Here is a 57,671-nt window from a genome sequence, read left to right as displayed (position 1 = left end):
ATTGGTTGAAATTTTGCGTCAGCGTTCAGCCAAATCTTTCAAAAGTCTGTGCCTACATAGTTAAGTCTATAAATCAACTTTTGTAACTTCGCATTTTGATGTCAATAATTGCTGATAACTTTTGGATGATAAATATACATTAACAAACCTATCTCCCTCCTTTAGATGACATCCTAAAGTACATGACATCTGAGTTGACTTCCGGATCGTACCAATGATTTTGTTACGCTGTAATCTTGCTTTTTAGAATGACTAATCGCTGAAATTGTTACAGCAACGCTATTGCAAAGCTTACATTTTTGTAAAGTATGAAATGACTTCAGAGAACTCACTGATTGTGCTTTTAAACTAGGCATTTTCTCACTGAAAATAAAATTATATTTTCTGTAGTATATGCAACATTTTTTGAAAACTTCCAAAAATGCTAATCAACAAAAAAAATTACCTCTTCTTAAAATCAAAAACATATTTTAATAAACAGAACAACTAATGTTTTTACTTCTTCTTAAACTGAGAAACATATTTTAATAAACTCTGAAAATAGTAAAAAAAACTTGACAGCAAATATTGCTAAGGTAGGGTGTTACTCTACGCGTAAGCATTGGTGTTTGAAAGAAGGCACAAATCTATGAGCGTGTACGTAAACGTGACGCACTACGTTGTGCCTCCTCCGGAGGAGCTTGCGCTAACGCCACAGGCGTTAGCGCAGGCATAGGACATAGAAGATACCCGTAAGCGCAAAGCGCACACTGAGCGCAATCATGCGCACGCACTCGCGTTCATGTTGACGCAGCCTGTCCTGCGGACTTACGCGTAGCGTCTTTGCTACTGAGAAGGGGTCTCCCGACCTATCTGCCGTTCGGCGTGCAGCTTCCAGTCTCCAAGATAAATAGAGGTTGTAGATGCGGATTTGGTGTGACAAAATCAACTTTGAGATAATATAAATGTACTAATTGAACAACCTCGATCAGGGAGAGTGGAGCAGGGAGAGTGCAGCTATGTCAAAAACCGAGAATGGTTATGACGAGTAAGCTTATGTTACCTCAGTACCGCCTGCTGAGTTACCATCGTCGCTAGTGCGACCACACCTAAAAGAGTCATGAATCCCGCAGGCATAAATTTGCGTGTTTTAACCAGTCGAAATCCAAAAACAACTATCAAAACAGCAGTGATCACCGCTGCTAACGTCAAACCCCAAGTTTGTCCTTGGAGATGGACAAAAGCAGCAATCATCAGTAGTAAACCACTGATGATACCACTAATAAGAGAAACTTTGCTATTCGCTTTACGGTAGCCAATGATGCCACCGATAATAGCTAAGATGCCGTAGGCAAGGGCTGCAACAATACCTAAAGTCATTGTTAAAACCTATGTAGATTTTGATTTTGCTGCAAGCATCAGCAGACAATTTACCATAGCTATTTAGCTACATCACCATGATTGATTGATGGATAATAGAGCAATCGCAAAGGTCCAATATCTCCAGCGCCAAGCAGCGTCCCTCTTACTCTACCAATCCGTCCTCCAAGGCGAAGTGGGGATTGCATATCTTGACCTGTTACAAGCAATACGTTACACTGATGCGGACGCGCAGAGTTGTCTCCAGGCATACGGCAATTACTTCAAGTGCTTAGCTGCCAGACATCAAAACTGGGAGGAGTATCTGATGACTCAAATTCTGAGAGCAGATAATCCTTTTACTCAGCTAGCTCAACAGCAAGAATTTGAGAATTTACCTCCTGCACTAGTAGCAGCAGTTCAGCATGATTTACAAGCGTTGCAAAATCTTTATGAGTGCAGCAGCGCTGCTTTGAGTCAGTGGGTGCAAGCCGTAGCTCATCTACCCGTTTCACCAGTTGTGTGGTATGTAGAGCAGGATAGAGTAGCAGGAATTCACGAATTACCGCTCCTAGAGAAACTACAACAGTTGGAAAATTGGGCTGATGCTGTGAAAGAATTGGCAGCTTATTATCGCCAATTTGGTACAGGTTTATTTGCAGAGTATAAGGCTTTGCGTTGGCAAGCTGGGGAGTTTATCGGAATACGCTATCCTGATTCAGTTGAGTTGAGTCAACTCGTGGGTTACGAGTCGCAAAAACAAGCTTTGTTGAAAAACACAGAGTTTTTATTATCTGGACAGGTGGCGCTACACGTCTTACTTTACGGAAGTCGCGGTTCCGGAAAATCTTCTTTGGTAAAAGCCTTGTTGAAGGAGTATAGCGATCGCAACTTACGCGTACTGGAAGTGGCAAAATCTGAATTGAAAGACTTACCAAAAATTGTGGAGCAGTTGCGCGGTGTCCCACAGAAATTTATCATCTTTGTCGATGACCTGTCTTTTGAAGAAGATGACGATGCTTTTAAAGCACTTAAAGTGGTTTTGGAAGGTAATTTAACCGCACGACCGCAAAACGTTGTTGTATATGCTACTTCCAACCGCCGCCACTTGATTCGAGAGTTTTTTGCCGATAGACCATCGCCCAAGGACAACGAAGAAATTCATGCATGGGATACTATGCAAGAGAAACTTTCTTTTAGCGATCGCTTTGGGTTGACCTTAACTTTTGAAGGAGCTGATCAGAAAACTTACTTACAAATTATCCGGCATCTTGCGGCACAAGCTGGAATTGATATCAGTCAGGAAGATTTGGAACGCCAAGCTTTACAGTGGGCGACTCGCCATAATGGTCGTTCTGGAAGAACAGCAAGACAATTTGTTGATTTCTTGAAAGCAGATTTGACACTATCGAGTTTAACCCACCCTCCAGCGAACACAGAATTATGAAATAGATAAATTTCATTTTTAATTTTTAATTTTTCTTTATTGTTGTACGAAAATGATGACACCGATAGCTTTCACGCGTAACAGTGTGAGGCTTAGTAATTTAGAAAATGCTTAGGTTGACGACTTGACTATGTTAAAGACAAGCAATATGCAATCAGCAACGGTGAGCAATCGACTTATTATAGGTATAGTTGCCTTTGGAGTGAGTTTTGGTCTTAGTCTCGTCCTTAGCTGGAATTTTAGCAATGCCCTTCTCACAGGTGTAATCACTGTACCTGCGACATATCTATCAGCATTATTTGTAGATAAAAGAAGAAGAAATCATGAAATGCTCATTTTAGATTCCCTACAAAGGCGAATTAGAGACCTTGAGGGATTAAAGTCGCGCTTTGTCGCAGAAATGAATCAAATTGAAGCACATAACGCCTCATTGTATGCGGAGTCAAGCAAACTGCAAAATCAAGTCTTAGAACGACGTAATCAAAGAGATAGTCTTAATAGAGAGCTAAGCACCTACGTTATAGAAAAAAAACAGTTAGAAGCACAAATAAACTATTTAAAAAATGAGCTTCATGCATTAGATCAATCCAAAGTAGAACTCAATAATTCCTTCTCTGCCCTAACAGCAGAAAAACGCCGTTTAGAATTGAATCATAATGTTTCGCGTGCTGAAATCACTCAACTGCAAACTCAAATCAGTGAACTTCAGCAGCAAAAACAAGAATTAGAAAGTAACTTAACTCTACTCAACAGATTAAAGCCTCAATTAGAAGAAAAATTACACGAGTTACGAGTCCAGATACAAGAGTTAGAAGCTCAGGAAAACCAGCAAAAGCAATTTCTTTTAGATAAAAAAGTTGAGAAAGAACTTATAGAATCAAGCCTGAATTCCTTACAAACCCAACTTGCACAACAACAAACTCAACTACAACAGTTACAAGGGCAAGTCTCAGTCTTGCAAGAGGAGCGCGATGAGTTGCAAAGCCAAGTTTGGGAACTGCTTCATCAAATGGAAACCCTGACTACTCAGGAACAATTGAATGAAAACGAACAGGAAGCAAGCGAAGATTTTTTTCCTTTCTCTGAATTAATAGAATCCTTAGAAACAATAGAAACTGGAACTCAGTTAGAAAATTTTTCTGAAGAATGGGCTGATTTTATCGAACAGCTACCCGCTTATACAATTCAGGTATTAAAAGCTATTGTAGAGCAGAGTAACCCTAATACTGCTATTAAAAAGATTGCTGAAGAAAATATTACAATGCCAAATTTACTGATTGATTTTATTAATGAATGTGCTACTGATACTATTGGTGAATTAATAATTAACCCAAATTCAGAAACGCCAGAAATTTATCATGAACATATGACAAATGTAAAAAAAATTCTTGCAATGTACGAAGGAAAAATGGCTGGGCAACCTCATCAAATTAAATCTTTATATTATATTTTTATTCCCAACTTCAGCCTGGAGAAGCTTTCACGGCTCTACCTTTGGTAAATTACAGGAAGCAACAGCCTACTGAATGCCTTCCCACGCCTTTCGTAGGAATGAGAAAAATGAGGTGCAGTAATCTAAATGACAAAGCTCAAAATCTCGAAAAAAGTATCAACTGCTTTGATAAATTCTCTTGGTGCAGGAGTCGTACCCAGAGTGGGGCTGGAACACATAGCAGTAGGACGCGAACAAGAACTCAAAAGCCTATTGCAAAATCTTGATGATATAGCAGAAGGGATAGCAGCATTTCGCTTCGTTATTGGCAATTATGGTTCAGGCAAAAGTTTCATGCTGCAACTGCTTCGCAACCGTGCTATGGAACAAGGTTTTGTTGTAGCTGATGCTGATTTATGCTGGGAACGCCGACTCGCAGGAAGCAACAACGAAGGGTTGGCAACATATCGAGAATTAATGAGTCACCTCGCCACAAAAACTCGTCCAGATGGTGGTGCGTTGGTTTCCATCTTGGAAGGATGGATTAATAAAATCCAACAAGAAGTCGCCAAAGAAACCGGAATGCGTCCCAATGACGAAGGTTTTGATGACAAAGTTGAAGAAAAAATAGGGAAGTTGTTCAGTATATTGAGGATTTAGTTCACGGATTTGATTTTGGCACCGTCATTGTTGCCTATTGGCGTGGTTATCGCTTGGATAATGATGATTTAAAAAATGCCGCACTACGATGGCTGCGGGGCGAATTTACAACCAAGATTGAAGCAAAAGCCGCCCTAGGAGTGCGTCATCATTGATGATGAAAGTTGGTATGACTACATCAAACTCATAGCTAAGTTTGTTGGTGAAATTGGTTATAAAGGTCTTTTAATTCTGCTTGATGAAGCTGCACATTTATACCAGATCTCTCCTACAGTGACGCGAGAAAAAAATTATAACAGACTGTTGGGGATGTTCAACGATACCATGCAGTGTAAAGCAGAGCATCTTGGCATTTTTTATTGGTGGTACTCTAAGATTTTTAGAAGACCCAAATCGTGGGCTTTTTGCAGATGCTGCTTGGCGAAGACGCACAAAAGAAAGCCGTTTTGTGACTCAAGCGGGTGTGCAGGAATATATGGCACCAGTGATGCGGCTTAACACACTAACAGAAGAAGAAATCCTCTCGCTTTTGCAAAGATTAACAGAGATTCATGCGATTAACTTTGGTTACGAAAAGGCTTTAAAAAGCCGTGAATTGAAAGATTTTGTCCAAGAGATTGTTAACCGCTTAGGTGCAGAAGCTTTGCTGACTCCAGGTGAAATTGTGCGAGATTTTCTGGTGTGTTGAATATACTTATCAAAATCCAAATATTTCTTTTGGTGAACTCATTCATGGTGCTAATTTTAAACCTACCGTTTTGGGTAAAAATACAGATGCAGATGAGGATGATGTTGCGGAATTTAGTTTATAAAAAAACTATAGAGGACACAGACTTAGAGGGTACGTTAAGCTAATCCTCTTAAGGTGTAATTACAAAATGAGCAATGCTACATTTTCGAGACTCGCTCCTTTTATCCAAGAATATATTTACAATCACAATTGGACTGAATTAAGAGCAGTTCAAATCGAAGCTTGTAAAGTTATTTTTGACAGTGATGCTCATTTGCTAATTGCTGCTGGGACTGCTTCAGGGAAAACAGAAGCAGCTTTTTTACCAGTTTTGACTTTATTACATGAAAATCCTTCTAATACAATTGGCGCACTTTATATTGGTCCTATTAAAGCTTTAATTAATGACCAATTTGAACGTCTGAATGATTTGTTGAGAGAGGCGGATATCCCAGTTTGTCATTGGCACGGTGATGTTAGCCAAAGTCATAAAATGAAGCTTCTTAAGAATCTCAGGGCATTTTACAAATTACGCCGGAATCTTTAGAAAGTTTGTTAATTAATAAACATAATGAGTTAGTACGTTTGTTTGGTGATTTGCGGTTTGTCATCATTGATGAAATTCACGCTTTTATGGGTTCGGAACGGGGTTGTCAGATTCTTTGTCAATTGGCACGGTTGGCAAGGGTAACGCAAAGACAACCTAGAAGAATTGGTTTATCGGCGACTCTCGGTGATTACTCATTGGCTGAGGAGTGGTTGCGTTCTGGGACTGATAAGTTGGTGATAACTCCAAAGATTGAGGGAGGGAAGCGTCAAATTAGACTTGCTGTGGAGCATTTTTATGTTTCTGAAACGAACCGCAGAGGCGCACAGAACGCAGAGAGAGGAAAAGAGGAGAGAGAAGGAGGTATAAGTGCATATGATAGATATATTTTTAATTTAAGTAAGTCTCGGAAGTGTCTGATTTTTGCTAATAATAAATCGCAAACGGAATCTGTTATTGCTTGTTTGCGTCAAGTTGCAGGTGTTGAGGGGTATCCAGATATTTATCATGTGCATCATGGCAGTATCTCTGCCTCTTTGCGTCAAGCGGCTGAAGCTGCTATGCGTGAACTCAATCATCCAGCGGTGACTGCTGCTACGTTGACTTTAGAATTGGGTATAGATATTGGTTATTTAGAGCGAGTTATTCAGTTAGAATCGCCTTTTTCTGTTGCTAGCTTTTTACAGCGGTTAGGACGTACTGGAAGAAGAGGTGAAGCTGCTGATATGCGATTTGTTTGTGTTGAGGAGGAGGTATCTCCTGAAGCATCGTTACCGGAACAAATTCCTTGGCAACTTTTGCAATGTATTGCGGTTATTCAACTTTATTTGGAGGAGCGTTGGATTGAACCGATAAAGCCTTTAAAATATCCTTTGAGTTTGCTTTATCATCAGACGATGAGCATTTTAGTAGCAACAGGGGAACTTTCACCTGCTGCCCTTGCTAAACAGGTTTTAAGTCTGCCAACTTTTGCTGCTATTTCTCAAGAAGATTTTAAGTTTTTGCTACGTTATTTAATTGATATTGACCATATTTACCTAACCGAGCAAGGTAAGTTAATTATTGGTTTGGCAGGGGAAAAAGTGGTAGGAAGATTTCAGTTTTATGCTGTATTTCCGGATAATCAGGAATATCTTGTTAAGTACGGAACTACAGAAATTGGCAGTATTGTTATGCCGTCTCCTGTGGGGCATTCATTTGCATTAGCAGGGAAAACTTGGGAAGTTGTAGATGTTGATTTTAAAAGAAAAGTTATTTTGGTGAAGCAGGTAGAGGGTAAAGCTAGTATTTATTGGCGGGGTGGTAGTGGCACCATTCATACAAGAATTTTACAACGAATGAGACAAGTGCTGTTTGAGGATGTAGAGTATAGTTACTTACAAAAAAATGCTTTAAAGCGTTTGCAGTTAGTTCGTGAATTAGCAAGAGATGCTGGACTAGATAAACGTAATATTTTGCAATTAGAAAAAGGTAAGTGCTGGATATTTCCTTGGATGGGTACTGTCGCTTACCGTACTTTAGAAAGGTTGCTTAACCGCTTTTGCCGCGAATCATTGGAAATTAGCGGTATCAGTGGCGATAATCCTTATTTTTTGACCATTAAATTAGCTCCTAAAAAAATTGAATATCTTTATTCTGAAATTGTTTCCTTATGTGAACAAAGAATAAAAAATGAAGATTTACTCAGTGATGCTGAAGCACCACAACTTGAAAAGTATGATGAATTTATTCCTTACCCACTTTTACGCAAAGCTTTTGCTAGCAATCATTTAGATATGTCGGAACTAAGGCAGCAAGTCGCTTTGTGGCAAAGTTATAATACTTAACTTTTTTACTTAAACTTTGTTTGCATGAAATTTTCAATAAAAATTTAAGTTTATTAAACTATTGTTCTAAAAGTTAAGAATAAAGAAAATGGAACCACAGATGGACACAGATGGACACAGATAAATAACTAGTGTTAATCTGTCTGGATCTATGGTTTTAAAGTTCAATCCACGCTTTTCATTACTCAAATGGACTGGTTTATAAGCAAGTGACTTGACAAGCTACAGTTAAAAGAAATACAAATGTCATATCACATTTTAATCTAAGGATTGCCTTTGTTGCCTGTCATTGAGTAAAAACGTCATTTTGGGCTGATAGCTGTTTCCCAAACAGCCCAAATTGGTATGAGTTCGCACTCCGCTTCTGGTGCGAGCAATTTTTGTATTGATTTACAACCTCAAAGACATCTCAACAAAGGAATCTTACATGGAATTCAAGCCTCTTTTTACAGGCAAGTTGGTTCGTCTCGCCGCACCTAAACCTGAGGACAACGAATATTTTGCTAAATGGTCTGAGAATGACGAGTATCTGCGGGTTGCGGATAATGATCCAGCGCAACCTATAACTCCTGAAGGCTGGACACAATTTGAAACAAGTGTTCTCAACTCACCAAACAGCTTCCACTTCCGTCTGCGAACTTTGGCTGATGATACCTTAATTGGCGGCGTTGGCTTGTTTCAAATCCAATGGATGCATCAGGTTGGGTCGTTGGGTATTGCGATCGCCGATCCCGCATACTGGGGTAAAGGCTATGGCACAGATGCTTTGCAACTTATTCTTGGATATGCTTTCCGAGAGTTAAACCTTTACCGAGTAGGATCATCTACGATCGCCTACAATATCCGTTCGATCAAGGCACATGAAAAAGTAGGGTTCCGCCAGGAGGGTGTCCAACGTAGCTTTATTCAGCGTGAGGGACAGCGCTTTGACCTAATTCTATATGGTCTTCTGCGCCCAGAATGGGAAAAATTACACACACAATAACTGTCAGTAGTTCAAAAGCACACAAACCCGCTTTCTCCAAGAAACCGGGTTTGTGATAGCTTAATGACTAGTTAGAATGACTATTTAGCACCGTACTCGAAAACTACGCTACGAGTAAAGTCAATGCGTTGCTCAAAATCCAAGCCTTTGATTTTATTCACAAAGTCCTTTGTTTCAGCGGGCAAGTCATAGTCAGAAGGTACTTGAATAACAGTACCATCTTCCATAGCCCGTGCCAATCTTAACCACAGATCCAGCTTAGCGCTAGAGCTTACAGCTTTATAGGCGTGGCTAATCTCACTATCTGCACCAGCAACGATATCGCGCTGTGCTTGAAGCTGTTGTTCTTTGGGTAGTGCTACGATTGTGTCGTACAAAGCTGCAGCGGTGTCTTGTGCAGAAGTTTGATTTGCTGGTGTCAGTTGATCTTTGATGTCTAGGTAGCCGAACCACAGGAAGGCTAGCTGTGTATCGACATCAAAGCGGCGAAACTGTTCTACTAATTCTTTTGTTTTTGAGTCGCTAGTGAAAGTCATAAAAATCTCCGATTGCTTACTAAACACGCAGTTGCCTAGGTAACTTACATCGCTTACCAGCAACTGCTTTACATCACTTAATAAACATTTAATAAGTTAAGAACTGGATATTAACCCCGCTACAGACATAAAAGGCGATCGCTGCTAAAGACAGATGCACATAACATATTCTCAGTTAGAGATGTGTTCACTGTGAGATAAAACGTCACTTGTTTTTTGATTTTTCTTTTAAAAAGCAATTCTGTTTAGATAAGATAATTCGCATATTCATAATGTAAGACGTTGCACTGCAACGTATCTACCTACTGATCTCGCAAAATTCCGATACCAGCTTTTCTTTCTATATAATCTGCCAAGCTGATAAAATCATCACGCGGGTAGCACTTTCCACCAATCAAGTCAAATGCTAATCGGCTGGATGGATTTTCTGGATTTTCTAGAATATGTATTCCCCAGTAATAAAGTTGTTCACTAGTGCGGATACAAACTTCTTGTGGGTCTATACAATGAAACTTATCATCTGTTTTGATAATGTCTTGATACGTCTCGAAATAAACCTTTCTTAAAAGACTTAATTTTTGAGAACCGGGATTTTTGAAGTTATTAACTAAGACAAACAAGTGAGCATTTTTGTTGATGAGACGTATTTCTGTCACAGTATCTCGAATCACTTTTCCATGCTTGTTTATCCCTAGTGGATTTAAGGTTGTTGGGATGATGCAATAGTGAAATTTTTCAACTAAATGTGTTGGATTGCGTTCAATCGCGGGTGAACAATCGCAAATAACTATTTTACAATCACGAGCAGAATCTTCATGCCAATCCCTACCATCAAATACTTCAATCGTCGTTCCCATCCCTCTAGGATTAGGAACAAAAACACCGTCTCCCACGAGCTTTTGCAAATTTTGTTCTGGATCTAAATCTACAAGTGCCACATTGAATCCTTGTAGTGCAAATGCTCCTGCTAAATGCCCTGCTATAGTCGTTTTTCCTACTCCGCCTTTACAGGTAAAAATGCCAAAATAAATCTTTTCTGGTTTAGTTGAGTTGTGGTGATTAACTTTATCTTCGTAATCAGCGCCATTAATTCCAAGAAGCTTATTTTCCTGAGCAATCCCACAGCGAATTTTAGTATCTTTACCCCAAGATCTAATTAAAGCTAGTGTAGGTCCGCTGAAACCTTTTGTTGTTATAAATAAGCCAAAATTAAAGTTTTTTCCTTCGTCAGAATCTAAAAAGTTGGCAAATTTTAAAAGCTGTGGTGCTGCTACATTATTTCTGAGCCACTTGAGATGAACTGCGCCAACTAAGTTTCCTTTTTTAACAACTAAATCGTAGCCAGGCTCATTTGATTTGGCAGTTATCACTGTCCAACCTGCCCTATGGAGAAGTGTTGCTACGTGCTGTTGAAAGTGGCTGTAGTCTTTTATGTAAGCAAGCTCCATAGATTTGGTTTGGAGATACAGTATAGCTTATAGTAGCGTAAATTACTTTGTGATTGAGACGGGATTTAGTTTAACATTCACAAAAACTTTCATAAATTTTTCAAAAAGTCGTCCAGAATTCTATACTCATTCAGAGATGATTTGTTAAGCTGTTAGACGCTGGTAGGAGGAGTAATGTCAGCGCAATGCACTGGTTGTTATCTGGACCTCTAAGCGTCGAGAAGTTGACGGTTAATATTGCAGGGTTGCCAGCATCGTTACAAAATACGAAGCTGGTACATATGTCAGACCTGCATTATGACGGTAAGCGGCTGTCAGAAAAAATGTTGGAACAAGCGATCGCGCTCAGCAACGAAGCTGAACCTGATTTGGTTGTCTTAACAGGCGACTATGTGACTGACGATCCATCACCAATTCATCAGCTGGTGCTACGACTCAAACACCTGGAAAGTCGCGCTGGGGTTTATGCCGTACTTGGCAATCATGATCTACATTACAGCCGTTCAAAAGCAGAAGTGACAGCTGCACTTGATAGTATCGATATTAAAGTTCTTTGGAATGACATTGCATATCCTTTAGGAAAAGAATTACCACTCGTCGGGCTAGCTGACTACTGGTCACGGGAATTTAACCCCAAACTTGTGATGAATCAGCTAGACGGTACTACACCTTGTATCGTACTCTCGCATAACCCAGATACTGCTGAGATTTTGCAAAAATGGCGAGTAGATTTGCAACTGTCTGGTCATACCCACGGCGGTCAAATTGTACTCCCAGGAATTGGTCCTGTGGTGATGTACTACAAGCAGGCGGTTCGCAAACTTCCCAGAAAACTGCGGCGATGGATACCATTTTTGCGAGCAGACTGTTCTAAAGTCGTGAAACATTGGGAATGGGCGCAGGGTTTCCATAAGGTGGGGACGAACCAACTCTACATTAATCGTGGGTTGGGAACCTATGCACCAGGACGTTTGTTTTGCCCACCGGAAGTGACTGTGATTACTCTAAGTGGCGATTAACGATTAAACCGCCGAAAGCTACGATGGAATCTATCAGGGGCTTTCGGCGGTTTATTTGGTTGAGACGATTTAGAAGAGTTAAAAATCAGAGGAAAGTAACTAGACTAAGGTGGACAACTTTCGCAACCAGTCTATTCACAATTGTGTGTTCTTTATTCCAGCTAGGCAGGCATTTTTGTTGATACGTTCAAAAACCTCCAGAACTCATCACTCAACTTAGGCGAAAACACATTATACAAAACACAACAACTGAGAAATGATTGCGAATCGATTAGAGCGGGAGGCACAGGCTCTAATACTTAAGATGTTAGATGAATTTCTAACTTTTGGGTGCCTATATTTAAAGTAGCATTGCCCACTGGATGGAGGTCTAGAAATTTACCAATTTTTATAACGGTTCATCCGTCTTAACATTTTCCAAAATTTCTTATAAATATAATCTTGTTTTACATTCTTAAGTAGACAGGGTTAAGTAGACAGGCGGAAATAAATCGAGCTATGTTAAGAAATGTAAAAGCCTCTAAAACCCGCACACTCTTACCAATGACTAATGACTGTCTTAACAAGTAAACTTTATTTGTACCGACCGACTTACTGGAGAAGTCGATTTGCCAATGTTTGAGTTGATAAGAAGAGCAAACTGTAGCTCTTTTATGCCAGCCTCAATTGCAAGGCAATAACATGACACTATTATCACCATTGCCACCAACTGCTAGCGTTTTACCATCTGGGCTGAAAGCTAAGCAATAAATAGGCTGTTCAATCTCTGTGAAAGTACGGATTTCCTGTCCTGTATCTACCTGCCAAAGTTTTACTGTCTTGTCTTTGCTGCCACTTGCGATCTGGTTGCCATCTGGGCTAAAGGTAATAGAAGACACATCATCTGAGTGTCCCGTCAGAGTACGGAGTTCTTGACCGCTTGACAGTTCCCAAATCTTAATTGTCTTGTCTGTACTACCACTTGCGATCTGCTTTCCATCTGGATGGAAAGCAATAGAATGAATTCCTCCCAATTCCTGAGAATGACTTTTAAGAGTCAAAAATTTATTTTCAGCCAGATACCAAACTTTGATAGTTTTATCCTTCCTAGCAGCACCACTCGCTAAAATCTTGCCATCTGGACTGAAAGCAACGCATAAAACTTCGTCACAATGTCCGTGGAGTGTAGATGTTTCTTTATATGTATCTATAGACCAAAGCTTTATGGTCTTATCTTTACTACCACTGGCTAAAGTTTTTCCATCTGGGCTAAACGCAACAGAATAAACCTTTTCTTTATGTCCTGTGAAGGTACAGATTTCCTTCCCTATAGAGATATCCAACAAGCGAATGGTTTTGTCGTCACTTCCACTCGCCAAAATCTTGCCATCAGGGCTAAATGCTAGGGAATTGACTGCTTCAGTACAGGAAAACCCCCCCGGTTTCCTTGAGGATGCGGGGTTCGTTAACCAAATGCCATATTTTGATCGTTTTGTCATCACAACCACTGGCTAATATTTGCCCGTTGGGACTAAAGGCCACGGAAGTCACTTTATGTGAAAGTTGTTTAACAGTGTTTTCAATTGTTAAATTCTCTGTTGTTGGCGCTAATGTGGGTGGCGTTACAATGGGTGCCAATACTTCATTTGTTGTGTTATTTACCTGATTCGAGCTTTGTATTACCGTAACTGGGGATAAGGGTGGAGAAGAATTTGTGCGTTGCTTCTTTTGGGCGATGGGTGCTGGTGATTTAGTCGTTGGTTGACCTGGGTGAGGGCTGAAACCTTCTGGTTTTTTCTTTTTTTCGGGTACATTTTGGTCGGGTACATTTTGGTATTGCTGCTTGATTTGAGATAATTCTTGTAGTTCCGTCTGAATGACGGCGATCGCATACTGAAATTCCTGTATCTGCTTTTGAGTATTTGTAGTCAATTGTTGTGTGAGGGCGTCGAGTTGAGTCAGGTGTTGTCTCATCCCATCGACATTTAGTTCGTTCACAGTTCGCTGCAATGCTTGTATATGGTGCTGAGTGTATTGATTTAATTGCTGTGTAAACGAGTCTAGTTGAGAAAGACGCTGATAAAGCGGATCAATCTGCTGTTGGGTGGTTGTACTCAACTGTTGCGTGAGGGTGTCGAGTTGAGTCAGGCGTTGTCTGAGGGATCCAGTATTTTGTTCTTGCTGAGTTTGCTGTAATGCTTGTATCTGCTGCTGAGTTGATTGACTCACCTGTTGTGTCAACGCATCAAGTTGTGCAAGGCGTTCATAAAGTGGGTCAATCTGCTGTTGAGTTGCTGTACTTAACTGTTGCGTCAGGTTATCAAGTTCAATCAGGCGTAGTTTCAAGGTATCAATATTTTGTTCTTGCTGAGTTTGCTGTAATCCCTGTATCTGTTGTTGAATTTTTATAGTGATCTCTAGCAAAGACCCATAAAGTTGTTCAAATTGCTCTGTAAAAACATTAAAGTCTTGCTCCTGGTTGTTTCGTAATTCCTCAAACTGCTGTTGGGTTGTGGTACTGAGTTTTTGAGTGAAAGTATCAAAGTTTGCAAGCCGCTGTCGGAGTGGGTCAATCAGTAGGTCAAGTTTGGCAATTGTTGCTTGTTGTTGCTGAGTCGTCAAATACTTTAACCTTTCCCGATTCGCGGCGTTCAAACAAACTGTAACAGTCAGGGGAGCAGCTGCATAAATCATCTGTTGAGTGACAGCCGCTGTGACTAATCCTAGTGCAGACAGAGAGAGGGAGGCGTATTCGCTAACTTCTAGCCAGTGGAATTTGGTCATAATAGGGAGATTGCTGTGCTTGGTCCTCGAATCAAAAAACAACTTGAGTGCGTAACGCGGTTTCACAAGCCTATCCTCATCTTCTTCCAATAAATTTCTCGAATCTGTGCTTATCCTGTCCCATGTCAATGGAACATGACAAAAACAAGTGCATCAATGGGTAGAGACTTCACCGCCAGCGCCGATTGAACCCGAAAAAGGACTTTACCCACCGCAAAAATCTTTCTAAAAGGATTTTCAGCTTTGATCTTCCTCGGGTTCTCGTGGAGTGTCTTGATGATGGTGATGCAGAATGAGCCTGTTTATTTTTTAACTTCCCTTCCATCTGTGCAGCTTTATTTAAATCAGCGGTGGCTCGATATTCATATCCAAGTAGGGAGCAGATAAAGCCACGGTATTTGTACGCTTCGATGTAGTTAGGATTGAGGCGAATGGCATGAGTAAAGTCTGTAAGTGCTTCCTGGTATCTTCCTAATTTTGCATTCTCTGTTCCCGAGTTGTAGAAAAGTTCGGCGTTGGAGCGATTCGCATAAATTTTTGTTTCTTTTGTTTGACTAGGCTGATGTGCAGAACTTGGCAAATCAGATTTAAGCTTGTTGTAAGCTTCGTTGATTTGTTTAATTTTTTGTTCTGCTTCCTGTTTCTTCTGCGGATGAGAAAACCGATCAGGATGCCAAATCTTAACTAGCTTACGATAGGCTCGCTTAACCTCTGTTGGCGATGCACCGGGTTTCAGTCCCAGAATAGAGTAGGCATCATTTATGTTAAGGCGATCGCTCATACAGAGGAATTTTGCACCACGGTAAATCTATGTTAACCATTCCCACAAACCCTGATCATTCAACCCAAACACCCCACAGCGGTTACCACTGGGACGGTAGTAGTCGTCGCTTCTTTGAAGGTTGGTACTACCGCGTCACTTTGCCCGCAGAAGGTGAAACTTTTGCCTTTATGTATTCTATTGAAGACCCCATTGGCGGTAAACCCCACAGTGGTGGTGCAGCACAAATCCTCGGTCCCAACGATGAGTATCTGTGGCGGACTTTTCCGGATGTGAGCACATTTTGGGCGAGTCGTGACGTTTTGAGCTTGGGTCATTGGGGTAAAACAAATCTACAGATTCAACCTCTGTACCTACCACCACCCGAGTTTGAACACCATGTGCAAGAAGGCTATCAAGCAACAGCTACCCTGAATCAGGGGTCAATTCACGACCCTGCGACTGGGTGCTACTGTCGTTGGCAGTATGAAATCCATCCTATCTACGGATGGGGTGATAAAGGAAGTATTCAACAATCAACAGCAGGTTGGCTGTCATTTTTGCAAATTTTTGAACCCGGATGGCAAATTTTGATGGCGCATGGCTTGGCTTCCGGTTGGATTGACTGGAATGGCAAACGTTACGAATTTACTAACGCCCCAGCTTACAGCGAGAAAAATTGGGGAGGCGCTTTTCCCCAAAAATGGTTTTGGATGAACTGCAATAGCTTTGAAGGCGAAGATGACCTCGCCCTGACCGCTGGTGGCGGACGGCGCGGTGTTTTATGGTGGATGGAATCTGTCGCAATGATTGGCATACACCATCAAGGCAAGTTCTATGAATTTGTACCCTGGAATTCCCAAGTACACTGGGATATACAGCCTTGGGGTAGATGGCAAATGAAAGCGCGAAATTTGCAGTACGAGGTCGAGGTAACAGGAACTACCAATTTACCCGGGACTCCTCTACGTGCGCCAACGCCCAAAGGTTTGATATTTTGCTGTCGTGACACTATGCAGGGAGAGTTAAATATAGAACTGCGAGAATTAGGTATTGGAAAAAGAAAAATTATCCTGAAAGCACGTACTTTTCTGTGTGGATTAGAAATAGGCGGCGGACCCTGGGACAATTCTTGGCAGTCGCGCTAAAACTGCTATTATCAAAAATAGTAGTTATTTGGGGCTGTAGCTCAGCAGGATAGAGCGAGCGCCTCCTAAGCGCTAGGTCGCCGGTTCGAATCTGGCCAGTCCCGTTGTCTGATACATTCGATAAACTAGTCAAAAAACCTTTGTATCTGCTCCAGTTGCGGAAACAATTGTGCTTTGAATCTAGAAATGTTTCTTAATTTATAGGCACAGTTAGGCACAGTTGATACCAAATCTGCGTCTGTTACCTCCACCAGATCCGGTTGCAAGTTGCGGCTTGTCAAAAAAAGACCGCATCAGCAGTCTTTAGGGGAGGTATCTACACCAGATTTGGTATAGACACATGCAACTAAAAAGTATAGTCAAATACAAATGTAGCTATACTTTTCAGAACTCTGATAATCTAGATTATTATTCTTCTGGCGATCAAATTCTGTTCAAGCAACCGAAGTGATAGACCCTTGAAAAAGACAGGATTTAAAGGTATTTCTTCTCGGTTTATGTTCCTAGCCCTACCACTGATGATGTTGTGGGGTTATAAGGAAATTCAAAGCCAATTTGTCGAGCCCCAAGCAATATTAGTCTTGGGTGGTTCGACATCTAAATTAGAGCGAGAGAAGTTTACAGCAGATTTTGCCCGCAAACACCCGAATTTACCCATTTGGATTTCTGGGGGTAGCCCGCCGAGGGTAACCAAAAAGGTGTTTGCTAAATTTGGGGTTGATCCAAGACGGTTGCGCCTAGATTACAGAGCAAACAATACTGTGGAAAACTTCACCACAACAGTCGATGATTTAAAAAAAAGTGGCATAAAGAGTGTATATTTAGTAACTTCTGATTACCATATGCGCCGCGCCAGAGTGATCGGTGAGATTGTTTTAAGTAGTCGAGGGATTGATTTTAAACCTGTAGCAGTTCCTTCTGAAAATTCTCCTGAACCCATTGAAAAATCTATCCGTGATGGAGTCAGAGCTATAGTTTGGGTAGCAACTGGTTATGGTGGTGCTCACGAATTTTACAACAAGCAGTGAAGGAATGTTACTTTGCTTCAAAGGCAAAGCTACAGCAGAATTCAGAATTCAGGAGTCAGAATTCAGAAGTAAAACAGGCTTTATACCTAACTTTGAGACTTAGTTGGTGTATAGCAGGGGACGCTTGGACTGGGGACGCTTGGACTGGGGACTGGGTGAAAAGTCTTTTTGTGTCTAGGTTTTATCATCTGTTGATGTCCTAACTACCTTGGCTGTTGCTATACTTCGCCAAGTTGAAATTTGGTGTCTTTTCAATCAATACGGTTCAGTTAGTGGTGTTTAGTTTTGTTAAGATCCCCCAACCCCCTTAAAAAGGCAGGGCTGTTTCATTCCACAAGGCAAAAGAGTTTGTCAATATCGTTGGATATAAATCGGTGAGCTTCTGTGATGGAAGAATAACCATTTCGGCGCAGAATATTAAGTGCGATCGTTCGCATCACGGATAGATTTGCAGGAGCATTACCCATACGTATGGTCGAACGGTCTTCATCAAAAATTACATCTTTAACCCAATGAAGACAATTTTCAATTCGCCAATGTCCACGAATGCCGTGGGCAAAATCAACTGCCGAGTTGACCAGACTGCTTATGTAGTAAGCAACCTGATGATATGGTTTTCCTGCACGAGTACCAATTCTTTCAACTTTAATCAACGACTTCAAACCAATCCATTCGGTACTGATACCCGTTAAATCTTTGAAAACTTGTACAGTACGTGTTGTGAATCGGTTTCGAGTTTGTTCGGTTGCGATATATTGACTTGTTGGTCTGGTATGAGTCGTATTATGTTGAATCTGGCGATATAAGTTTCGCTGATTCGCCTTGACAGCGATCGCGTAGTCATTGCCATGATCGATAATTAGCTTGCAAGTTTTTTTTGGCAATGTAGGGCATCTAGGCTTAAAACAATACCTTCGATATCCAATGCTGCAATCAAATTTTGAACTGTTGTAATTTCGCTACCTTGCTTATTTTCCAATTTGTCCAGCCTGACAACAAGCCCTTTTTTCCCAGCAAATACAGACACGATACTTACAAAATTTTGATACTCACTTTTGTAGTCTTCCACCGTTCCTTTGATACTTTTACCATCAATTCCACACCAATCAGATGTATCCAAATAAACGTAGTTTTTTGCCCACTGATTGAACATTGCGGCAACTATGTCAAAATCGACTCCCATCAGTATTCGTCGTATTGTTGAGTATGAAGGTACACCATGTCTTTGTATCCTAAATGTCTCAATTAATACGCAACGATGCCGTTTTACAAAGTCTCCCCATGCACGGTATCCTACATATCCGCTCATCGTTCCCATAATTACAAACAGCAACACGAGCCACAGTGGATGCCTTTGCCCGTCTTTGGTTCTAAAGTCTTTAACCTGCCGCAGTTGCTCAATCAGATTAGCACTCATTATTCTCATCCCCTCGACGCTTGTCATTTTACATCTTTTAGGGAATGAAACAGCCCTGCCTTAAAAAGGGGGCTTAGTTCCCTCCTTTTTAAGGAGGGCTAGGGAGGATCAATCCTTAACTGAACTGTATTGTCTTTTCAATAGATTATTTGGTTTTTTCAAAGGTTCTCATGAATTAAAAAACTCTATAAAGAAACCCGGTTTTAAGAAACTGGGTTTCTTTGTTGCCATCATTCTATATTTTGTTAAGCAGCAGCTTTTTCTTGTACAAGTACATAAGGCTGGATAATCAGAGTGTTAAACCGCTTTGCATGCTGAGTGTTCCACTCTCCCACTTGTGCCGTTGAGGGTTTGGTAATCAGTGCCTCATCTATCCATGTTTGCACTTTCAAGGTATTATCGCTAGCGATCGCCACCCCTACATCAACTAAATCCAGTTCTACTGCCACTAAAATCACGGCATCTCGTTGTACATGGGGAATTAACCATTCCCACTCCGCCTCATCCAGATTTTCTGTTAATTGCACTCTTAAATCTGTATTACTCATCAGTCATAAGTCAGTAGTCATTACTTACTATTTTAAACAAACTTAATATAAACCAATACGGTTCGGATAAGACTTCTCCCCTCCAACCCTCCTTACTCAATTTCTGATTTCATTTCATCAATTTCAAACAAAGAAACAATTACCCCAGCAATAGGAATAGAAATAAAAATTCCTAATAAGCCTGCGACTCTAGCCCCAACAAGCAAAGCAAAGAATACAACAACAGGATTAAGATTGAGAGCACCTTGCATAATCCGAGGTGAAATCAAGTTGTCTTGTATTTGTTGAAGTATGATACAAGCTACCAAAACTTTTAGCCCCATCCAAACGCTTTGTGATAACACAATTAGAGTAATGAGACCAACTCCTAAAGTGGCTCCTATCCCGGGAATTATGTCAAGAATTCCAACTAAAACTGATAATATCAATGCAAAAGGTACTTTGAGTACCAAGAAAACAATGAAAGTCGAAGAAGTCAGAAACAAGGTTAATATCAATTGACCCTGAAAAAAACCTAAAAAGATGCGCTTAGTTATTTTTGTAAATCGATTTCGTCGTCGTTCTGGTACTATTTTTATAACAAAATGCCAAAGCTTTTCGCCATCTAGTAACATAAAAAAAGCAACGACTGCAATCAAGATAAAAGTCGCAAAGTTAGTGAGAAAGCTTTGAAAAATATTTAAACTGTTAACAAGTAGGGATATAGCTTGATTTCGCAATTGCTCTTCGAGCGCACTTAAATCTATTTGTAAATTACGGTTACGAAAAATTTCCTCTACTCGCTCTATAAACGGTATTAAAGAATTTAAAAATGCAGTAACACTGTCAATTAATTGTTGTCCCTGAGATAACACTGTTAACCCTACAGTAATTGTCAGACCACCAAGAATGACAATGCTTAACAAAAAAACTACGACAACCGCTATACCATGAGGCAAAAAACGCCGTAACCATTGTACGGGATAGCTCAACAAAAAAGCTAGAATAGTAGCAAATGTGAAAATAACGATAACTGATTGAAAGTAATCTAGAAGTAGTACAATTGCCCAGCCAGAAGCAACTAAAAGCAAAAAACGAACTAACGCCAGATTATTCAGGCGATTCCAGAAATTGTTGGCATCCAAACCGCTCATATACTGTTTAGGAAGTATGCTTTAAAAAGAGCCTAATTATGATTAATTGCGTCCAGCAGCGTGGAACAAGCATAAGTTTGAACTTAAGATTTTAGATTAGGGGTTTGTGGTCTTTTTCCCCGGTGGTGGACGTAAAAAATCTACTGATTTTCAGATAATTATTAGCAATTATCTAAGCCCATTAGCGATTTAACATCTAAAATCCAAAATCGCATGGTTTTAAATTGACACAAAATGAGCGGCTCTTGCCACTTCCTTTAAGCATATTTTCCGGCTTTTCCAAATTATCTTCCCAAATCGTGGAGCGCGTTAATCACTGCTGCACACTTTTGCGTGACCGCCTCCAATTCGTGTTTATCAGTGGAACTGGGAGCATCAATCAAATCGCCAATTCGCACTGTTACTGGAACTGGACGAGGAGTTATCGAACCTTTTTGCTCGATCGCCTGGGTTCCCCACAAACACACGGGCAAAATTGGGGCTTTTGCTTTAGCTGCGAGCAGCGCTGCACCCCGTTTAGGGTCTGTAATGCGTCCATCTGGCGTGCGAGTCCCTTGCAAAAAAATACCTACAGCCCATCCATCATCAAGGTACTTCAATGCCGCACGGATAGCAGTGCGATCGCTACTACCCCGATTTACCGGATAAGCACCGTACAACTGAATTGCTTTACTGAAAATCGGGATTTTAAACAGTTCTTCCTTTGCCATATATGCCACTGGACGGCGTACGGAATTAGAAACAATGGGTGGGTCATAGTTACTCGCATGATTGCTGACTATAACCAGTGGTCCGGTTTTAGGGACATTTTCGGCACCATAGATCATTCCTTGAAAGTAATTGTGGAACATGGGACTGACCACCGACCACTTCAAGGCGTGGTAGAGTAACAGACTGGCAAACGGTTCGCGGCTTTGAGACATAGGGGATAGGGGATAGGGGATGGGGATAGGGGATAGGGGATAGTGGATATTGGTCAACAACTATCAACTAACAAATGTACAGACGCACTGAATGAAAGCGTCTCTACAACTAACAACTACCAACTACCAGCTATCAACGCTCCAACTAACTAAATTGCCAAATCAGCTAAACTGCGGATATTTTCTAAAATTAAGTCAGGGCAAGTACGTTTCATTAAACCAGTTAGCACGTTACCAGGACCAATTTCTACCACTCGCTCGATGCTAATTTCTGGTAGTGCTAGTGAAGTTTCTCGCCACCTCACTCCCCCAGTCATCTGTTGTATCAAGCGCTGTTTCAAAACAGTCGCATCAACAGTGGGAACTGGTTCTATGTTTGATAATACTGGTACAAAAGCTTGTTGGAATTTGACAGATTCTAAAATATTTTGGAATTCAGCAGCAGCAGCAGCCATTAAGGGTGAGTGAAATGCTCCAGAAACATTCAAGGGCTTAGCACGCTTTGCCTTGACTTGGGACATCACGGCTTCTACTGCTGGGGGTGTACCTGATATGACCACTTGAGCTGGACTGTTATCGTTTGCCAGCACCACGTCGGGAGTTTCGGCAATCACTTTTTCCAACTGTTCGCGATCAAAATTCATTAAAGCCGCCATCATCCCGCCAACTGCGGCGTTGTCCATAAGTTCGGCACGACGTTTCACCAAGCGCAACCCAGCTGACCACTCGAACACGCCAGCCACGTACAGAGCGACGTATTCTCCTAAACTGTGACCTGCAACTAAATTTGGTTGTTCTTTTTCTCGTAAAATATCAGCAAGAATGCTTTCTACAACGTATAAACAAGGCTGTGTATACAGAGTGTGCGATAACTTTTCGGCATTCTGACAGATTTCAATCACAGACCAGCCTAATATGTCCTCGGCTTTGGCAAATTTGTCTTTCGCGGATGGGACATCTAATAAGTCTATTCCCATTCCCTGGGACTGCGAACCTTGTCCAGGAAACACCCATGCAGTTTTAGTCATTGGTCAACCCCTTCGGGGAATTCAAAATTCAAAATTCAAAATTCACGCATTGAAGACCCCACGGATAAATCCGGGGGCTTGAATAATTAGCTTGTGCATTTTTTCTTCTCCATGAATAAATTCAGGGGCTCGTATCCTTTTCTTTTTCGGTCATTAGTTTTGAGAAGTGGGGATCAGCTACTAGAAAATAACGATTGGGTATGAAAAAACCTAGTTCCCAATCGCCAGTTAAGAGTCGCCAATCCCTATCTTCCCCATTGGAAGATTGCTGCACCCCAAGTCAGTCCAGCACCAAAACCAGAGGTGGCAATGATGTCACCCGGTTTGATTTTGTCTTGCCGCACTGCTTCATCTAAGGCAAGGGGAATCGACGCGGCAGAGGTGTTGCCGTAGTTGGCAAGATTACTAATAACTTTTTGTTCTGGAATGTTCAGGCGCTCTCGCACAGCGTCGAGAATACGCTGATTTGCTTGATGCAAGAGTAGCCAATCTATTTGGTCAACACTTAGGTTAGCGCGGAACAAAGCTTTGTCAATAACTTCTGGCACTTTCTGTACAGCAAAGCGGTACACTTCTTTGCCGTTCATAGTGATGGCTTGGAAGTTGCCTTTACCAACGTTGACGCCTTGGGTAAGTTCTTTGGGTTCAGGTGTGTAGGCAAGGTTAAGGCAGTTGTTCTGAGTTCCGTCGCTTCTGAGTTCAAATCCCAGCAAGCAATCTTTCTCATTCGCCTGTATAACGACAGCCCCAGCACCATCACCGAACAATACACAAGTACCTCGGTCTTGCCAATCTACCCAACGAGACAGGATATCGGCTCCAATCAGGAGTACGTTCTGATAAACGCCAGTCCTGATATATTGGGCAGCTGTAACCAGTCCAAACACAAAGCCAGAGCAGGCTGCTGTTAAGTCAAAGGCTACCGCTTTGGTGGCTCCTAATTGAGCCTGGATTTTACAAGCAGTGCCAAACAAGTCATCAGGAGTAGAGGTTGCTAGTAGAATCAAATCCAAGTCTTGTGGGTTGATTCCAGCCGCCGCTATCGCCTGCCGACTAGCAGTAGTGGCAAGCTCAGCTAAGGTTTCACTTGAAGAAGCCAACCGCCGTTGACGAATTCCTGTTCTTGTGGTAATCCAATCATCTGATGTTTCAACCAGTTCTGTGAGTGACTGGTTATCCAGGAAAGTTGCTGGTACTGCTGACCCACTTCCTGTCATTGCTATTCCTAAATTTTGCACTCTGGCATCTCCAAAGCTATCAGCATAGTTGTCCTTAGTCCTTAGTCCTTAGTCTTTAGTCCTTAGTCTGGAGTTATTCCAATTGACTAATGACAAATGACTAATGACTAGTGACTGCTGCTAACCACTCTCGTGCTGAATGCTTTGATATTGTGACTGAATTCTGTCCAGCACTTGGTTATCTACAGCTTCTTTTGCCATGCGAATTGCATTAAAAATTGAAGGTGCTTGAGAGCTCCCGTGGCTGATAATGCAAATTCCGTCAACGCCTAAAAGTAAAGCACCTCCATGTTCTGCATGGTCCATACGCTGCTTAATTCGCTTCAGGTTTGGTTTTAAAATTGCTGTACCAATTTGACCGTGCAATCCTTGGGGTAACTCTTCTCGCACAATCTGCAGCATGACTTCCCCGACCGCTTCGGCAAATTTTAACAACACGTTGCCCATAAACCCATCACAGACAATCACATCAAAGTGACCGGAAAGGACATCACGCCCTTCAGCATTGCCAATAAAAGTAATTCGGGAATTTTCACGCAGCAGTTGGTGAGCACGAACAGCTGCGTCATTGCCTTTGCTGTCTTCTTCACCGATATTCAACAAACCTACTAATGGTTTTGGAATACCCAGGACATACTGACTGTAAACCGACCCCATAACCGCAAACTGCTCTAAAAATTTAGGACGGCAGTCTACGTTTGCGCCGACATCAAGTATTAGCACTGGCTTACTCGCTACCATCGTGGGAAATACCGCACCAATTGCTGGACGGTCAATTCCTGATAGTCGTCCCAACCGGAGCAAAGCTGCTGCCATTGCTGCCCCAGAGTGACCAGCAGAAACCACAGCATCTGCCTGCTTTTGTTTTACCAGATCCATTGCTACGTTGATTGAAGCCTTCGGTTTGCGTCTGATGCCGCTTAAAGGCTCCTCATCCATTGCGATCGCATCCTGGGCAGGAACGATCTCCACCTGCGCCATATTTATTTTTGGCGGCAGTTTGCTTTCTATTTGTTGGGGATCGCCCACCAATAATACTTTCACACCCAATTCTTCTCGTGCCCGCAGTGCGCCAGCAACGATTTCACTGGGTGCATGATCCCCTCCCATTGCGTCAATTGCTATCCGTACGCAAGTCGATCCCATTGCTCAGAGCTTCTAGAAACCTTACAAATTTTACCAGATGCCTCCGCTGAAAGTCGTAGATGTTCTGATGAAGGCAAAAAAATCAAGTATAAAGTGTGAAACATGAAGTATAAAGTTTTCGTCCTTTATCCTTTGTCCTTTACCCTTTCTTTCATCCTTTCAAACAGAGGCTCTGCCAAGCCCAACATAGCATGAATTCCCTGTATAACTGAGGAGTAAAATCACGGCACGGAAGATAAAATTTAGTAGCTTTCAGGTGATATAGCATTTTTTGGTACAAAAAGCACATGGCTGCTTAAAATCAAAAAAATAGCCTGATTGAAGTCCTTATCTCAGGAAGATGTTGGATAGACAAAACGCTCGTTAATTCAAGGCTGAAGTGAGAAGGATGAAATAAACGCAAAAGAGTGTATTCTCCTACAAGACAGCTTGCCGTCTTGGTAAGAGCAAGTCCGAAAAGGCAGAAAAATGAAGTAAGAAGTATAAAATTTTCATTTTTCATCCTGCTGCTTCATTCTTTGTTCCCTCCTTTCATATCATCCATTCTTTTTGGAACTCTACGTTCCTTCTCTTAATACAGTAGAATCACTCTTCCCCTAAAGTTTCTCTTTGTACTTTCACCGGAAGAACCTCAGTGTATCTTTGAGGAGAAAATGTAGATTGGAATCTAGGCAACAACAGACTACAAGCCCGGAAATAGATACCCTGACATTAAGTATTAGATGAACTAACAGTGTGAGATGAAAAGCCCTATTTTCAGATATTTTGAAGTGAAAGTTATGCTTTCTACAAAAACTTTATTATGCGCCCCACTTTCACAAGGCAAAATCACCAGTTATCATGACTCAATGCTTAGCGGCATGAAACACTTACATAATAATACAGTAAATAAAGTAGCACATTCTACAGAGGAATGAAGCATGCTGGAATTGTTTGGTTCAGGTTTAATTTCTTTTTGGCTCGAAATGGCTGGGGTACAAGTTAAGCCGATAAATCCTTTGGATCTATTGGCTTGGCAAGGTAGCCCTGGCTTGGTTGTTACCGCAGATCCAAATCCAGCTGGGGCTACTACAGTGCTGGAATATCTCAAGGGGCTGCAAACATTGAAATTAGTGGCAGCAAATCAAACCGAGAGCCAGGGAATTTGGATACAATCAGGACCTATGCTCATGGGTAATCACCAGGGTACGGTTCCTCTGCCGGCTGCTTCGTTAACCAAAATAGCCACCTCACTGGTTGCTTTAAACAATTTTGGACCAGATCACCAATTTCAAACTTTGGTGAGTGCGACAGGACCATTGCAAAATGGGGTCTTACAAGGCGATTTGGTGATTACTGGTGGCGGCGATCCGTTGTTTGTCTGGGAGGAAGCGATCGCCCTTGGTAATAGTCTCAACAAAATGGGTATTAAGCGGATCACAGGAAATTTGGTCATTACTGGCAATTTTGCGATGAATTTCCAACGTAATCCACTGCTAGCAGGTCAGTTGCTCAAACAAGCATTGAATTCTGGCACTTGGCCTCGTGGAGTCGCTTTCCAGCACTCGCTGATGCCAAAAGGAACTCCCAAGCCTCAAGTTGTCATTGCTTCTGGAGTGAAAGTAGAAGATCAAGCAAATCCCCAATCTACCTTGCTGCTGCGTCACTACTCGCTCCCCTTGAAGCAAATCATCAAGGAGATGAACGTTTTCAGCAACAATGAAATGGCTCAAATGCTGGCAGAGGCAGTAGGGGGAGCGCCGATAGTACAATCAACAGCAGCAGCGCTTGCAAGGGTACCGCAATCAGAAATTCAGTTAATCAACGGTTCAGGACTAGGACAGGAAAATCGCATTTCCCCCAGAGCAGCTTGTGCTATGTTAATGGCAATTCAACACGAAGCACTCACTCATCAGTTGAGTTTGGCTGACTTATTTCCCGTCTCAGGATTCGACAATCGGGGAACAATGCATTCCAGACACCTACCTATTGCCACTGTCATGAAAACTGGAACTCTGCGCGATGTCAGTGCTTTGGCTGGTGTGATGCCCACACGCGATCGCGGTTTGGTCTGGTTTGCTATTATTAACCGTGGTACGAATGTTTCAGCTTTCCGTACAGGGCAAGACCAATTCTTACAACGTCTTTCGCAACGACTACAAGTTGCTTCAAGTGTCCCTGCTACCCTTGCTCCCCACATAAGCGTCAACACATTACCCCAATTAGGGGCAGCCAATCGTAATGAGATGTTATATGGTGGTTAGTCATGTGTCCTTTGTCCTTTGTCCTTGGTTTTGACAAATGACAAACGACAAATGACTATTGCCTTTTCCCTTCTTGGGGAATAATCTCTGTCACCACTTTATTGCCAGAACTACCACCAGTGACGACAATAGTTTCTGCTTGTAGATTACCAGAGGCTTTTTCACCCGTAAAAGCGAATGCAGGATCTACTTGGCGGTAAAGCACATTGCCTTGAGCCTCAACCAATTGATTGTCAAGATACCAAGTTAGGGTATTAGACTTGAGAGACTGGCGACGCTGGCCAACACCGTAAACGTTACCTGTTAAATAAACAGTTTTTTGTGGTATCTTCATTTCACCTTGATTAGCAGTCACGAGCAAATTTTCAGCGCGATGGAATACCCGCACAGGAGAATTTGTGGTGACTGTTTCTGTGTTTAGATTCCAAGTCATAGAATTACTAGCAACTTGCACTGGTGGGTCTAGTAATTCTATCTGGGCATTTTTCTTAACTGTAGCAATCTTTGTTTTCAAGTTGACTTCAGCAGCGTCTCCTCGACCTCGATTAGTAATTTGGTTATTTTTATAGTGATCCATTTGCACAGGGCGATCGCCGATCAATTTTTCCTCTTTGATTTGCCAAATCAAATGCTCTGTTCGCATTTGTAATTGCGGATCCAAGGAGTTTGCCACCACTCCTCCAGAAAATTCTACGCGTTCAGAACGGGTTGTCACTCGTGCTTCTTGGGCGATCGCTTGTAATTGTTTGTGGGTTCCGTTAAGCTGGTTGCGAACAATCAGCAAATCTTCTTTAGGTCGCCATTCCAATTCATTACCCTGCAACACAACACCATTGCGAGGGTCTGTAGCAATTATCTTTCCTTTGAGAAAAAGTTGCTTACCATCTTGTGCTATGTCTGCCGTTTGAGCTTGTACTTGATAAACAACTTTGCCATCTTGGTAAAGTTCCCCATATGGAGTTTCCGCTTCACCAATTTGTTTTTCTTTGGTGTATTTCGCCTTTTTTGCTCTGACTTTCCATACAGGTCGTCCAACTTCATCTGCTTGCTCTAAGGTGACATCAGAGAAAGTCAAATTGCTTTCTTTTTCTGGTGGTGATGGAGTCTCAGAAGGTGGTTTGGTCGCTACCGGAGATTGGCTTCCGCCACAAGCAACGAGTCCTATGACCAGGAAAGAAGATAGAAGAGGGAATAAAGAAGAAAGAACAAGAAAAATTTTTCTGTCTTCACTCTTCGTTCTTCTTGTTTTGCTTTTTTGCTGCAGCATTACTCTTGGATTTCTAGATGACCATCACTTTCCCTAGGGTCTTCCAAAAAACCCATACTGGATAATGGTCGATAAGGATAGCTTTGGCGAGGGGTTTTTTGAATATCGTCTTTTATCGCTTCTAAATCAATATAGCGATCGCTAACATTGATCAAACTGTCGCTCGTCATTGAGCGCAAGCTCACCACTTCTACCCTTACACCACGATAGCTCACAGAATTGACTGCATAAGCCAGATCTCCATCCCCACTTACTAACACTGCTGTATCATAGGAATCTACTAAAGCCATCATATCGACGGCAATTTCTACATCTAAGTTGGCTTTTTTGGAGCCATCGGGCAACTGTACCAAATCCTTAGCAATGACTCGATATCCATTGCGCCGCATCCACAACAGAAAACCCTGCTGTTTTTCATTTGTGCGGTCTACTCCAGTGTAAAAGAAGGCTCGCAGCAGTCTAGAGCCTGCTGTTAATCTACAGAGCAGCTTTGTGTAATCAATTTCAATTCCTAGTTGCAGCGCTGCATAAAATAAATTTGAGCCATCAATAAATATGGCAACACGACCCCGATTTTCTAAAACTTGCTCTGGCGTAAATATCGAGTCGTTTTCCAGATTATTCAACATTGTTGTCATACCTCTTTTATCAAATGTAATAATTGATACTTAATTGTCTACTTTTAGATGCAAGGTTAGAGCCGCTTATGATAATCTTTCAGGACAAATAAATTTAGTCCCGATAAATCCAGACAAAATCAGTAATTGAAATTTGAAACAACTAATTGTTTTTAGGAGGTTCTATTCGCTTAAAGATTGGTCGAGGTTCACCTAGCTGTTGTTGATTGGTTAGTACCCCCCATGTGCCATGAATGGCAAAAGGAGCGGCTATGGCAGTTTTTATTTGTTCATTAAAATTTATTCCGTAGCCCAATTGCTGGTAAATATCGCTACTAATATCCGGAATCAGTGGAGACAGGAGATACGCTGCTTGTCTCACTGATTCAAGAACTGCATACAGCACTTGTTCTACCGCTTGTTGCTGTCCTTGTTTATACAATGACCAAGGAGCTTGGTCATCAATAAATTTATTGCTGGCTTGCACCAGTGAGAGGATAGCCTCGCAAGCTTGATTGAAAGCTAGCGTTTTATAAGCATTTTCCACCTGTTCCCCAAGATGTAAACCAATGGCTTTCAACGGATTGTCAATAGGAATATCTTCATTTGTGATTGGCGGCACATTTCCAGCACAGTATTTCTTCACCATGTTTAGAGTGCGATTTAACAAATTACCTAAATCATTTGCCAAATCTGCATTCAGAACATTAATGAATCTACTTTCATTAAAGTCTCCATCCTTGCCAAATTCGATTTCCTTAAGAAAGTAATAACGAACAGCATCACTACCATAGCGCTCGACCAAAGCTACGGGATCAAGGGTATTACCCAGAGTTTTGCCCATTTTCTGACCATCTTTGGTCAAAAACCCATGCACAAAAACTCGCCTTGGCAATGGCAAACCAGCTGACATTAACATTGCGGGCCAGGAAATTGTGTGGAAGCGCAGGATATCCTTACCAATAAGGTGCAGGTTTATCGGCCACCATTTAGATAAGGCATTTTCTAACGTTGGTTCTTCGTCCGGTTCTAACAATGCGGTGACATAACCTAAAAGCGCATCGAACCAAACATAAAGGGTGTGCTTGGGATCAGTTGGTACTGGAAAACCCCAATCTAGATTCACCCGCGAAATAGAAAAGTCCTGCAACCCTTGATTGACAAAGTTGAGGACTTCATTCCGACGACTCTGTGGTTGGATAAAATCCGGTTGAAACTCGTAAAGTGCTTGCAGTTTCTCTTGATATTTAGATAAACGGAAGAAGTAATTCTGCTCGTCTCGCCACTCAACTTCTTTATTTGGGTGGAGAGGACAGCGGTGTCCTTCTAACAGTTCTCTTTCTTCTTTGAATTCTTCACAGGAGACGCAGTACCAGCCTTGTTGTTGTCCCAAGTAGATGTCCCCTGCTTTGCACAGTCTCTGGAAGAATTCTTTGACGATCGCCTCATGACGAGGAGCGGTCGTCCGACTAAAGCGATCATATTGAATGTTTAACAACTGCCACAAAGAAACAAAACTAGGCACAATGTCATCGCAATATTCTTGTGGCGATCGCCCTTTACTCTCGGCTGTCCGCTGAATTTTTTGCCCATGCTCATCTGTCCCCGTAATCAGTAGAACCTTATGCCCTAAAAGTCTGTGAAATCGCGCCACCACATCCGCTGCCATCGTTGTATAAGCACTGCCGATGTGGGGTAAGTCGTTTACATAATATAGCGGTGTTGTGAGTGCAAATGTCTTTTCTGTTTTATTCACTTGATTCATGGAGAATAAAAAACGACTTGTAAAAAATGTTTTCTATCTTACTTTTTTGGTAAAACCACGTCATTATATAACATAAATTTTATATTTTCAAGTTATGCTTTCATATTAGCAAATTTCTCTGGTTTAAGTTTGTTTGATGATAAGTATAAATTCAGTTAATCTCTATAAAAAAGACAAGAAAGCCTTGTTAATATCCACAAAAAATTTGTCATTACATTTCAGATTATTAAAGGATAAACCTGTTCTGCACAATGGGTTTTAACGATTTTGTTGCTCTGACATTTCTACCTTAAGACAGTCGTCCTGATTAGTAAAGAAATGTAAAAATTCCATCAAGTTCAGCTGCGAAATTTTCGGAAAATTTATATTGAAAAGACATGAGTGTAAGTAGCCCCCTTGAGATTTCTCGCTGGTTACTGGCGGCGCTATCAACCAAAATATTTCGTTATTACGAGGATCGCATTCCCCAAGATGCCAGTGTGTTAGTAGTGAGCAATCATCGCAGCTTTATGGATGCACCAATTTTAATGGCGGCGCTATCAAATCCGATTCGCTTTGCTTGCCATCACTACATGGGGCAAGTCCCAATAATGCGGGAGATTGTCACAGGACAATTAGGCTGTTTTCCCTTAGAGGAGGCAAACCAACAGCGCCAGCAAAGCTTTTTTCAGCAGTCACAACTCCTATTGCAGTCAAAGCAAATAGTAGGAGTCTTTCCCGAAGGAACAAAACCGATGGTGGAATTTACCCAGCCCAACCGGGTGGGCGAATTTCAACGAGGTTTTGCTCACTTGGCATTGCGAGCCCAAGTACAGGATTTAGCAATTTTGCCAATTGCAATAGCGTCCCTTGAAGAAGTTAACACATCTGCTGTACCTTTGAGGGTATTAAGCCTGTTTGACCCTTCAGAACCTTTATTTAATCAACCAGGTTGGCATCCGTTAGTTACATATCGTCGTGTCGCCGTATTGATTGGTCGCCCATATTGGATTAAGCCTCTACAAAAAGAAAAATACCAAGGGAAAAAAGCAAAAACTGTGGTGACGGAATTGACAAATCATTGTCACTCTGAAATTGCAAAGTTACTACATGAAGGTTGCTACTAATAACCTTTGTCATTAGTCCGATGTGGTTTGTCCTTAGTGAGCGAATAACTATTGACAAATAACAAATGACTGATGACTGTTAACTCATGACTAATGACTGTTGACTCATGACTATTCCAAAAGTAAAGCTCAAGCCGTGTTTCCTCACACCTAAAAGACTCCAGCCAGAGTTTCCGTTGTTTGTATATTTGCCAGGGATGGATGGAACCGGTCAACTCTTGCGATCGCAAACTGCTGGATTAGAAGCCGGCTTTGATGTCCGTTGTTTAGCAATTCCAAGGGAAGACTTCACCAGTTGGGATGTGCTGGCTAATAACGTATTGGACTTAATCCATGCAGAATTAGAAAAAACGAAACAGCGTCCGGTTTACCTCTGTGGAGAATCCTTTGGGGGTTGTTTGGCTCAGAAAGTGGCGATCAAAGCACCGCAGCTTTTTAAGCGCATTCTTCTTATCAACTCAGCCAGCGCCTTTAATCTTCGCCCTTTGTTAACTTGGACTTCTCAACTGACTTACTTAGTCCCATCCAACCTTTATGACATCGGCGCATTAGGTTTATTGCCGTTTTTGGCAGCTTTGGCACGCATTTCCAAAAGCGATAGGCACGAACTCCTGAAAACCATGCGCACCGTACCACCACAAACTGTCCTCTGGCGAATCTCTTTACTGAGAGAGTTTCATGTTGATGATGTGGAATTATGTCACCTCACTCAACCCGTTTTGGTGATTGCCGGTGCCAACGACCGACTTTTACCTTCTTTGGATGAAGCAAGACGTTTAGTCAATATCTTGCCTAACGCCAAAATGGTGGTACTACCACAAAGCGGACACGCTTGCTTATTAGAAACAGATACGAATCTTTATGAAATTATGAAAGCTAACAATTTTTTAGAAAGTAGCGCCCAAACAGTTGAAGCGCTGGGGTAAGCAGAGTTTTAGCGTATTTATGAACACTTAGACCCCAAGAGTATGCTTTAATTCTTGAGGAACTGATGTTGTTCACGCTCTTAGGATAGTTAATTTTGACCTGACTTTCATAGACTGTCGCATGGAAGTTCAACTGTAAACGTCGTACCCAGTCCTTTCCCTGCGCTAGCTACGTGAACAGTCCCACCATGCATTTCTACGAGATGGCGCACAATAGCCAAACCTAATCCCATACCACCGTATGACCTTGTCATTGTGCTATCAGCTTGGCGAAAGCGCTCGAAGACGAATGGTAGAAATTCAGGGTTGATACCAATGCCTGTATCTGTCACTGTAATTCTGGCATAGTTTAGGCAGTTTAGAGCCGGGAGTGGGGAAGATGAGGAGGATGAGGAGGAAGTTGCTTTCTTATTTGGCTTATCTGCCTCATCTGCCTCGACTCTTTGGAGATCCACTTCTACTCTTCCCCCTGGGATGTGAACTTAATCGCATTAAATAGCAGATTCAACATAATTTGCTGCAAACGCTTGGCATCGCCTAACACTCTGCCTACCTTTGGATCTAAGTTTGAGTGAAGTTGAATTTGCTTGGTATCAGCAGCTAAACGGACATGATCAATCGCTGCTTCGATGATAGGGGCAAGTGCAATTGAAACAAGCTTCATCTGCAACTTGCCTGTAATAATTTGGGAAATATCCAGAAGATTCTCGACGAGCTGTATTTGTGTCCGGGTGCTATGCTCAATTTTCTCCATAGCGCGTGCGGTTGTGGTTGGATTTAAAGAGCCATTTTGTAGTGTTTGTACCCAGCCCAAGATAGCACTAAGGGGCGATCGCAACTCGTGTGAGACTACGGCTAAAAACTCATCTTTGGTGCGGTTCGCCTGAGTCAATTCCGCAGCTTGTTGCCGCAAAGCCTTTTCCAATTGCTTCGTCGGCGTCAGATCAAGAACAAAGCAGATGCAACAATTAACACAACCTTCTAATAAAGCCATCCCAATGAGAATGGGGACGCGGCTGCCATCTTTGCATATAAACTCTTTTTCATAAGGGTTGCAACTGCCAGATTTTTTCACCTGTGCGATCGCCTGCTTATCCAAGCTCAGATATCCTCTAGGAGTCATATCTATCCATTGCAGCTTGCCAGCACGTAAATCTTCTTTTGTGTAACCGACCATCAAAAGAAAAGCATCGTTAGCTTCTGTGATGTTGCCAAGAAAATCCATGACTGTGCTGCCAAAGATGTTAGACTCAACCAAACGCCTAAACCGAGATTCGCTTTGCCGCAAAGCCTTCTCTGTCTGCTTGCGCTCTGTAATATCTAAAAAGTAAACTGATAGACCATCTGGAGACGGATAGAGGCGAACAGCGAACCACTTGTTAAATATTGGGAAAAACTCTTCATAGGTGACACTCACCTGCTGTTCTAGTGCTTGATGAAACAGTGTATATGATTGGGAATTTATTGTATCGCCGAATACATCCCACACCCTCAAACCAGTTAGCTCCCTAGCACTTTTTCCTAGAAGTTTTTCTGCCTGAGAATTCACAAAAGTGTAACGCCATTGAGTGTCTATAGTGACAAAAGCATCAGTAATACTTTCGAGAATACTCGTCATTCGTGCGCGTGCGACTTCAGCCTCTTTCCTTGCTTGTTGTTCGCGCGCTAAAAGGTCGATGCGTTCCAACTCTAAGAGTTTGCGTTCGCTGATATCACGTAATAGCCAGCGTACAGCAATCAGGTTTCCAGAGCGATCGCGCACAGCTGCCATGGTTATGGCAACCTCAATCAGGTCACATTTACGGGGTTTTACGCGTACTTCCCACTCGTGTAATTTCTCTTGTCGATGAAGCTTGTTCAGATGAGAGCGAAAACTTTGTCGTTCTGTAAGGGGAATAAAGCTGACTAGGAGTTTGCCTACCAACAAATGCGGCGAAACCTTCAGGAGGATAGCAGCGGCGCTGTTAGCTTCTTCGATGACTCCATTGTGATCTGTGAGTAAATAGGCATCAGGTGCAAACTCTAACAATTCTTGGTAACGGCAACGTTCTCCTTCCACCAACTTTTGAGCGTTTTCCAACCAATCATTCTGCTGGCGTAGTTCTTCCTCGGCTACCATCAGTTCTTCTAAAGCGATGTGTAGCTCTTCCAACGCTTTGCTCAGAAGTTTCTCTGGGGCTGCCGATTTCTGAGTATACTCAAGCAGTCCAGCCAATTGTGAGCGCCATACCTTGATCTGCAAAGAAAACTCGTTGACATTCATGAATCGGTGGTTACTGACAAAGCAAGTGAGATATGGCTCAAAACAAGAACTAGTATATCTTTAACAATTGCATAACGAAGCGGGTTTCGGCACTCTTTTTTTGATTTATTATAAAAATCCTTAACGATTCATAAAACCTCACAATATTTAACACGGCGAAAGTTTTTGACTCTTGATTGTACAGTGTTGACAGCTCTAACGAACACTTTACAAGAGCCAAAACCGACTGTTGTCGTAGCTTTAATGAACGTTTATTAGACTAATGGTTGGATAAACCACGAAAGATATTCGACAAATTGTGCTTACAGAGAGAGGAAAAAGCAATGGCACCAAAGCTACAAACAAAATAGAAAGATGTTTGCTAGGTGGCTGAAAAATGAAAACCGAACCCCAACAAAAAACAGTGAATTCACCCGCTTCGGCATCACAACATGCCGATAATCGGTTGCCAAACACTCAGCAAAAAGATAGAGAATCTTTTTTAAAATCCTTCTTGGAAGCTGGAAAAGGCGTAGCAGAAAAAGTCGTTGGGGTCAAAGAAGCAGCGACAAAACAAACAAACCAGTTGATTTCGCAAGGGACTCAAACAGCAGGAAAGGTCGTCAATCGTTTGAGTGAAATCTGGCTGATCCGAAAACTATCTGGAGTCTTAAATTTGAATTGGCTTCTTGGTTCTGTTGATAACGTCAATTTGGACAAAGCGGAAGCAGCAGCCAAAAAGCTTAAGGAAAAATATCCCAAGGAATCTCCTAGCCAGCTTGCCCACCGCATCATGGTTGAGAAAGCAACAAAGGCAGGCGGTATTGGATTGGCAACTAGTATTTTACCTGGATTCGCGGCGGCTTTATTGGCAATTGATTTAGCAGCTACCACAGAGTTACAGTCAGAAATGGTTTATCAAATTGCAGCTGTCTACGGATTGGATTTAAAAGACCCTTCCCGTAAGGGAGAAGTGTTGGGGATTTTTGGTTTGGCGTTGGGTGGTGGTCGTGTTTTGAAAGCAACAGGTTTAGGTTTGCTGCGAAATATACCTTTTGCTGGTGCAGTAATTGGTGCTAGTTCTAATGCAACGATGATTTATTCACTGGGCTATGCAGCTTGTCGATTTTATGAAGCGAAGCTAGATGAATCAAAGTCGCTCACTTCTCAAGAGACACTGACAGAGTTAAAACAACAGAGCGAAAATTATCTGAAAAAAGCCATTGCTCAAGAAGCGTTAATGGATCAAATTTTGGTTCACATGATCCTTGCCACTTATCCAGAAAAAACATGGCAAGATATTTTGCCAGAGTTGCAAGCTTTGAATCTCAGTTCTACCTCCTTGGAAGCAATATCTCAAAACATTAAATCGCCTCAACCTTTGGATACACTTCTCAATCAACTCAACCGTGATTTTGCTGTACCCTTGTTGGCTCAGTGTTACAGAATTGCCCAAATCAACGGTGAGACTACACCAGTTGAACAAAATATCATTCAAGCAATAGCTACGAAATTTGACCTTGATGTTAATTCTATTCAATCCACTGTGAATGTAAATACATCTACAGGCATTAGAAATAACAAGTAACTTTTTGTTGTTCCTTTGCTCTGGTCATAGATGACAATAGATGACATTCAATCAACAAACCCGGTTTCTTTGGAAAACCGGGTTTGTTGTTAATAATTAGTGACAAAAATTTAAATATCTGTCTTAAGGTAAATCCATAAACATTGGCATCAGTCGTAAGGTGGATTTTATAAACACTTTCAGAGTATTTCATTTGGTAAAGCAATGTAGGAAACTATGTCCTGCAACTATCATATCAAAGAACAGAAGCTTGAACTTAGGGTGAAGGTTTATGCTTAACTTCACCACCAGAACTGTTGCACACTTGCAGCGTGTCTTTGTTATTTTCGTCAGTTGTGTCGTATTGATTGGCTGGATATTTGATATAGCTCTACTTAAGAGCATGATGCCAGGACTTCTCACGATGAAAGTTAATACTGCGATCGCTTTCTTGCTGTCTGGGCTGTCACTTTGGCTTTTGTCAAGCCAGAACACCGGGGTAACTTCTTCATCCTCTCCATCCTCCTCACTCCTTATTGCCCAAGGATGCGCGCTCGCAGTCGTATTTATTGCCTTAATCACATTATGTCAATACCTAATTGGGTGGAACTTAAGAATTGACGAACTGCTGTTCCGTGGCTCGCTAGAAGCTGTAGAAACATCTGACCTAGGTTGGATGGAGGCAAATACCGCCGTGAATTTTCTGCTATCAGGTGTGGCGCTATGGCTGTTAGGGCAGAAGAGTCACCGCAGTTATTGGCTGGCTCAGGCTTTGAGCTTGATTGCCGCTTTGATTTCTTTGCAAGCATTTGTTGGCTATGCCTACGGGGTGAAAAATTTTGACCAGATCGGCGTTTATACTACCTCAATGGCGTTACACACAGCACTGGCGTTTGGGGTGTTTTGTGTGGGAGTGTTGTACACCCATCCTGATCGCGGCTTCATGCAAACAATTACGACTGAACTGAACGGCGGCGTGATTGGGCAAAGCCCAGTGCCGCAAGCGGCAATCGCCCGTCAGGTGATACCAACTGCGATTGCGCTTCCCCTAATTCTGGGCTGGTTGATTCTTCTAGGGCAAAGGGCAAAACAATACGACACCGAGTTTAGCATATCGCTGCTCGTGGTGTCGCTGGTTGTAATGTTTTTGGCGCTGATTTGGCGTAATGCTGAGTTTATTAACCGGGTGGATGGGGAACGCAAACAGATATTGCAGAAGCTAAAGCAACAAGCTGCGACGCTGCAAGAGCAAGCTGAACTGTTGGAACTGACGTATGAAGCAATCTTTGTCCGTGATGCCCAAAATGTCATTACCAAGTGGAACCAAAGCGCAGAAGAAATGTATGGCTACTCAAAAGCAGAAGCCATAGGACAGGTCAGCCATAAACTCCTGCAAACCCAATTACCAGAAGGTGGTGTTGAAAACCTCGACACAGGCTTGCAGGAAACAGGGCGCTGGGAGGGCGAACTGATTCACACCCGCAAAGACGGGGTGCAAATTGTGGTAGAAAGCCGTCAGGTTGCAATTCATAATTCTCAGGGTGAACTTGTTGGGTTTTTGGAAGTAAACCGCGATATTACTGGACGCAAACAAGTAGAAGCCGCACTACGCGAAAGTGAAGAACGCTATCGGTTGCTTGCCGAAAACGTTCCCCAGATGGTTTGGATGACCCGCTCTGATGGCTTTGGAGAATACTTCAATCAGCGCTGGCTAGATTACACTGGACTCAAACCTCAAAAAACTTTGCTGTCAAATTGGCAGCAGGTGGTTCATCCCGACGACTTGCCAAAAGCCATAGAAAAATGGACAACCGGGCTTAGGACAGGAAACCGAGTTGAGGTACAGTACCGTCTCAAACGAGTTGATGGTGTTTATCGTTGGCATATAGCACAAGCTTTACCATTACGTGACGAAGGCGGCACCATTGTCAAGTGGTTTGGCACCTGCACAGATATTGATGACCAAAAACGGACAGAAGAAGCATTGCGTCAAAGTGAAGCGCGGCTGCGGCTATTTGTAGACTCCGATATCATTGGTATTCAGTATGGCGATGTGTACGGGGGACTGAGTGAGGTAAACGATGCCTACTTGCACATTCTTGGCTATAGCCGCAAAGATTTTTTAGACGGTGGAGTGCGCTGGACTGATATAACGCCACCAGAGTATCTGCCGTTCGATAAGGCGGCGATCGCCGAGGCAAAAGTCAAGAAAGTCTATCCTCCTTATGAAAAAGAATATATCCGCAAAGATGGCACTCGTGTTCCCGTGTTAGTTGGGTTTGCCTTAGCTGGGGAGAAACAGGAAGAGGCGATCGCCTTCATTTTGGACATCAGCGAACGCAAGCGAGCAGAAGCAGAACGCGATCGCTTCTTTACGCTATCGTCCGATATGTTCTGCATTGCTGGATTTGATGGCTACTTCAAGCGATTAAATCCAGCGTGTGAAAAAATTCTCGGCTATACTCAGGCAGAATTGCTAACCACACCATTTATTGAGTTTGTCCATCCAGAAGACCGAGCAAAAACCTTAAAAGAAGTCGAGAACCTGGTAACAGGAGCCATTACCGTCAATTTCGAGAACCGCTACCGCTGCAAAGATGGTTCCTACAAATGGCTAGTTTGGAATTCTGTTCCTGATGTTGAGTTAAAGTTAGTGTATGCGGTTGCTCATGATATTACTGACCGCAAACAGATAGAGCAGACACTGCGAGAGCAGGCAGATGCTTTGCGAATTAGTACAGAACGTCTGGATTTGGTTATCCAGGGAGCCGAACTTGGTTTATGGTACTGCAACTTACCACTGGACAAGCTGATTTGGAATGACCAGTGCAAAGCGCATTTTGGTCTACCACCTGATGCCGAAGTCACTATCGATTTATTTTATCAACTGCTGCATTGTGATGACCGGGAACCCACACGGCAGGCAATTCAAGCCTCTATTGATCAGACTGGTGGCTATGATGTTGACTACCGCACAGTTGCCCCAGATGGACAAGTACGCTGGATTCGGGCGATTGGGCGTACTTTCTGTGATGCGGCTGGGACACCGAAGCGCTTTGACGGAATTACTATCGACATAAGCGATCGCAAACGAGCCGAAGCCGCCCTTATGGAAAGCGAGCAGCGCTTTCGCCACGTCACAGATACTGCTCCCGTGATGGTTTGGATGTCTGGTAAAGATAAACTCTGTACTTACTTCAATAAACCTTGGTTAGATTTTACTGGGCGGACGTTGGAGCAGGAATTAGGTGATGGTTGGGTTCAAGGCGTCCATCCTGATGATATGGTGCGCTGTCTGGAAACATATACTCATGCATTTGATGCCCGCCAAGAATTCCGAATGGAGTACCGCCTGCAACGCTTTGATGGAGAATATCGCTGGCTTTTAGATATTGGCGTGCCTCGGTTCACCCCCGAAGGTGAGTTTCTTGGTTACATCGGCTCTTGTATTGATATTGAAGACCGTAAGCAAGCCGAGGCTCAAATTCGCCAAATTAACGAAACTTTGGAACAACGGGTGAAACAACGCACAGCTCAACTAGAAGCTGCCAACAGAGAACTAGAATCCTTTTCCTACTCAGTTTCCCATGACTTGCGGGCACCGTTGCGGCACATCACCGGATTTGTAGACTTGCTGCAAAAACGCCTTGGATCAACAGGACTGGATGACACCAGTCAGCGTTACGTGAACATCATCACTGAAGCCACCAAACAAGCGGGTAAATTAATAGATGATTTGTTAACTTTCTCCCGTGTGGGACGCTCAGAAATGCGTCATACCACAACTGACATGAATCTACTGGTGCAAGAAGTGCAACGCGATCTCATATCAGAAAATAAAAACCGCGAAGTTTCCTGGCAAATAGAATCCTTGCCTCAAGTATATGGTGATCCCTCAATGTTGCGGCTGGTTCTGCGTAACCTGCTGGAAAACGCTCTTAAGTATAGCAAAACCCGCCCCATAACAGAAATTACTGTAGGCAATACCAGCAGTGAGCAAGAAGTGGTATTCTTCGTGCGAGATAACGGCATTGGTTTCGATATGAAATACGCTCACAAATTATTTGGCGTTTTTCAACGGTTGCACAGCGATCCACAGTTTGAAGGCACGGGTGTAGGATTGGCAAATGTCCAACGCATTATTCACCGTCATGGTGGACGCGTCTGGGCAGAAGGTGAAATAGATAATGGAGCGACGTTTTATTTTTCGCTACCAAGGGGGTCTGGAGTGAGAAGTGGAGAGTAGAGAGTATACGATGGAATTAAAGCGCATTCTCCTAGTTGAAGACAGCATTAACGATGTTGAGTTAATCCTGACTTCACTGGCAGAAAACCATTTGGGCAATGAAGTCGTTGTCGTTCGTGACGGCGAAGAAGCATTGGATTACCTGTATCGTCGAGGTTTGTATCGTTTGCGCCGCGAGGGTCATCCTGTTGTAGTGCTGCTGGATCTCAAATTGCCAAAAGTTGATGGGATAGAAGTCCTGACGCAACTCAAGGCAGATCCAGGATTGAGAATCGTGCCGGTGGTCGTATTGACCTCCTCGCGAGAGGAGCATGATCTGGCTCGCTGTTACGACCTTGGCGTCAACGGCTATGTGGTTAAGCCTATCGATTTTCATGAATTTGTTGAAGTCATTAAAGGACTTGGCTTATTTTGGGCAATAATTAATGAACCGCCTCCCGGTTCCATCCCTCCGGCACGCAGTACTCAAGGAGTAGCAGGAATATAGCAATGTCAGGTCTAAGGATTCTCTTGCTCGAAGATAGTTTGCTAGATGCAGAACTGATCCACGCCCTGCTCAACGAAGGCGGTATTGCCTGCGAACAGGTACACGTGAAGACGCAAGCTGAATTCCAAACGGCATTGGATCAAGATGGCTTTGACTTAATTCTTTCAGATTACTCCTTACCTGGATTTGATGGTATTACAGCTCTTTTGATGGCGCAGCATCACTGCCCAGATATTCCCTTCATTTTTGTGACCGCAACAATGGGTGAGGAAGTCGCCATTGAAACCCTGAAAAGGGGGGCAACTGATTATGTTCTCAAGCAACGGTTAGAGCGTCTAGTCCCTTCAGTACGCCGTGCGCTGCGCGAGGCTGAGTATCAACGCGCCTGCAAAATTGCCGAAGCAGAACTGTACCGCCGCGAGCAGGAATTTAGAGCTTTAGCAGAAAATTCACCCGACGTGATCGCCCGCATTGATACTAAACTCCGCTACTGCTACGTAAATCCGGCAACAGAACTAGCAACCGGCATACCACTAGAAAAGTGGATTGGCAAAACCGTTGCCGAAATGGGGTATCCAGAGGAACTTGCTACTTGGCAAGAAAAATTGCGCCAAGTGTTTGCCACAGGAATTGGGTGCTGGATGGAGTTTGATTTTACCGGCTCAAAAGGACGCATTTACTACCAAACACGTATAGTGCCGGAATTTACACAAAATGGGACGATCCAATCATTACTGACGATTGGTCGTGACGTGACAAATTATAAGCTGGCAGAGCAAGCATTACAGAGAAATGAAGCTCAGTTACGGCAACAAAAAGAAGAATTGGAACAGGCAAACCGGATTAAAGACGAGTTTCTGGCAGTGCTTTCCCATGAATTGCGATCGCCACTCAATGCCATTTTGGGCTGGGCAAAAATACTACGCAGCCGCACCTTAGATCCAACAAGCTTAAGTCGTGCCTTAGAAACAATTGAGCGTAACGCCAAGTTACAAACACAACTTATTGAAGATTTGCTAGATGTATCTCGCATAATAAGTGGTAAATTGACTCTGCGTCCTTACCCAACAAATTTGATTCCAGCAATTGAAGCCGCAATTGACACAATGCGTCTAGCAGCTCAAGCCAAATCAATCGATTTGCAATTTACAATTTTAAATTCTGGATTAGCAACCGAAGACAAAATCACAAGCGCACAAAGAGAATTCTCTTTACCTCCCCAATCCACAATCCAAAAGCCAAAATTCCTTGTTCTAGGCGATCCCAACCGATTACAGCAAATTGTTTGGAATCTCCTGTCTAATGCTATCAAGTTTACTCCACACGGAGGACTCGTAGAAGTGAATCTCGAATGGGTAGATGAGGGAGCTCTTGAGCAGGGGCGCAGGGAAGAAAATTCCTTAGCATCCTATGCCAAAATTTCTGTAAAAGACACAGGGATTGGTATAAAATCTGATTTTATTCCTTACGTATTCGACTCCTTTCGTCAAGCAGATGGTTCTACCACTCGTAAACACGGCGGTTTGGGATTGGGGTTAGCAATTGTACGTCACCTCGTAGAACTGCATGGTGGAACTGTCAGCGCACAGAGTTCAGGAGAAAAACAAGGAGCAACATTTACGGTGCAATTGCCACTCCTTGAGAAGAAAGATAAGCAAAGGGGAAAAGGAAAAGATGGGGGAAAAATTCTTTTCCCTCATTATCTGATCAGCTCAACACCCCATCATTTCCGTTAGAAGGAGTGCGCGTCTTGGTAGTAGATGATGACGCTGACTCACGAGATTTTTTGATATTCGCTTTGCAAGATTTTGGAGCGATCGCCACTGCTGTCACCTCTGCTTCCTCAGCATTAGAAATTCTAACGACATTCCAACCAGATGTCCTGATTAGCGATATTGGTATGCCAGAACAAGATGGCTACAGCTTGATTCGGCAAATTAGGGCATTGCCACGCGAACAGGGAGGAGACATTCCGGCGATCGCCCTGACGGCATATGCTGGGGATAGAGATCGTAGCCTCGCGCTTGCAGCAGGTTTCCAAAGACATCTTTCTAAGCCTGTGATGCCAGATCACCTAGCAAATGTAGTCGCAGAATTAGTCAAGACTCATTAGTCATTGTGGCAATACTCGCTTCGCTCTCTACCCCATCTTTCCAGTTAGCATAAAGCGCCTATTTTGCGCAATACTGGTACAAGAAGTTTTACACAGAATACAGGAAATGGACATTCGTGCGACTGATACTCCCCTATTAGAATGGACGGGGGATGGTTTAGTAATTGGATTATTTGAAGATGCAGTAGAGTTAACTGGCGAACTTGCAACTTTAGATGAAAAGTTGGCTGGTAGTATAAAAGAACTCATTACCGAAGAGGAATTTAAGGGCAAACAAGGCAGCAGTGTTTTCACCCGAGTAGGTGCTAATAGCCCAGTTCGTAAAATTATACTAGTAGGTTTAGGGAAACCCGAAGCTTTAAAATTAGACGGCTTGCGCAGAGCCGCAGCTACCGCAGCCAGGTTAGCTAAAAAGCAAAAGAGCAAAACTTTGGGGATTAGCTTGCCAATTTGGAACAACGATCCAACACAAACCGCGCAAGCGATCGCCGAAGGAGTTCAATTAGCACTATACCAGGATAATCGCTTTAAATCTGAACCAGAGGATAAAGGACCACAAGTCGAAACAGTCGATTTACTGGGATTGGCTGGACAGGAAGCAGCTATTACCCGTGGCAATCAAATTGCCGCTGGTGTATTTTTAGCACGGCAGTTGGTTGCAGCTCCCGCTAACTCTCTAACACCAATTACAATGGCGGAAACTGCTCAACAAATCGCCTCGGATCACGGTTTGCAAATAGAAATCCTAGAACAGGAAGACTGTGAAAAACTAGGCATGGGAGCTTTTTTGGGAGTAGCAAAAGCTTCTGAACTACCACCTAAGTTTATTCACTTAACTTATAAGCCAGAAGGGACACCAAAACGTAAGCTAGCGATTGTCGGCAAAGGTTTAACCTTCGACTCTGGTGGACTTAACATTAAAGGAGCAGGTAGCGGCATTGAAACCATGAAAATTGACATGGGTGGTGCTGCCGCAACTTTAGGAGCTGCTAAAGCGATTGGTCAACTCAAACCAGATGTCGAAGTTCACTTCATCTCCGCTGTCACAGAGAATATGATCAGCGGTCGTGCCATGCACCCAGGCGACATTTTGACAGCTTCCAACGGCAAAACTATTGAAGTCAATAATACCGATGCAGAAGGACGTTTGACTCTAGCAGATGCCTTGGTATTTACTGAAAAGCTAGGAGTCGATGCAATTATTGATTTAGCAACTCTTACGGGTGCTTGTGTCATTGCCTTAGGAGATGACATTGCTGGTTTGTTCTCTCCTGATGATGCTTTAGCTAAGCAGGTAGAAAAAGCGGCTGAAGCCTCAGGGGAAAAGTTTTGGCGCTTGCCAATGGAAGAAAAATACTTTGAAGGGCTGAAATCTGGCATTGCCGACATGAAGAATACTGGACCACGTCCCGGTGGTTCAATTACTGCGGCTTTATTCCTCAAGCAATTCGTCAAAGAAACTCCTTGGGCGCACTTAGACATTGCAGGTCCAGTTTGGACAGAAAAAGAAAATGGCTACAACGGTTCTGGTGCGACTGGTTTTGGCGTTCGTACTCTCGTAAATTGGGTGCTAAGCGATAGCTGATGCAGTGCTTGGGAGATCAGGGGAATGGGGGAGATGAGGGAGACTCAAATTTTGAATTTTGAATACGTGAATTTTGAATTGATTTCCCCTGCTCCCCTAGTCCCCTGCTCTCCTACTTCCTCTCCGGATGCGCCTTTTCCTCGGGCGAAGGAGTACCCATGTGGTTAATCACTTTGATCAGCTGGTACAATCGCCCTAAATCTCTTTGATTAAAGTATAAAATCAGGCGGGGTAGCGCAAAAGTTTCATCTTGCGCTTCTTGTGGTAAAGCCTGACTTTTTTCAATTTGTCCTGTAACCAGAATGTCGCTGAAATCAGTGTTAAGTTGTTCGACCTCAGCATCTGATAAATCTGATTTAAGACGAATGACTAGGCGATCGCCCACGTAGCGGCAGGAGTGATAGACTTGGTAAAAACTGGTAATCGCTTTGCAAGCGACATCCAGGTTATCCGTCACCGTGTAAAGGCTGGGATCATCTGGACTTACCAGACCTTTTTGCACCAGTTGCTTTTCGATGTATTCGCTCCAAGACCGCCAGTAATCACCTCCAGGGTGGTCGATTAAAACCAAAGGTATCGGACCAAACTTACCTGTCTGGCTCAAGGTCATGCACTCAAAAGCTTCGTCTTGCGTCCCAAAACCACCTGGAAACAAGGCTATAGCATCGCTTTCTTTTAGGAGAAACAGCTTGCGGGTGAAGAAATACTTAAAGTTAATGAGCTTCGGATCTCCCTGCATAACCGGGTTTGCCTCTTGCTCAAAAGGCAGTTGAATATTCAAACCAAAAGAATTTTCTCGTCCAGCACCTTCGTTACCCGCTTGCATAATTCCGCCACCACCACCTGTCATCACCATAAATCCCAATCGACAGACATAGCGAGCAAATTCGTACGCCATGCGGTATTCTGGTGTTTCTGGCGATAGACGAGCAGAACCAAAAATTGTGACTTTGCGAACGTGTCGATAAGCATAAAACAGCTGGAAACCGAGTTCCATATCTGCTAAAGCAGTGGACAATATCTTCCAATCGAGACGTTCAATTTCTTCACTCTTCTGAGCCAGACGCACTATCGTCGCTAGCGCCTGGATGATATATTGCTGATGCTTTGACGTAGGTAAGTGTTCAAATAATTTAGCGATATCGGTTTGGAGAGACTCTAATGTGTCAAACGACGCTTTGGAGGTCATGAGAACTGCTGCCAAAATGGCATTACATTTTATCTAAATTTCATGTGGAATTTCTAAACCGCTACGCAAAGTCCAAAGTCCAGAGTTTTAGGGCTTACGCAAGAACTCTGGTGAAACTCTTATTTCTATGCGAAGACAGCGCACGCTGCGCGTATGCCTGCGGCACGCTGCGCGAACACGAAGTGTGCGCTTTGCGCTTACGTGTCCTAGCCTGCGGCACGCCGCTGCGCGTCTAATGCGTACGAGTGCGGTTCGTTGTGGCACGTCAGTTGACTGGTGGTTCGGCAAACCCTCATTCGCCCTTCAGCACCCTGCCCATAGCTCGCTCCGCTTCGGAGCTAACGCGCTTCACGTAGTCTGCGTAAAACGCTTACAGTACTGGGATCACCAGCCACCTGTGACGGGAAATCCTTTGCAGATACTGGCGGGAGCAACGCACTGCCTCCTCTTGACTTTTAACGACTTCTTCACAAGATAAAGTACCTTTGGTTCAACACAAACCAAAGAACTGGTAATCGTTGCTGTCGCCAACTTGTCTTGATCAGACCAAATGGTTCGATATCGGATTCTATTTGCAACGGACGCAGCGATCTACGTCTGTTGGCAATTGGGTAACAAACAGCCTCTAATCGGCATCGCCATACCAATGCCAGCAGTTGCAATTCCCAACTTAACCCACTTTGTCTCACTGCTGCAAGCCAAGGAATGTCTATTGGACTGCTTTAGTTAATTGTTGTGTACTCGATCACCCTCGCGCTCGCGCCAAAGGCGCAAGCTGCGCGTAGCGTCTGGGCTCTTGAGAAGGGGTTGACGCGATAGGACTTATGCAGCCGTTGGGTGTATTAACAAAGTGTAACGTAACTTCACCTTATGATGCCTTACGTAGCACTTTCGACTTTTATACATAATCAGAGATTAGTACAGAGGCTGAAAACTCACCCTACGGTAATTTAATGTTTACTTTACAAATAATCGCCCACAACAAAAAACTCCCTCGGCTACGATCGCCTAAGCGCTACTAAACATATGCTGAATCACAAAAGCAACAAATTTATAGAGAGGCGATTGCCGCCTCTCCATTCTTTACGAATCTTTACTTTCAAAGAGCAAACCGAAGACTGTTTAGCAGTTTTCAAGCGATTGTGTTCAAATATATTTCTCTACAGTGGTAGCTAGTGTAGTTTTCGGTACGGCACCCACCACCATATCAACTTTTTGCCCACCCTTAAAAATCATCAATGTAGGAATGCTGCGAATGCCGTACTGGCTAGCAACATTCGGGTTTTCATCGGTGTTGACTTTAACTACTTTGAGTTGGCTTCCGAACTGCCCGGCAATTTCATCGACAACAGGGGCAACCATCCGGCAAGGTCCGCACCAGGGTGCCCAAAAGTCAACTAAAACAGGAATCTCGCTATCTAGTACTTCCTGTTTAAAGGTAGAGTCTGTAACTTGTGCCGCTGCTGACATGCGTAAAAACCTTTGCCTATTATTATGTTGGAGTTTGCTGAAAATTCTACCATAGCAAAAACCACTGCTTGCCAGTCAGACACATACTTTTGCATATGGCTTTTGCATATGGCGTTTGAACTTATTCAAAATAACTATTTATTAAGGAACCGCCCGAACAGTAGCCGGGCGGAGTGTGGTGTGAGGAGTGAACGGAAACATGCGTCTCCGCTATCTCTATTTTAGGCGACATATGGGATTTTTCCAGTAATAGTTTGAGAGTCTGGAAAAATTTATTTAATAATTCGATGTGCAGCATTGAGTATCGGGCATGGAGAAGTGCGCCGACTGAGGCGCAACAGATGAAAGCGTCTCTACATTTGTTGGTCGTTGGTTATCATACAGTACTACTAACGACTAACTCCTAACGAGTACCGAGTCGCTTTATTTACCCATACCTAATTGTTGTGCTTTTTGGTAGACTTTACCTTCGGTTAATAAAGAAGGAGCAATCACAACTTCCACTTGCTGCATTTCTTTGATGTTTTTGGCTCCCAGAGTGCCCATGCTCGTCTTTAAGGCTCCCAAAAGATTATGAGTTCCATCATCGAGTTGTGCTGGTCCTCTGAGGATTTGCTCTAGGGTGCCAGTGGTGGCGACACGAATGCGGGTACCACGAGGCAAGACGGGGCTAGGAGTCGCCATTCCCCAATGGTATCCCCTTCCTGGAGCTTCGGCGGCTCTGGCAAAAGGAGAGCCTATCATCACACCATCGGCACCGCAGGCAATGCACTTGCAAATGTCCCCGCCAGTGATTAAACCTCCATCAGCAATGACTGGCACGTATTTGCCAGTTTCTTGGTAGTAATCATCGCGTGCAGCAGCACAGTCGGCGATCGCTGTTGCTTGTGGTAAACCGACACCCAGCACACCACGAGAGGTACACGCTGCACCAGGACCAATTCCCACCAGTACTGCTGCTGCCCCTGCTTTAATTAAATTCAGGGTGACTTCATAAGTGACGCAGTTTCCTAAAATCACAGGGATCGGCATTTCTTGGCAAAATTGAGCCAAGTCAAGTGGCACGACAGACTCTGGTGACAGGTGTGCAGTAGAAACTACAGTTGCTTGCACAAAAAATAAATCTGCACCTGCTTTTGCCACGACTGAACCAAATTTGCTTGCCCCTACGGGAGTTGCACTCACTGCTGCAATGCCGCCTTGTTGTTTTATTTCCCCAATCCGTTGTTCAATTAATTCCGGTTTAATGGGTTCAGCATAAAGTTCTTGCATCAAGGGAACAAATTCTTCTTTACCCACTGAGGCAATGCGGTCTAAAATAGGCTCTGGGTTGGCGTAGCGAGTCTGAATTCCTTCTAAGTTCAAAACGCCCAATGCTCCTAGCTGCGACAGAAGCACAGCCATGCGGACATCAACTACGCCATCCATTGCACTGGCGATAATCGGAATTTCGCGCTCAATATTGCCAATGCGCCATCTGGTATCAGCCAAACTTGGATCTAGTGTTCTGTTTCCAGGGACGAGTGCAATTTCATCTATTCCGTATGCCCTGCGAGCCGTTTTTCCCCGCCCAATTTGAATGTCCACGCTTTTGTACCCCAATCTGTTCTAGCTAGGGTATCAAAATTATGAGGGTATTTGCAGAGGTTTTGTAAAAGAGACTGGGGATTGGGGATTAGGGATTAGGGATTGGGGATTGGGTAAGGGAGCCTCAAAATTATGTCCGGGGCAATAAAGACCTAGACATATTTTGGGGCAATACATATGCGCTCAATTGTGACTCCTGACTTCTTGTACTGGCAAGACAAAGAAATTATTTAATGATTACGGGAAATTTCACCTTAGCGGGTGAGCAGCTTAGGCGATAGTGTTGTTACCATAATTTCATATTTCATTCAGGTTAGATGTTTTTTAAGCCTTGATCCAATCTGAAACTTTAGAACTACTTGAATGGTCTCGCCTCTGCCAGCATTTGTCCACCTTTGCGGCAACCAAGCTGGGGACTATTGCTGCACGCCATCTAAAAATTCCGGCGTCGCCACCCGAAAGTGAGCAGTTGTTAGCGCAAACAAAGGAAATCTACGAACTGGAAAACCGCCTCGGTCCAGGGTTGTCGTTTGAAGGAATTCAAGATATTGGTGATTCTTTAGAACGCGCAGAACTGCAAGGAATTCTGGTAGGAGATGAACTGTTAGCGATCGCCACGACTCTCGCTGGTACAAGAAACTTACGTCGTGTGATCGACAACCACCCAGATTTGACGATATTGAATGATTTGGTTGCCGATTTACGGACTTATCCAGAATTAGAGCAAGAAATTCACAGGTGTATAGATGAAAGAGGGCAGGTGAGCGATCGCGCCAGCCTAAAACTCGGTGAAATTCGCACTTCTGTTCGGCAAGTACGCAGTCAAATCACCCAAAAACTGCATAATATTTTACAGGTAAAAGCGAATGCAGTTCAAGAACAAATCATTACACAAAGAAGCGATCGCTATGTTATTCCCGTGAAAGCGCCCCAAAAAGACGCTGTACCGGGCATTGTCCACGATACTTCCACGAGCGGCGCAACATTGTACGTGGAACCGAATTCCATAGTTCCTTTGGGAAACCAATTGCGGCAGTTGGTCAAAAGAGAGGAAGCAGAAGAAGAAGCGATTCGCCGTAATTTAACTCAGCAAGTTGCTGCTGTCAAGCCGGATTTAGAAAGGTTGTTAGCAATTGTCACAACCTTGGATTTGGCATTGGCAAAAGCGCGTTATAGTTTCTGGCTCAAAGCAAATCCCCCCCGCTTTATTCACCGTGAGGAAAACGAAACCATTACCTTGCGGCAGTTGCGTCATCCGCTTTTAGAGTGGCAGCATCACCATGAACAAGGATCTGCAGTCGTCCCGGTTGATTTGCTGATTGCGCCGCACATTCGGGTAGTTACGATTACCGGTCCAAACACTGGCGGTAAAACTGTAACCTTGAAAACTCTGGGTTTGGCAGTATTGATGGCAAAAGTAGGCTTATTTGTGCCTGCTCGTGAACCCGTAGAATTGCCTTGGTTTGACAAGGTGCTGGCAGATATAGGCGATGAACAGTCGCTACAGCAAAACTTATCCACCTTTTCTGGTCATATTCGCCGCATCAGTCGGATTTTGTCAGCAATAGACGAGGTAGGAGATGAAGCAGATGAGGCAGATGAGGCAGATGAGGCAGATGAGGCAGATGAGGAGGATAAGACTTCCTCATCCCTCCCCTCGTCTTTAATCTTGCTCGACGAAGTGGGCGCAGGAACAGACCCTGCTGAAGGAAGTGCTTTGGCAATATCGCTACTACAATATCTAGCAGACCATGCCCTGTTGACAATTGCGACCACTCACTTTGGTGAACTAAAAGCACTGAAATATGAAGATGAGCGGTTTGAAAATGCCTCTGTAGAATTTGATGAAAGTACCCTTTCACCCACTTACCGTTTACTATGGGGAATTCCAGGACGTTCTAACGCTCTGACAATTGCCCGTCGCTTGGGTTTGAAACCAGAAGTTGTGGAACAGGCGAAAACCCAACTGGGAGGAGCAACAGACGAAGTTAATCAGGTGATTGCTGGGTTGGAAGCACAACGCCGCAGTCAGGAAACGAAAGCAGCACAAGCACAAGATTTGTTGCAGCAAGCTGAGCGTTTATACAAAGAAGTATCCGCAAAAGCCACAGGATTAGAGGAAAGAGAACGTGCTTTGCGTGCCTCGCAAGAGGTGGCAGTGCAGCAGGCAATAACTCAAGCAAAAGGTGAGATAGCTCAAGTGATTCGCCGTTTGCAGCAAGGTAAGCCAACAGCACAAGACGCCCAACAAGCAAGCAATGCTTTGAAACAAATAGAAGAAAAATTTATACCAAAAGCACCACCAAAACCGAAAGTGGGATTTGTTCCCAAAGTGGGCGATCGCATCCGTATACCCAAGCTAGGGCAAACAGCGGAAGTCTTAACTGCTCCTGATTCTGATGGTGACTTAACAGTCCGCTTTGGGATCATGAAGATGACGGTGAAGGTACAAGACGTAGAATCTTTAGATGGTCAAAAAGCTGAACCAGTTGTAAAGGAAGCCAAGAATAGAGGAGCAGACGAGGCTAGGAGCAGAGGAGAGTCAAAAATCACAACCTTGGCAGAAACTCCTGCAATTCGCACATCTAAAAATACGGTAGATTTGCGTGGGCGTAGGGTGTCTGATGCCGAAATAACTTTAGACAAAGCAATTTCCGAAGCAACAGGACCAATATGGATTATTCACGGACATGGCACGGGTAAGCTGCGGCAAGGAGTTCACGCCTTCTTGCAGCATCACCCCAGAGTCAGCCGTTACGAAGCAGCCGAACAAGCCGATGGCGGTACTGGTGTGACGGTTGCTTACGTTGAATAGTATTGAAATTTGATTCTTCAAGCAAGAATCCGGGTTTTTCTTGTGGCAATGAGTATAACTGAAATAAGCTGTGATGCATTCACATTGCATCATGAGTGGTGAGAGACGTGCTTTGTCATAAGTTATTTCTAATTAGAGATGACTTGTGACAAATGAATGTCTTAACAAAAAAATAAGCAAGTTATACGTGTGTTAGCTTAATCACTAGTAACCAATTGCGCTACTATAAATAGCGATCGGGTACTAGTAAAAATCTGTATACCGATGTGTATTTTTAATAAAAAATAAAAATCAGCCATATGTGTTCGGCAGACAAAACACAATTTATAAAGCTTATACTTTTTTCAAAATAGCTTTTCGTCATAGAGTTAAGACAAAGACCTCTGCTGTTCACCAAAATGATAGAAGCTGTAGCTCCTGGCTTCGGCTAATAGTGATTGGAAACCAATCTTCAGCCTTGAGAGTCTGGTTTCAAAATGGGTAACAGCAACAGCCCCTACCAGCCTGATCACCTATGCTAAAAGTTATGCACTCTGCCGCGAATTCACCCGCTCCAAGTTCTCAGTGGGAGGATTTAATTAACCTCCCAGCCCCGAATTCAGTTCAATGGGACAATATCAAAACCCAGTTGGACTTGGTGCTGTTGGCGTTAGAAACTTTAACTGGCATTGGCTCCGAGGCAATGCTACAAGCGGCAGTCAATCTCAATTTAGAGTCGAGAGTGCCGGATCGCGTGGCATTATGGCGACTGCGCCAGTCTAATCCGCTGCGTAAAGGTCAAGGAGGACGAAAAAAACTAGATGTGGAGGAAGCTAGGGCGCTTGTTCTCATTACTTGCTATCTTGCCAAACAGCACCAAGAATTGATTCGCCGTGCTGTTGGTCTATTGGAACAAATGGCGGAAGACAACCGCGAACCTCATCAGGCTGCTTTACTTGGAGATTATATTGATGCTTTTTGCAACACTTACCAAGAGCGGATGGAGGAAGACGCGACAATTTCCACTGATGAACTTACCCACCTAGCACTAAAAATGCTTATAGATTTACTTTTTTACAGTGGACCTGGTGGGCACCGCCGTCTGTGGCTAGCACTGATTGACCGTTCCATCAAATTCTAGATTTGAGATTTGTGAGATTTTAGATTTCCCAATCAAAAACCAAAAATCAAAAATCAAAAATCAAAAATATCCTGCTCGCAGTTCCTGCCATGCCTGTATCAAATTCTGTGATCCGTCGGTATACACCGCCCACTTGCACGCTAGAAGTCTTGGCGCAGAGTTCAGCTTTGTCTCAGTGGATGGGTAAATCTGTCCTCAAGCAGCTAGAGTTTGAGCTTCGCTTTGACGATCCGCGATTGCCAGAGGAAAAGAGAATCGCAATTAAAGGCGACAGCGACCAGCTAGAGGCTTTGTGTGCAGTAGTGACAAACTACGTCCAAGAGTTCCTGCAAATGTCTCCTGAAAGCTTTTGGGCAAATTTCTCCAGAACACATGACGCAAGCTTCATATCTGATGAGCCTGAAGAAAGAAATTTTAACAACTCCTCTTTACTAGAAACTCAAGCGATAAACTCCTTTACCCAGAGACCAGTTGCAGATATACACATAAAACCTAGCACTCACTTAACTCACAACCTTTTTCTTGGTTCTCTGGCAAACCCAGGATCTGGTCCTGTCATTGAGCTGAGTCTGCTACAATTATTCGACTTAGCAACTGCTCTAGATGAGTATTCTGCTGATGTCATGGCGCTACCAAATCTCACGCCTCGTTCTACGAGGAGTCGGATACCGACTTGGGCACCGGTTGCAGCAGTTTTGGTTGTAGCTGTGGGTTTAGCACCACTGACTTGGCAGTATGCTAACCAAAACAGACAAAAGCAGACAGCCAAAAAACCAACGGCACAACAGAACATTGCTTTAGAATCCTCACCACAGAACCAACCCTCATCAGGACTACCTACATTCGCTCCCCCTGATAGTTTGCCTTCGCAGTCGCTACCACCGCTTGGTTCTCCGTTACAAGTACCTAATTCTACTGCTTCTCCACCAGCGATCGCTCAAACATTGCCTAGTGTGCCTGCAAGACCTCAAACATCTGGAAAATTTACACTCCCCTCTGCGTCCCAAACATCTCCTAGCCTAGGTAATGTCCCCACAGCACCTTTACCATCTTTAGGAACTACGCTGAATATACCTGGAACACCAAAAGCTCCAACCCTCTCAACCTCTCCACTCAACACAGAACCAAAGCCAAAAATTGCTATTCAATCCCAACCAAGGCAAAACAGTACGGCATTAACATCAATTCCAAAGAGTGGCACTTCTTCTGCAGCAGAGCAACAGAATTCAATACCAAGCAATTTGCCCAGCACAGGTAACATATCTCCCGATATCTCAAACGCCCCCCCACCACTAGCCACCTTACCCAATTCCAGTGGTGCTAGCCGTGAGCCATCTTTCTCGCAACCAGGCACCTCTGAACCAAGTGGTACTGATGCATTAATCACCAGATTGCGGGAAGCCCGTAGAAATAGAGGCAATCTCCCTACAGAAGTGGCTACAACTAGTAGTGGCACTGCTGCTACCAGTAGTGACACGTTGTTTGATACGGCTCAAGTCGCACAAGCTAGAGAAAAATTGAAAAAAGGTTGGCAACCGCCTTCGGGATTGAGCCAAAGCATTGAGTATAGTTTAGTCGTGGCTGTTGACGGCTCAATTGAGCAAATTTTACCTTTAGGAAAAGCTGCCAGAGATTTCGTTGACCGCACAGGGATGCCTCTGATTGGTGAACCTTTTGTTTCTCCTAATAAAAATGGACAATCTGTAAAAATTCGAGCTGTTTTTAGTCCCGATGGCAAGGTGCAGACTTTCCCTGAGAAAGAATAGTTGAGCAAACTCATCCATACTACTTATGCCACCAGACACTGCCTAAGTTTCATCATTAAAAATAGGAGGACTGGTCAAACCAGTCCTCCTACATGAGGTGAAACTAACTTTAATAACGAGATTTTTTACGGGTTAGTTTTTGCCTTTTCCGTCGCCGTTGGGCAGCTACAACTGCCCCTTCCACTGGATATCCAATTAAGGGAATGACCTGATATTTCCGTTCTTCTTCTAACTTTTTCAATTTGGTGTAATCAACCCAGTGGATGCAATCAACAGGACAAGTGTCAATTGCTTCTTGAATAACCTCTTCTGGGTCGCCGTCTTGACGAATCACACGCGATCGCCCGTAATCTGGTTCAATATAAAATGTGTTACGGGCAACATGGGCACAGTGCAAGCAGCCGATACAGGTAACTTCGTCCACATAAACACCCTTTTGCCGCAAAACACCACCCAATTCCGGCTCAAAACCAGAACGTTCTGGCGCGTCTCGTAAAAAACCGCCCAATTCTGGTTCAAAACCTGAGCGGTTGTCTTCCTCTTGTTCCGGCGACGGCAAAAAATCAGACATTACGCACTCCAGCGCTGTACTAATAGGCGGATAGAACCATCTTCATTTTTTTGTTGTTCAGCAACTTGAAATCCAGCACGAGCAGTTTCTTTGACTACTGTTTGGTATGCATAGCGTTGTGTGACGCGGCGCAAGAAACCTTCAACTGATACGTCTTGCTGCCAGTACTGTAAGTCAGCAACCAGTTCGTATTCTTTGCCAGTCCATCTAAAGCCGATATCATAACCATTTTCCTGCTCAATGGTAACTTCGGCATTATGGGTTTGACCGCGATAACCACGGACTTCCCGTGGACCTTGCTTCCAGTCTATACCCAATTCTGTCAGTGCATCTTTCAAGGAATCAATGTTACGGATTTGGGTCTTGATTTGGCTAAAGTGTGACATGGTGGTTCTAAATCAATGTAACTAAACTAGTTTGAAAACTTACCAATCGCTGCGGCTGGTTTGCGTATTTACCACACCAGATTGCTGCACCTTGGTAGCAAAGTATTCTGAAGTTGACTCCTGAGTTAGTACTTGTCCTAGCTGTGCCTCTATCGCTGCTGTAACTTCAGCGCAGGACGCACCCACAATGCCAGTGACTTTTTCTTGTACCCGACCGTCTGGATAAATTACGAACTCTAAAGTCTCCATGCTTTTTGCTAACCAAAATCCTAGGCTTGGACAGTATTGCTGTAGCGACTTGCTACAAAAGTAGCCATGTGAGACAGCGTTTTCTCTTAGCTACAAATTTGCCATTTGTTAACTAATGTTCCATCTCTCAAAATATATATCTCATAAAGTTAACAAAAATTATTATTTGTATAGGGTACTACTTCTCATATTTGTTAGTTTCTCTTAACCTTATCAATTTAGTCAAGCTAAAAGTTAGACTGATAATTTCAGGGACATAACGGCTAAAAACCTGCATAAGCAGTAGTAAGAGCCGCAAAAATGGTAAAATTTGTCAAAATATTTGTTATTATCATCAAAAATAAGCTGTTTCATATCTGCACCTTACTTGCCCGCAGGAACCAAAGCTTATGAGTTGTCAAACAAAGTTTGCCTCGGCAGAGTGTCAAACTCTTTATCTTTATGAGTCTAGCAGCAATTTTTATGAGTCTAGCAGCAGCGGTGGGGAACCACATAGAGTTGTGAGTATGGGGAAAAGCTAGCCCGCCACTGGAATTGAAAATTCAAAATTAAAGTTAAAAATTAGTTTTGAATGATGGATTTGGAATTAAAGCTGTATAGCTACGTAAATTTAGTTTAACAAGCCGGATCAATCTTGTCGGTGGCGATCGCCATGAGACTGGTGTTGACTAAACGGTAGGGTAAGCTGTTATTTAACTCTAGAAAGTTGACCATGGATGCAGAGCAAGTGACAGGTTCTACTCATCTGCGCTCCGAAAAACCTATACAGAACTAGTCAACTATAGACAAAGCTGTACAAAGTCAGAGCGTGCAGACTAAGACTCTAGAAGTCTACGATTTTTGAGTCATGACACCTACAAATGAACGCCAGTTTGTAGCCACCGAAGTTTGTTACGGAGGGAAACCAACGCCAGTCACCTGGGCGTGGGAAACCCCAACGGGAGAGCCAGTTGCCTAGGTCGGGAAACCCTCCTGCAGCACTGGTCTCACCGCCTGCATGGCTAGCGCTTCTCCTAACAACTTCTCACTGTCGAAGACGGTTAAGCAATCAGTAAACAGGTTTATAGCTGTAGTGCCGTCTTCCTAGTAAGCTCTTAAATCATTGTCGAGGTAAACCTTACTTAGAAATAAGGATGACAGAATATGTCGAATTATGTTTTTCTAATCGACCAAAACAAAACACCACTCAATCCAGTGCATCCGACACAAGCTAGGAAGCTACTGAATTCTGGGAAAGCAGCAGTATTTCGGCGC

The 57,671-nt window shown here is 43.2% G+C and carries 46 protein-coding genes, 1 tRNA gene and 2 pseudogenes; 23 read left to right on the top strand and 26 right to left on the bottom strand.

Translation table 11 applies throughout. The features are described from left to right. Positions 1–1,038: 1,038 nt before the first annotated feature. Together V5G28_RS13695 and V5G28_RS13690 are read right to left on the bottom strand one after the other, a co-directional pair. Positions 1,039–1,359, bottom strand: a complete 321-nt coding sequence (locus tag V5G28_RS13695; RefSeq protein WP_332988614.1) for a TMEM14 family protein — start codon at positions 1,357–1,359, stop codon at positions 1,039–1,041. 59 nt (positions 1,360–1,418) lie between these two features. Then, positions 1,419–1,610 (bottom strand): hypothetical protein, encoded by a 192-nt coding sequence (locus V5G28_RS13690; protein WP_332988612.1) that lies wholly within the window; start codon positions 1,608–1,610, stop codon positions 1,419–1,421. 56 nt (positions 1,611–1,666) lie between these two features. Between V5G28_RS13690 and V5G28_RS13685 the strand changes: the two genes are divergently transcribed. The 6 genes and pseudogenes from V5G28_RS13685 to V5G28_RS13665 all read left to right on the top strand — a co-directional run bounded on the left by V5G28_RS13685 (position 1,667) and on the right by V5G28_RS13665 (position 8,965). Next, on the top strand, positions 1,667–2,785 hold the full coding sequence (locus V5G28_RS13685; protein WP_332988609.1) for an ATP-binding protein: 1,119 nt from the start codon (positions 1,667–1,669) through the stop codon (positions 2,783–2,785). Positions 2,786–2,933: 148 nt separating this feature from the next. After that, positions 2,934–4,286, top strand: coding sequence for a tellurite resistance TerB C-terminal domain-containing protein (locus V5G28_RS13680; protein WP_336230560.1), 1,353 nt, complete (start codon positions 2,934–2,936; stop codon positions 4,284–4,286). A 78-nt stretch (positions 4,287–4,364) separates the two neighbouring features. Continuing rightward, a pseudogene (locus V5G28_RS13675) lies at positions 4,365–5,689 on the top strand (ATP-binding protein). Between the two features lie 66 nt (positions 5,690–5,755). Further along, positions 5,756–6,154 (top strand): DEAD/DEAH box helicase, encoded by a 399-nt coding sequence (locus V5G28_RS36715; protein ID WP_442994263.1) that lies wholly within the window; start codon positions 5,756–5,758, stop codon positions 6,152–6,154. Positions 6,155–6,159: 5 nt separating this feature from the next. Next, a complete protein-coding gene (locus V5G28_RS13670; RefSeq protein WP_442994262.1) occupies positions 6,160–7,980 on the top strand; it encodes a helicase-related protein in 1,821 nt (606 codons plus the stop codon). A 427-nt stretch (positions 7,981–8,407) separates the two neighbouring features. Further along, the gene (locus tag V5G28_RS13665; RefSeq protein WP_332988606.1) at positions 8,408–8,965 is read left to right on the top strand and encodes a GNAT family N-acetyltransferase; all 558 of its coding nucleotides are present in this window, start codon (positions 8,408–8,410) and stop codon (positions 8,963–8,965) included. 80 nt (positions 8,966–9,045) lie between these two features. On the opposite strand, the gene V5G28_RS13660 is transcribed toward V5G28_RS13665, so the two are convergent. Beyond that, positions 9,046–9,501 carry an orange carotenoid protein N-terminal domain-containing protein gene (locus V5G28_RS13660; protein ID WP_332988604.1) on the bottom strand — a complete coding sequence of 152 codons (456 nt, stop codon included), beginning with the start codon at positions 9,499–9,501 and terminating at the stop codon, positions 9,046–9,048. Positions 9,502–9,803: 302 nt separating this feature from the next. After that, entirely contained in the window at positions 9,804–10,949 is a 1,146-nt protein-coding gene (locus tag V5G28_RS13655; protein ID WP_332988602.1) for a nucleotide-binding protein, read from the bottom strand. 185 nt (positions 10,950–11,134) lie between these two features. Between V5G28_RS13655 and V5G28_RS13650 the strand changes: the two genes are divergently transcribed. Further along, positions 11,135–11,968, top strand: coding sequence for a metallophosphoesterase (locus V5G28_RS13650; protein WP_332988600.1), 834 nt, complete (start codon positions 11,135–11,137; stop codon positions 11,966–11,968). 662 nt (positions 11,969–12,630) lie between these two features. Here V5G28_RS13650 and V5G28_RS13645 read toward each other — a convergent pair. The 3 genes from V5G28_RS13645 to V5G28_RS13635 form a co-directional block, all read right to left on the bottom strand. After that, positions 12,631–13,446 (bottom strand): WD40 repeat domain-containing protein, encoded by an 816-nt coding sequence (locus V5G28_RS13645; RefSeq protein ID WP_332988598.1) that lies wholly within the window; start codon positions 13,444–13,446, stop codon positions 12,631–12,633. Further along, a complete protein-coding gene (locus V5G28_RS13640; RefSeq protein ID WP_332988596.1) occupies positions 13,367–14,731 on the bottom strand; it encodes a WD40 repeat domain-containing protein in 1,365 nt (454 codons plus the stop codon). The genes V5G28_RS13645 and V5G28_RS13640 overlap by 80 nt, the downstream gene beginning before the upstream one ends. A 169-nt stretch (positions 14,732–14,900) precedes the next feature. Beyond that, positions 14,901–15,512, bottom strand: a complete 612-nt coding sequence (locus tag V5G28_RS13635) for a J domain-containing protein (protein WP_332988593.1) — start codon at positions 15,510–15,512, stop codon at positions 14,901–14,903. 29 nt (positions 15,513–15,541) lie between these two features. Between V5G28_RS13635 and V5G28_RS13630 the strand changes: the two genes are divergently transcribed. The 3 genes from V5G28_RS13630 (at position 15,542) to V5G28_RS13620 (ending at position 17,667) form a co-directional block, all read left to right on the top strand. After that, the gene (locus V5G28_RS13630; protein WP_332988592.1) at positions 15,542–16,639 is read left to right on the top strand and encodes a tocopherol cyclase family protein; all 1,098 of its coding nucleotides are present in this window, start codon (positions 15,542–15,544) and stop codon (positions 16,637–16,639) included. 30 nt (positions 16,640–16,669) lie between these two features. After that, a tRNA-Arg gene (locus V5G28_RS13625) sits at positions 16,670–16,743 on the top strand. 393 nt (positions 16,744–17,136) lie between these two features. Then, entirely contained in the window at positions 17,137–17,667 is a 531-nt protein-coding gene (locus V5G28_RS13620) for a YdcF family protein (RefSeq protein ID WP_096561106.1), read from the top strand. Positions 17,668–17,993: 326 nt separating this feature from the next. Here V5G28_RS13620 and V5G28_RS13615 read toward each other — a convergent pair. The 7 genes and pseudogenes from V5G28_RS13615 to plsX form a co-directional block, all read right to left on the bottom strand. Beyond that, positions 17,994–19,084: pseudogene (locus V5G28_RS13615) on the bottom strand (ISAs1 family transposase). A 245-nt stretch (positions 19,085–19,329) separates the two neighbouring features. Next, positions 19,330–19,632, bottom strand: a complete 303-nt coding sequence (locus tag V5G28_RS13610; protein ID WP_096561107.1) for a DUF2288 domain-containing protein — start codon at positions 19,630–19,632, stop codon at positions 19,330–19,332. A gap of 92 nt (positions 19,633–19,724) precedes the next feature. Beyond that, entirely contained in the window at positions 19,725–20,765 is a 1,041-nt protein-coding gene (locus V5G28_RS13605) for an AI-2E family transporter (RefSeq protein WP_096561108.1), read from the bottom strand. A 284-nt stretch (positions 20,766–21,049) separates the two neighbouring features. Then, positions 21,050–21,688 carry a lysophospholipid acyltransferase family protein gene (locus V5G28_RS13600; protein ID WP_336230558.1) on the bottom strand — a complete coding sequence of 213 codons (639 nt, stop codon included), beginning with the start codon at positions 21,686–21,688 and terminating at the stop codon, positions 21,050–21,052. A 149-nt stretch (positions 21,689–21,837) separates the two neighbouring features. After that, a complete protein-coding gene (gene fabD, locus V5G28_RS13595) occupies positions 21,838–22,716 on the bottom strand; it encodes an ACP S-malonyltransferase (protein ID WP_332988588.1) in 879 nt (292 codons plus the stop codon). Positions 22,717–22,961: 245 nt separating this feature from the next. Continuing rightward, positions 22,962–23,954: a beta-ketoacyl-ACP synthase 3 gene (locus tag V5G28_RS13590; protein WP_332988586.1), complete on the bottom strand. Its 993-nt coding sequence runs from the start codon at positions 23,952–23,954 to the stop codon at positions 22,962–22,964. A gap of 120 nt (positions 23,955–24,074) precedes the next feature. Next, positions 24,075–25,100, bottom strand: coding sequence for a phosphate acyltransferase PlsX (gene plsX / locus V5G28_RS13585; protein WP_096561112.1), 1,026 nt, complete (start codon positions 25,098–25,100; stop codon positions 24,075–24,077). Positions 25,101–26,020: 920 nt separating this feature from the next. Here plsX and V5G28_RS13580 point away from each other — a divergent pair. Then, positions 26,021–27,343: a D-alanyl-D-alanine carboxypeptidase gene (locus V5G28_RS13580; RefSeq protein ID WP_332988583.1), complete on the top strand. Its 1,323-nt coding sequence runs from the start codon at positions 26,021–26,023 to the stop codon at positions 27,341–27,343. 55 nt (positions 27,344–27,398) lie between these two features. On the opposite strand, the gene lptC is transcribed toward V5G28_RS13580, so the two are convergent. The 3 genes from lptC to metG all read right to left on the bottom strand — a co-directional run bounded on the left by lptC (position 27,399) and on the right by metG (position 30,992). After that, a complete protein-coding gene (gene lptC / locus V5G28_RS13575) occupies positions 27,399–28,610 on the bottom strand; it encodes an LPS export ABC transporter periplasmic protein LptC (protein WP_332988582.1) in 1,212 nt (403 codons plus the stop codon). Next, a complete protein-coding gene (locus tag V5G28_RS13570; RefSeq protein ID WP_096561115.1) occupies positions 28,610–29,239 on the bottom strand; it encodes a LabA-like NYN domain-containing protein in 630 nt (209 codons plus the stop codon). Before V5G28_RS13570 ends, lptC begins: the two co-directional genes overlap by 1 nt. A gap of 151 nt (positions 29,240–29,390) precedes the next feature. Continuing rightward, positions 29,391–30,992 carry a methionine--tRNA ligase gene (gene metG, locus V5G28_RS13565; protein ID WP_332988581.1) on the bottom strand — a complete coding sequence of 534 codons (1,602 nt, stop codon included), beginning with the start codon at positions 30,990–30,992 and terminating at the stop codon, positions 29,391–29,393. A gap of 377 nt (positions 30,993–31,369) precedes the next feature. Between metG and V5G28_RS13560 the strand changes: the two genes are divergently transcribed. Together V5G28_RS13560 and V5G28_RS13555 are read left to right on the top strand one after the other, a co-directional pair. Next, a complete protein-coding gene (locus tag V5G28_RS13560) occupies positions 31,370–32,098 on the top strand; it encodes a lysophospholipid acyltransferase family protein (RefSeq protein WP_073631495.1) in 729 nt (242 codons plus the stop codon). Positions 32,099–32,205: 107 nt separating this feature from the next. After that, positions 32,206–33,024: an alpha/beta fold hydrolase gene (locus V5G28_RS13555; protein ID WP_332988574.1), complete on the top strand. Its 819-nt coding sequence runs from the start codon at positions 32,206–32,208 to the stop codon at positions 33,022–33,024. A gap of 107 nt (positions 33,025–33,131) precedes the next feature. Here the strand turns inward: V5G28_RS13555 and V5G28_RS13550 are convergent, their stop codons facing one another. Together V5G28_RS13550 and V5G28_RS13545 are read right to left on the bottom strand one after the other, a co-directional pair. Beyond that, on the bottom strand, positions 33,132–33,479 hold the full coding sequence (locus tag V5G28_RS13550) for a sensor histidine kinase (protein ID WP_442994261.1): 348 nt from the start codon (positions 33,477–33,479) through the stop codon (positions 33,132–33,134). A 2-nt stretch (positions 33,480–33,481) separates the two neighbouring features. Beyond that, positions 33,482–35,287: a PAS domain-containing sensor histidine kinase gene (locus tag V5G28_RS13545; RefSeq protein WP_336230554.1), complete on the bottom strand. Its 1,806-nt coding sequence runs from the start codon at positions 35,285–35,287 to the stop codon at positions 33,482–33,484. A gap of 376 nt (positions 35,288–35,663) precedes the next feature. Between V5G28_RS13545 and V5G28_RS13540 the strand changes: the two genes are divergently transcribed. From V5G28_RS13540 to V5G28_RS13515, 6 genes are all read left to right on the top strand, one after another. Continuing rightward, the gene (locus V5G28_RS13540) at positions 35,664–36,854 is read left to right on the top strand and encodes a YcjF family protein (protein ID WP_332988570.1); all 1,191 of its coding nucleotides are present in this window, start codon (positions 35,664–35,666) and stop codon (positions 36,852–36,854) included. A gap of 271 nt (positions 36,855–37,125) precedes the next feature. Then, on the top strand, positions 37,126–41,079 hold the full coding sequence (locus tag V5G28_RS13535; protein WP_332988567.1) for a PAS domain S-box protein: 3,954 nt from the start codon (positions 37,126–37,128) through the stop codon (positions 41,077–41,079). A gap of 10 nt (positions 41,080–41,089) precedes the next feature. Continuing rightward, the gene (locus V5G28_RS13530) at positions 41,090–41,566 is read left to right on the top strand and encodes a response regulator (RefSeq protein WP_332988565.1); all 477 of its coding nucleotides are present in this window, start codon (positions 41,090–41,092) and stop codon (positions 41,564–41,566) included. Between the two features lie 2 nt (positions 41,567–41,568). Further along, complete coding sequence (locus V5G28_RS13525) at positions 41,569–43,302, top strand: hybrid sensor histidine kinase/response regulator (protein ID WP_336230553.1); 1,734 nt, start codon at positions 41,569–41,571, stop codon at positions 43,300–43,302. A 14-nt stretch (positions 43,303–43,316) separates the two neighbouring features. Further along, positions 43,317–43,679: a response regulator gene (locus tag V5G28_RS13520; protein ID WP_336230551.1), complete on the top strand. Its 363-nt coding sequence runs from the start codon at positions 43,317–43,319 to the stop codon at positions 43,677–43,679. Between the two features lie 106 nt (positions 43,680–43,785). Further along, entirely contained in the window at positions 43,786–45,264 is a 1,479-nt protein-coding gene (locus V5G28_RS13515) for a leucyl aminopeptidase (RefSeq protein ID WP_096561122.1), read from the top strand. Between the two features lie 112 nt (positions 45,265–45,376). On the opposite strand, the gene V5G28_RS13510 is transcribed toward V5G28_RS13515, so the two are convergent. The 4 genes from V5G28_RS13510 to V5G28_RS13495 all read right to left on the bottom strand — a co-directional run bounded on the left by V5G28_RS13510 (position 45,377) and on the right by V5G28_RS13495 (position 49,510). Continuing rightward, a complete protein-coding gene (locus tag V5G28_RS13510) occupies positions 45,377–46,453 on the bottom strand; it encodes an LOG family protein (RefSeq protein WP_096561123.1) in 1,077 nt (358 codons plus the stop codon). Between the two features lie 467 nt (positions 46,454–46,920). After that, positions 46,921–47,142: a hypothetical protein gene (locus V5G28_RS13505; RefSeq protein WP_332988556.1), complete on the bottom strand. Its 222-nt coding sequence runs from the start codon at positions 47,140–47,142 to the stop codon at positions 46,921–46,923. 457 nt (positions 47,143–47,599) lie between these two features. Beyond that, on the bottom strand, positions 47,600–47,968 hold the full coding sequence (gene trxA, locus V5G28_RS13500; protein ID WP_332988752.1) for a thioredoxin: 369 nt from the start codon (positions 47,966–47,968) through the stop codon (positions 47,600–47,602). A 378-nt stretch (positions 47,969–48,346) separates the two neighbouring features. Beyond that, on the bottom strand, positions 48,347–49,510 hold the full coding sequence (locus tag V5G28_RS13495; protein WP_332988553.1) for a GuaB3 family IMP dehydrogenase-related protein: 1,164 nt from the start codon (positions 49,508–49,510) through the stop codon (positions 48,347–48,349). Positions 49,511–49,841: 331 nt separating this feature from the next. Here V5G28_RS13495 and V5G28_RS13490 point away from each other — a divergent pair, with 331 nt between their 5' ends. The 3 genes from V5G28_RS13490 to V5G28_RS13480 all read left to right on the top strand — a co-directional run bounded on the left by V5G28_RS13490 (position 49,842) and on the right by V5G28_RS13480 (position 55,211). Next, complete coding sequence (locus V5G28_RS13490) at positions 49,842–52,325, top strand: endonuclease MutS2 (protein WP_332988551.1); 2,484 nt, start codon at positions 49,842–49,844, stop codon at positions 52,323–52,325. A gap of 514 nt (positions 52,326–52,839) precedes the next feature. Then, a complete protein-coding gene (locus V5G28_RS13485; protein ID WP_041037349.1) occupies positions 52,840–53,445 on the top strand; it encodes a DUF3038 domain-containing protein in 606 nt (201 codons plus the stop codon). Positions 53,446–53,534: 89 nt separating this feature from the next. Continuing rightward, positions 53,535–55,211 (top strand): DUF4335 domain-containing protein, encoded by a 1,677-nt coding sequence (locus V5G28_RS13480; RefSeq protein WP_332988547.1) that lies wholly within the window; start codon positions 53,535–53,537, stop codon positions 55,209–55,211. A 109-nt stretch (positions 55,212–55,320) separates the two neighbouring features. Here V5G28_RS13480 and V5G28_RS13475 read toward each other — a convergent pair whose 3' ends face one another. From V5G28_RS13475 to V5G28_RS13465, 3 genes are read right to left on the bottom strand one after another with little or no spacing between them, the layout of a single operon-like run. Beyond that, positions 55,321–55,782: a ferredoxin gene (locus V5G28_RS13475; RefSeq protein ID WP_096561129.1), complete on the bottom strand. Its 462-nt coding sequence runs from the start codon at positions 55,780–55,782 to the stop codon at positions 55,321–55,323. Next, entirely contained in the window at positions 55,782–56,168 is a 387-nt protein-coding gene (locus V5G28_RS13470) for a DUF1257 domain-containing protein (protein ID WP_096561130.1), read from the bottom strand. The genes V5G28_RS13475 and V5G28_RS13470 overlap by 1 nt, the downstream gene beginning before the upstream one ends. A 39-nt stretch (positions 56,169–56,207) precedes the next feature. Then, on the bottom strand, positions 56,208–56,417 hold the full coding sequence (locus V5G28_RS13465) for a DUF2997 domain-containing protein (protein ID WP_332988539.1): 210 nt from the start codon (positions 56,415–56,417) through the stop codon (positions 56,208–56,210). A 1,143-nt stretch (positions 56,418–57,560) separates the two neighbouring features. Between V5G28_RS13465 and V5G28_RS13460 the strand changes: the two genes are divergently transcribed. Continuing rightward, positions 57,561–57,671 (top strand): RRXRR domain-containing protein (locus V5G28_RS13460; protein ID WP_332988749.1); only part of this gene is annotated, 111 nt, incomplete at its 3' end.

Origin of the sequence: Scytonema sp. PRP1 (assembly GCF_036697665.2) — a bacterium.
Lineage (GTDB): Bacteria > Cyanobacteriota > Cyanobacteriia > Cyanobacteriales > Nostocaceae > Kalymmatonema > Kalymmatonema gypsitolerans.
The sequence above is the reverse complement of the archived record's forward strand: the minus strand, read 5'-3'. Positions and strand labels throughout refer to the sequence as shown.

Coding starts and splice junctions, on each gene's coding strand:
- V5G28_RS13665 (WP_332988606.1), top strand. CDS start 8,408: ATGGAATTCAAGCCTCTTTTTACAGGCAAGTTGGTTCGTCTCGCCGCA.
- V5G28_RS13650 (WP_332988600.1), top strand. CDS start 11,135: ATGCACTGGTTGTTATCTGGACCTCTAAGCGTCGAGAAGTTGACGGTT.
- V5G28_RS13605 (WP_096561108.1), bottom strand. CDS start 20,765: ATGAGCGGTTTGGATGCCAACAATTTCTGGAATCGCCTGAATAATCTG.
- V5G28_RS13560 (WP_073631495.1), top strand. CDS start 31,370: ATGAGTGTAAGTAGCCCCCTTGAGATTTCTCGCTGGTTACTGGCGGCG.
- V5G28_RS13475 (WP_096561129.1), bottom strand. CDS start 55,782: ATGTCTGATTTTTTGCCGTCGCCGGAACAAGAGGAAGACAACCGCTCA.
- V5G28_RS13610 (WP_096561107.1), bottom strand. CDS start 19,632: ATGAGTAATACAGATTTAAGAGTGCAATTAACAGAAAATCTGGATGAG.
- V5G28_RS13485 (WP_041037349.1), top strand. CDS start 52,840: ATGCTAAAAGTTATGCACTCTGCCGCGAATTCACCCGCTCCAAGTTCT.
- V5G28_RS13580 (WP_332988583.1), top strand. CDS start 26,021: ATGCTGGAATTGTTTGGTTCAGGTTTAATTTCTTTTTGGCTCGAAATG.
- V5G28_RS13600 (WP_336230558.1), bottom strand. CDS start 21,688: ATGTCTCAAAGCCGCGAACCGTTTGCCAGTCTGTTACTCTACCACGCC.
- V5G28_RS13645 (WP_332988598.1), bottom strand. CDS start 13,446: ATGACAAAACGATCAAAATATGGCATTTGGTTAACGAACCCCGCATCC.
- V5G28_RS13655 (WP_332988602.1), bottom strand. CDS start 10,949: ATGGAGCTTGCTTACATAAAAGACTACAGCCACTTTCAACAGCACGTA.
- V5G28_RS13540 (WP_332988570.1), top strand. CDS start 35,664: ATGAAAACCGAACCCCAACAAAAAACAGTGAATTCACCCGCTTCGGCA.
- V5G28_RS13510 (WP_096561123.1), bottom strand. CDS start 46,453: ATGACCTCCAAAGCGTCGTTTGACACATTAGAGTCTCTCCAAACCGAT.
- V5G28_RS13525 (WP_336230553.1), top strand. CDS start 41,569: ATGTCAGGTCTAAGGATTCTCTTGCTCGAAGATAGTTTGCTAGATGCA.
- V5G28_RS13515 (WP_096561122.1), top strand. CDS start 43,786: ATGGACATTCGTGCGACTGATACTCCCCTATTAGAATGGACGGGGGAT.
- V5G28_RS13535 (WP_332988567.1), top strand. CDS start 37,126: ATGCTTAACTTCACCACCAGAACTGTTGCACACTTGCAGCGTGTCTTT.
- plsX (WP_096561112.1), bottom strand. CDS start 25,100: ATGGGATCGACTTGCGTACGGATAGCAATTGACGCAATGGGAGGGGAT.
- V5G28_RS13545 (WP_336230554.1), bottom strand. CDS start 35,287: ATGAATGTCAACGAGTTTTCTTTGCAGATCAAGGTATGGCGCTCACAA.
- V5G28_RS13640 (WP_332988596.1), bottom strand. CDS start 14,731: ATGACCAAATTCCACTGGCTAGAAGTTAGCGAATACGCCTCCCTCTCT.
- V5G28_RS13530 (WP_332988565.1), top strand. CDS start 41,090: ATGGAATTAAAGCGCATTCTCCTAGTTGAAGACAGCATTAACGATGTT.
- V5G28_RS13480 (WP_332988547.1), top strand. CDS start 53,535: ATGCCTGTATCAAATTCTGTGATCCGTCGGTATACACCGCCCACTTGC.
- V5G28_RS13690 (WP_332988612.1), bottom strand. CDS start 1,610: ATGCCTGGAGACAACTCTGCGCGTCCGCATCAGTGTAACGTATTGCTT.
- V5G28_RS36715 (WP_442994263.1), top strand. CDS start 5,756: ATGAGCAATGCTACATTTTCGAGACTCGCTCCTTTTATCCAAGAATAT.
- V5G28_RS13620 (WP_096561106.1), top strand. CDS start 17,137: ATGTTCCTAGCCCTACCACTGATGATGTTGTGGGGTTATAAGGAAATT.
- V5G28_RS13685 (WP_332988609.1), top strand. CDS start 1,667: ATGACTCAAATTCTGAGAGCAGATAATCCTTTTACTCAGCTAGCTCAA.
- V5G28_RS13465 (WP_332988539.1), bottom strand. CDS start 56,417: ATGGAGACTTTAGAGTTCGTAATTTATCCAGACGGTCGGGTACAAGAA.
- V5G28_RS13630 (WP_332988592.1), top strand. CDS start 15,542: ATGTTAACCATTCCCACAAACCCTGATCATTCAACCCAAACACCCCAC.
- V5G28_RS13635 (WP_332988593.1), bottom strand. CDS start 15,512: ATGAGCGATCGCCTTAACATAAATGATGCCTACTCTATTCTGGGACTG.
- V5G28_RS13570 (WP_096561115.1), bottom strand. CDS start 29,239: ATGTTGAATAATCTGGAAAACGACTCGATATTTACGCCAGAGCAAGTT.
- fabD (WP_332988588.1), bottom strand. CDS start 22,716: ATGACTAAAACTGCATGGGTGTTTCCTGGACAAGGTTCGCAGTCCCAG.
- V5G28_RS13660 (WP_332988604.1), bottom strand. CDS start 9,501: ATGACTTTCACTAGCGACTCAAAAACAAAAGAATTAGTAGAACAGTTT.
- V5G28_RS13680 (WP_336230560.1), top strand. CDS start 2,934: ATGCAATCAGCAACGGTGAGCAATCGACTTATTATAGGTATAGTTGCC.
- metG (WP_332988581.1), bottom strand. CDS start 30,992: ATGAATCAAGTGAATAAAACAGAAAAGACATTTGCACTCACAACACCG.
- V5G28_RS13470 (WP_096561130.1), bottom strand. CDS start 56,168: ATGTCACACTTTAGCCAAATCAAGACCCAAATCCGTAACATTGATTCC.
- V5G28_RS13555 (WP_332988574.1), top strand. CDS start 32,206: ATGACTATTCCAAAAGTAAAGCTCAAGCCGTGTTTCCTCACACCTAAA.
- V5G28_RS13695 (WP_332988614.1), bottom strand. CDS start 1,359: ATGACTTTAGGTATTGTTGCAGCCCTTGCCTACGGCATCTTAGCTATT.
- lptC (WP_332988582.1), bottom strand. CDS start 28,610: ATGCTGCAGCAAAAAAGCAAAACAAGAAGAACGAAGAGTGAAGACAGA.